The 41558-nt window shown below is 54.8% G+C and carries 32 protein-coding genes (1 of these 32 only partly in view); 20 read left to right on the forward strand and 12 right to left on the reverse strand.

Annotated elements, in window-relative coordinates:
• Positions 1–216, reverse strand: the 5' end (the start) of a protein-coding gene (locus ACSZPU_RS00280) for a DUF2756 family protein (RefSeq protein WP_498994389.1). It extends 237 nt beyond the left edge of the window; only the first 216 of its 453 coding nucleotides appear in the window; the start codon lies at positions 214–216; its stop codon lies off the left edge, out of view.
• Between the two features lie 121 nt (positions 217–337).
• Between ACSZPU_RS00280 and ggt the strand changes: the two genes are divergently transcribed.
• Positions 338–2092: a gamma-glutamyltransferase gene (gene ggt / locus ACSZPU_RS00285; protein WP_498994324.1), complete on the forward strand. Its 1755-nt coding sequence runs from the start codon at positions 338–340 to the stop codon at positions 2090–2092.
• Between the two features lie 375 nt (positions 2093–2467).
• Here ggt and yhhY read toward each other — a convergent pair whose 3' ends face one another.
• Positions 2468–2959 (reverse strand): N-acetyltransferase, encoded by a 492-nt coding sequence (yhhY, locus tag ACSZPU_RS00290; RefSeq protein WP_498994327.1) that lies wholly within the window; start codon positions 2957–2959, stop codon positions 2468–2470.
• Between the two features lie 186 nt (positions 2960–3145).
• Complete coding sequence (locus ACSZPU_RS00295; protein WP_498994329.1) at positions 3146–3742, reverse strand: bactofilin family protein; 597 nt, start codon at positions 3740–3742, stop codon at positions 3146–3148.
• Positions 3743–4121: 379 nt separating this feature from the next.
• Here ACSZPU_RS00295 and ACSZPU_RS00300 point away from each other — a divergent pair, with 379 nt between their 5' ends.
• From ACSZPU_RS00300 to gntU, 5 genes are all read left to right on the forward strand, one after another.
• Positions 4122–5159 carry an oxidoreductase gene (locus ACSZPU_RS00300; protein WP_498994331.1) on the forward strand — a complete coding sequence of 346 codons (1038 nt, stop codon included), beginning with the start codon at positions 4122–4124 and terminating at the stop codon, positions 5157–5159.
• Between the two features lie 123 nt (positions 5160–5282).
• The gene (locus ACSZPU_RS00305) at positions 5283–5978 is read left to right on the forward strand and encodes a pirin family protein (RefSeq protein ID WP_498994333.1); all 696 of its coding nucleotides are present in this window, start codon (positions 5283–5285) and stop codon (positions 5976–5978) included.
• A gap of 102 nt (positions 5979–6080) precedes the next feature.
• Positions 6081–7076 carry a gluconate operon transcriptional repressor GntR gene (gene gntR / locus ACSZPU_RS00310; protein WP_498994335.1) on the forward strand — a complete coding sequence of 332 codons (996 nt, stop codon included), beginning with the start codon at positions 6081–6083 and terminating at the stop codon, positions 7074–7076.
• Positions 7077–7213: 137 nt separating this feature from the next.
• Positions 7214–7735, forward strand: a complete 522-nt coding sequence (gntK, locus tag ACSZPU_RS00315) for a gluconokinase (protein WP_498994337.1) — start codon at positions 7214–7216, stop codon at positions 7733–7735.
• 16 nt (positions 7736–7751) lie between these two features.
• Complete coding sequence (gntU, locus tag ACSZPU_RS00320) at positions 7752–9092, forward strand: gluconate transporter (protein ID WP_498994339.1); 1341 nt, start codon at positions 7752–7754, stop codon at positions 9090–9092.
• A gap of 201 nt (positions 9093–9293) precedes the next feature.
• Here the strand turns inward: gntU and ACSZPU_RS00325 are convergent, their stop codons facing one another.
• Positions 9294–9887: a YhgN family NAAT transporter gene (locus ACSZPU_RS00325; protein WP_498994341.1), complete on the reverse strand. Its 594-nt coding sequence runs from the start codon at positions 9885–9887 to the stop codon at positions 9294–9296.
• Between the two features lie 161 nt (positions 9888–10048).
• Between ACSZPU_RS00325 and asd the strand changes: the two genes are divergently transcribed.
• The 7 genes from asd (at position 10049) to ACSZPU_RS00360 (ending at position 22533) form a co-directional block, all read left to right on the forward strand.
• Positions 10049–11155: an aspartate-semialdehyde dehydrogenase gene (gene asd / locus ACSZPU_RS00330; protein WP_498994343.1), complete on the forward strand. Its 1107-nt coding sequence runs from the start codon at positions 10049–10051 to the stop codon at positions 11153–11155.
• Positions 11156–11417: 262 nt separating this feature from the next.
• Entirely contained in the window at positions 11418–13601 is a 2184-nt protein-coding gene (gene glgB, locus ACSZPU_RS00335; RefSeq protein ID WP_498994345.1) for a 1,4-alpha-glucan branching enzyme, read from the forward strand.
• Positions 13601–15577 (forward strand): glycogen debranching protein GlgX, encoded by a 1977-nt coding sequence (gene glgX, locus ACSZPU_RS00340; protein WP_498994347.1) that lies wholly within the window; start codon positions 13601–13603, stop codon positions 15575–15577. Before glgB ends, glgX begins: the two co-directional genes overlap by 1 nt.
• A gap of 14 nt (positions 15578–15591) precedes the next feature.
• Positions 15592–16875 (forward strand): glucose-1-phosphate adenylyltransferase, encoded by a 1284-nt coding sequence (gene glgC, locus ACSZPU_RS00345; RefSeq protein ID WP_498994349.1) that lies wholly within the window; start codon positions 15592–15594, stop codon positions 16873–16875.
• A 92-nt stretch (positions 16876–16967) separates the two neighbouring features.
• Positions 16968–18401 (forward strand): glycogen synthase GlgA, encoded by a 1434-nt coding sequence (gene glgA / locus ACSZPU_RS00350; RefSeq protein WP_498994351.1) that lies wholly within the window; start codon positions 16968–16970, stop codon positions 18399–18401.
• A 19-nt stretch (positions 18402–18420) separates the two neighbouring features.
• Complete coding sequence (gene glgP / locus ACSZPU_RS00355) at positions 18421–20868, forward strand: glycogen phosphorylase (RefSeq protein WP_498994352.1); 2448 nt, start codon at positions 18421–18423, stop codon at positions 20866–20868.
• A 144-nt stretch (positions 20869–21012) separates the two neighbouring features.
• Positions 21013–22533: a PstS family phosphate ABC transporter substrate-binding protein gene (locus ACSZPU_RS00360; RefSeq protein ID WP_498994354.1), complete on the forward strand. Its 1521-nt coding sequence runs from the start codon at positions 21013–21015 to the stop codon at positions 22531–22533.
• Positions 22534–22585: 52 nt separating this feature from the next.
• Here the strand turns inward: ACSZPU_RS00360 and glpD are convergent, their stop codons facing one another.
• Positions 22586–24091: a glycerol-3-phosphate dehydrogenase gene (gene glpD, locus ACSZPU_RS00365; RefSeq protein ID WP_498994357.1), complete on the reverse strand. Its 1506-nt coding sequence runs from the start codon at positions 24089–24091 to the stop codon at positions 22586–22588.
• Between the two features lie 249 nt (positions 24092–24340).
• On the opposite strand from glpD, the gene glpE reads away from it, so the two are divergent.
• The 3 genes from glpE to ACSZPU_RS00380 are packed head-to-tail and all read left to right on the forward strand — an operon-like array spanning position 24341 to position 26336.
• On the forward strand, positions 24341–24670 hold the full coding sequence (glpE, locus tag ACSZPU_RS00370) for a thiosulfate sulfurtransferase GlpE (protein WP_498994359.1): 330 nt from the start codon (positions 24341–24343) through the stop codon (positions 24668–24670).
• A 59-nt stretch (positions 24671–24729) separates the two neighbouring features.
• Entirely contained in the window at positions 24730–25560 is an 831-nt protein-coding gene (gene glpG / locus ACSZPU_RS00375) for a rhomboid family intramembrane serine protease GlpG (RefSeq protein WP_498994361.1), read from the forward strand.
• Between the two features lie 17 nt (positions 25561–25577).
• The gene (locus ACSZPU_RS00380; RefSeq protein ID WP_498994363.1) at positions 25578–26336 is read left to right on the forward strand and encodes a DeoR/GlpR family transcriptional regulator; all 759 of its coding nucleotides are present in this window, start codon (positions 25578–25580) and stop codon (positions 26334–26336) included.
• Between the two features lie 41 nt (positions 26337–26377).
• Here the strand turns inward: ACSZPU_RS00380 and malT are convergent, their stop codons facing one another.
• Entirely contained in the window at positions 26378–29083 is a 2706-nt protein-coding gene (gene malT / locus ACSZPU_RS00385) for an HTH-type transcriptional regulator MalT (protein WP_498994365.1), read from the reverse strand.
• 641 nt (positions 29084–29724) lie between these two features.
• On the opposite strand from malT, the gene malP reads away from it, so the two are divergent.
• The gene (gene malP / locus ACSZPU_RS00390) at positions 29725–32118 is read left to right on the forward strand and encodes a maltodextrin phosphorylase (RefSeq protein ID WP_498994367.1); all 2394 of its coding nucleotides are present in this window, start codon (positions 29725–29727) and stop codon (positions 32116–32118) included.
• A gap of 9 nt (positions 32119–32127) precedes the next feature.
• Positions 32128–34215, forward strand: coding sequence for a 4-alpha-glucanotransferase (malQ, locus tag ACSZPU_RS00395; protein WP_498994370.1), 2088 nt, complete (start codon positions 32128–32130; stop codon positions 34213–34215).
• 66 nt (positions 34216–34281) lie between these two features.
• On the opposite strand, the gene gntT is transcribed toward malQ, so the two are convergent.
• From gntT to gntX, 3 genes are all read right to left on the reverse strand, one after another.
• A complete protein-coding gene (gntT, locus tag ACSZPU_RS00400) occupies positions 34282–35598 on the reverse strand; it encodes a gluconate transporter (RefSeq protein WP_498994372.1) in 1317 nt (438 codons plus the stop codon).
• A gap of 334 nt (positions 35599–35932) precedes the next feature.
• Positions 35933–36508: a Fe-S biogenesis protein NfuA gene (gene nfuA, locus ACSZPU_RS00405; protein ID WP_498994374.1), complete on the reverse strand. Its 576-nt coding sequence runs from the start codon at positions 36506–36508 to the stop codon at positions 35933–35935.
• Between the two features lie 58 nt (positions 36509–36566).
• Positions 36567–37250 carry a DNA utilization protein GntX gene (gene gntX, locus ACSZPU_RS00410; protein WP_498994376.1) on the reverse strand — a complete coding sequence of 228 codons (684 nt, stop codon included), beginning with the start codon at positions 37248–37250 and terminating at the stop codon, positions 36567–36569.
• A 38-nt stretch (positions 37251–37288) separates the two neighbouring features.
• Between gntX and bioH the strand changes: the two genes are divergently transcribed.
• Positions 37289–38062, forward strand: a complete 774-nt coding sequence (bioH, locus tag ACSZPU_RS00415) for a pimeloyl-ACP methyl ester esterase BioH (RefSeq protein WP_498994378.1) — start codon at positions 37289–37291, stop codon at positions 38060–38062.
• A 117-nt stretch (positions 38063–38179) separates the two neighbouring features.
• Entirely contained in the window at positions 38180–38449 is a 270-nt protein-coding gene (locus ACSZPU_RS00420; RefSeq protein WP_498994380.1) for a YdgH/BhsA/McbA-like domain containing protein, read from the forward strand.
• Between the two features lie 28 nt (positions 38450–38477).
• Here the strand turns inward: ACSZPU_RS00420 and feoC are convergent, their stop codons facing one another.
• From feoC to feoA, 3 genes are read right to left on the reverse strand one after another with little or no spacing between them, the layout of a single operon-like run.
• Positions 38478–38723 carry a [Fe-S]-dependent transcriptional repressor FeoC gene (feoC, locus tag ACSZPU_RS00425; protein ID WP_498994383.1) on the reverse strand — a complete coding sequence of 82 codons (246 nt, stop codon included), beginning with the start codon at positions 38721–38723 and terminating at the stop codon, positions 38478–38480.
• Between the two features lie 11 nt (positions 38724–38734).
• The gene (gene feoB / locus ACSZPU_RS00430) at positions 38735–41053 is read right to left on the reverse strand and encodes a Fe(2+) transporter permease subunit FeoB (RefSeq protein ID WP_498994385.1); all 2319 of its coding nucleotides are present in this window, start codon (positions 41051–41053) and stop codon (positions 38735–38737) included.
• A gap of 30 nt (positions 41054–41083) precedes the next feature.
• Positions 41084–41311: a ferrous iron transporter A gene (gene feoA / locus ACSZPU_RS00435; RefSeq protein WP_041851377.1), complete on the reverse strand. Its 228-nt coding sequence runs from the start codon at positions 41309–41311 to the stop codon at positions 41084–41086.
• Positions 41312–41558 lie beyond the last annotated feature (247 nt).

Consider the following 41558-nt stretch of genomic DNA (forward strand, 5'->3'; position numbering starts at 1 on the left):
CTGCGCTTCCAGATGCTGCTGTTGCAGGCGCGTTTGCGTCTGCAAATTCTGATTTAACATCCCTTTTTGCTGCTGTTGTTGGTTCAGCATCTGTGTCTGCATCCGCTGCTGACTCGGGATCTGATAACCCGGCAGGTTGGGGTTATTGGTAGTGTTGATCGGCTGTGCGAACGCGGCCAACGGCAAAAACGTGACCAGAATAAGTAATCGTTTCATCATCATTTCCTCCTTCTGAGGCTTCTCCTAAGTTTACTCCGTTTCACTCATTACAATGATCTTTTAGGAGTTCTGAACCAGGCTTAAGCGGGGACTATAGCCCCTTCTCTGGAGAACGACGATGATGAAACAGAAGTTTGCGCGTTGGGTGGCGATTGCCGCTTTGATGGCGGGAGGATGTTTTAGCGTTGCGGCGGCGCCTCCGCCCGTTACGGCACCCGCGCCGGTGTCCTATGGCGTTGAGGCGGATGTCTTCCATCCGGTTCGCGCGAAGCAGGGGATGGTGGCGTCCGTTGATGAAACCGCGACCCGCGTCGGCGTCGATATCCTCAAACAGGGTGGCAATGCGGTGGATGCGGCGGTGGCGGTTGGCTATGCGCTGGCGGTGACCCACCCGCAGGCCGGTAATCTCGGCGGTGGCGGGTTTATGATGATTCGTACCAAAGACGGCAAAACGACCACCATCGATTTTCGTGAAATGGCCCCGGCAGCGGCAACGCGCGATATGTTTCTTGACGACCAGGGCAACCCGGACAGCAAAAAATCCCTCATCTCACACTTAGCCTCCGGTACGCCGGGTACGGTGGCGGGTTTCTCACTGGCGCTGGAAAAATATGGCACGTTGCCACTGAACAAGGTGGTACAGCCCGCCATCAAGCTGGCTAAACAAGGCTTTGTGGTCAATGACGCACTGGCAGACGATCTCAAAACCTATGGCAGCGAAGTGCTGCCAAACCATGAAAACAGCAAAGCCATCTTCTGGAAGGATGGCGAACCGCTGAAAAAAGGCGACAAGCTGGTTCAGGCTAACCTGGCGAAGAGCCTGGAGATGATTGCCGAGAAAGGGCCGGACGTGTTCTACAAAGGATCGATTGCCGATCAGATTGCCCAGGAGATGAGCAAAAACGGCGGGCTGATGACCAAAGAAGATTTGGCCAATTACAAAGCGGTCGAACGCACGCCCATCAGCGGCGACTATCGCGGTTATCAGGTTTTCTCCATGCCACCGCCGTCCTCCGGGGGGATCCACATTGTGCAAATTCTCAATATTCTGGAGAACTTTGACCTTGCCAAATATGGCTTCGGCAGCGCGGATACGATGCAGGTGATGGCGGAGGCGGAAAAATACGCCTATGCCGACAGGTCGGAATACCTTGGCGACCCGGATTTTGTGAAGGTGCCCTGGCAGGCGCTGACCAACAAGGCGTATGCGAAATCACTGGCCCAGCAAATTGACGTCAACAAAGCGAAAACGTCGAGCCAGATTCGCCCCGGCAAGCTCGAGCCTTACGAAAGTAATCAAACCACCCACTTCTCGGTGGTGGATAAAGACGGCAATGCCGTTGCGGTGACCTACACCCTTAACACCACCTTCGGGACCGGGATTGTGGCGGGGAATACCGGCATCCTGATGAATAACGAAATGGATGACTTCTCGGCGAAACCCGGCGTGCCGAACGTTTACGGGCTGGTGGGCGGCGATGCGAATGCGGTCGGGCCAGGCAAGCGTCCGCTCTCTTCCATGTCGCCGACTATCGTGGTGAAAGACGGGAAAACCTGGCTGGTCACCGGCAGCCCGGGCGGTAGCCGTATCATCACGACTGTGCTGCAAATCGTACTGAACAGCATCGATTTTGGAATGAACGTCGCCGAAGCGACCAATGCCCCGCGTTTTCATCATCAGTGGTTGCCGGATGAGCTGCGCGTCGAAAAAGGCTTTAGCCCGGATACCCTCAAGCTGCTGGAGCAGAAAGGACATAAGGTGGCGGTGAAAGAGGCGATGGGCAGTACGCAGAGCATTATGGTTAGCCCGGACGGCACGCTGTACGGTGCGTCTGACCCCAGGACGGTGGACGATTTAACGGCGGGGTACTAATTTTTCTCCCCACTCAAATCCTCTCCCCGGTAGGGGAGGGATCCCCAGTGATATTACGTTTTACAGCGATAACACTGCGCCATGAGAATAAAACAGTCACCGCGATGCCAGGGTCCGGCTGAAAATCGATGAGGCGTTGACGGCTGGCCGGGAGCCCGGGTCGCCAGGGCGGTAGCGGTGAGCCACCCTGGCACGTTCACGGGTTCTGTCGCTATAGAAAAGCAAGGAACATAAGGTGAACGGAATGACCCTCAGAGCTGCATTTTCCCCCTCACCTTAACCCTCTCCCTCGAGGGAGAGGGGACCGTCCGTGCTCGCATTTTTGTGGGGATTCCTCAGCCACGGTTGGGAGAGGGACCAGAGGTGGAGCAGGGTTCAGCTCTTCACTCGTGCCATAAAATAGGCATCGACATACTTGCCGTTGCGCAGGGCGTAGTGCTTGCCGGTTCCTTCAATATCAAAACCGAATTTGCGGTACAGTGCCAGCGCCGGGGCATTATCGACAAAGACCGTCAGCTCAATGCGCTCGACGCGCAGCCAGTTGTCGCACAGATTAACCATTTCGCGCATTAACGCACTACCTACGCCGCGTCCATGGAAATCGCTGGAAACGCTGATCCCAAAGGTCGATACGTGGCTTCGACGCGTGTTTGGCTCGACGTCCACTACCAGATGACCAGCGACCACATCATCAACACAGGCAACCAGATGGCGGCGACCCGGCCGCGGTTTTAGCCGCTCCTCCCACATTTCCATAGAAGGGTGAGGAATTTGTAGCGTGTCATGATAGACCTCCGGGCGTGCGGTAATCTGGCGTAATGGTTCCGCGTCACGGGCTTCTGCATGGCGTATCACGATACTACTCATTCCTTCTCTCCTTGTTATATAGGTTCCTTTCCAACTTCCCCAACTTTCAAAAGTGAGTCAACTGCCATTTTTTGCAAAAAGGGGTAGACAAGTGCGAATGATAATGATTATTATTGCCGTGCGTTCAGGGAAACCTATGCGGTAATCCTGAAAGCACGACATTGCTCACATTGCTTCCAGTATTTCTTAGCCAGCCGGGTGCTGGCTTTTTTTTTGCCCGCGCGCTTCTTCAACACGTTTCTCTGTCGGCTCTTGTAGCGGCTCAATCACCAAACCTACGACGTTCGTTTTCTCCTTTACGGGTGCCAGCACTTCCGCCTGGCCGGAAAATTGTCCGCCTTTTTTTACCGCCAGGGTACGGTAGGCGAGGGTTCCGGTCATCATGCCATTTTCATAAATTTCCACGGTGTCACCCATACACTGGCCAATAACCGTGCCATCAATAATCAATTCGCGACAGAGGATGTTTCCTTCCACTCTTCCCTCACGCAATACTTTGATCATGCTATCTTTTGCATCGATATTGCCGTTGACGCTGCCGTGAATATAGACCGGAGAAGAGCAGACCATATTGCCTTCAAAATGGACATCGCTGGCAATCACGGTACTGACTTGTTTCTCTACGCTGACAGGTGTTTTTTCATTTGCTGTCGCCTGAGAAGTGGCTACGGTGTTTGGCACGTCGATGGTTTTATGTTTTTTGAACATACTGAGATTGCATCCTTTCAGAAGAAAAATAACGAAAGTTATAACGGCCAGGAGTCCTGCATATTGCGCCAGCATATGTGCCCCGGAACCCCAGGCCAGAATCGCGAAAAACCACATAACGAGAGTGATGTTTAGCAGAAGGTATTTTCTGTCCATGTCCGTTTCCCCAAGCGATCCTGCATATCAGCCAGCGCGATAAGCGACTGAGCTGCCTTTGCGATAAACGCTCTGTTTTTCGCGGCTCTCTTATCGGGAATTCAGACTCAACGGTCAAGGCGGAGGAAGGTGTTTTAGGATTTGTAACTGACTGTTTATTGTGAATTTATAAGCGGTAGATATCTGTTGTTGGGGAGATATAAATCAAGTGTATTGTCGGGCAGGTGATGACGGTGGTTTTTATCACGGAGCGTCTGCGCTAAGGTTTAAGGCTGCGACGCTAAACAAGGACAGCATCATGACTCTGCATTGCGCATTTATCGGCTTTGGTAAAAGCACCACCCGCTACCATCTCCCTTACGTTCTGAATCGCAAAGATACCTGGCATGTGGCGCATATTTACCGCCGTCATGCGAAACCGGAAGAGCAATATCCGCAGTACCAGCATATTAACTTCACCAGCGATCTTGATGAGGTCCTGGCTGACCCGCAGGTCAAGCTGGTCATCGTTTGCACCCACGCGGATAGCCATTTTGATTACGCGAAGAGGGCGCTGGAGGCAGGCAAAAACGTGCTGGTAGAGAAGCCGTTCACCCCGACGATCGCCGAGGCCGTCACCCTCTTTGAACTGGCAAAAAGCCAAGGCCTGACCGTCACGCCATATCAGAATCGCCGCTTTGACTCGTGCTTTCTGACGGCGAAAAAAGCCATTGAGAGCGGCAAACTGGGTGAGGTTGTTGAAATCGAAAGCCATTTTGACTATTACCGCCCGGTCGCGGAAACAAAACCTGGGCTACCGCAGGACGGCGCGTTCTATGGGCTTGGCGTGCACACGATGGATCAAATTATTTCACTGTTTGGTCGCCCGGACCATGTGGCCTACGACATTCGCAGCCTGCGTAACAAGGCCAACCCGGACGATACCTTTGAAGCGCAGCTCTTTTATGGCGATCTGAAAGCCATCGTGAAAACCAGTCACCTGGTCAAAATCGACTACCCGAAATTTATTGTCCACGGTAGCAAAGGGTCGTTTATCAAGTACGGTATTGACCAGCAGGAGACCAGCCTGAAAGCCAATATTATGCCCGGCGATGCCAGATTTGCAGCGGATGACAGCATTGGCGTGCTGGAGTACGTGAACGACGCGGGTGACACGGTGCGTGAGGAGCTGAAAGCGGAAACCGGGGACTATGGTCGGGTCTATGATGCGCTTTATGCCACATTGACTTCCGGTGCGGAAAATTACGTCAAGGAATCTGATGTTCTGACCAATCTGGAGATCCTGGAGCGGGCATTTGAACAAGCCTCTCCAGCCACGATAACTCTCGCAAAATAAGTGGTTTTGTGGCCCGAAAAATCGTTCACTTTTTTTGAACAGAGGAGTCAATTTTCACCCTCTATGATTGCCGGTCGATCGCGTCCACACTTACTCCATCGAAACGAACATGAGGGTGAAAACATGATTTACTTACGCAAAGCAAATGACCGTGGCCATGCAAATCATGGTTGGCTGGATTCCTGGCATACCTTTTCGTTTGCCAACTATTACGATGCGAACTTTATGGGTTTTTCTGCACTGCGCGTGATTAACGACGACGTGATCGACGCCGGGCAGGGGTTTGGTACCCATCCCCATAAAGACATGGAAATTCTGACGTATGTACTGCAAGGTGCGGTCGAACATCAGGACAGCCTGGGCAACAAAGAGCAGGTTCCGGCGGGTGAATTCCAGATTATGAGTGCAGGCACCGGTGTGCGTCACTCTGAGTACAACCCGAGCGCTACTGAACCGCTGCGTCTGTACCAGATCTGGATTATTCCAGAAGCGACGGGCATTACGCCGCGTTACGAGCAACGCCGCTTTGACGCAAAACAAGGCCGTCAGCTGGTGCTGTCGCCGGATGCACGTGATGGTTCGCTGAAAGTGCATCAGGACATGGAGCTTTATCGCTGGGCGCTGCTGAAAGATGAGCAGTCTGTGTATCAGGTATCTGCAGACCGCAAAATCTGGATCCAGGTGGTAAAAGGCGACGTATCCATTAACGGTACTAAAGCCACCACCAGCGATGGCCTGGCCATCTCTGACGAGCAGGCTCTGTCCATCCATGCGGACAGCGACAGCGAAATTTTACTCTTCGATCTGCCGCCAGTTTGATCCGGCTTAAATAAATGACGCAACCTTCTGGTTAACACCAGAAGGTTGCGTGCTGTCCGTGATAAACTGGCCTAATGTTTCTCAGCTTATCAATTCAGGACGATGAAAAAGAAAAGACCCGTACTTCAGGATGTGGCCGATCGCGTTGGCGTGACCAAAATGACGGTCAGCCGATTTTTACGCAACCCGGAGCAGGTCTCCGTGGCGCTTCGGGGAAAAATAGCGGCCGCGCTTGATGAGCTGGGTTATATTCCGAATCGGGCTCCGGATATTCTCTCCAATGCTACCAGCCGTGCGGTTGGTGTGCTGCTTCCCTCTTTAACCAACCAGGTGTTCGCAGAAGTTCTGCGCGGCATCGAAAGCGTGACGGATGCGTTTGGCTATCAAACCATGCTCGCGCACTTTGGCTATAAGCCAGAGCTGGAAGAAGAGCGGCTTGAATCTATGCTGTCGTGGAATATTGACGGCCTGATCCTCACCGAACGTACGCATACCCCGCGCACGCTGAAAATGATTGAAGTTGCTGGTATCCCGGTTGTTGAACTGATGGACAGCAAGTCGCCTTGTCTGGACATCGCCGTTGGTTTCGATAACTTTGAAGCGGCACGGCAGATGACGGCGGCGATCATTGAACGTGGGCATCGCCGGGTGGCTTACCTGGGTGCGCGTCTTGATGAACGTACTATCATCAAACAGAAGGGGTATGAGCAGGCGATGCTGGATGCCGGCCTGACGCCATACAGCGTGATGGTAGAACAGTCTTCGTCCTACACCGCAGGCATTGAGCTGATGCGCCAGGCGCGTCGCGAATACTCCCAACTGGATGGGATTTTCTGCACCAACGATGACCTTGCGGTCGGCGCGGCGTTTGAATGCCAGCGTCTGGGGCTCAAAATTCCGGATGATATGGCGATCGCCGGGTTCCACGGTCACGACATTGGCCAGGTAATGGAGCCGCGTCTGGCGAGCGTGCTGACGCCGCGTGAACGCATGGGGAGGATTGGCGCAGAACGCCTTTTGGCGCGCATTCGTGGTGAATCTGTTACGCCGAAATTGTTAGATTTAGGTTTCACATTGTCACCAGGTGGATCAATTTAGTCTGACAAATTTGAAGTAGCTCACACTTATTCACTTCTGGCACGAATGGATATTGCTTATCCATTACCCCGGCAGGACAATGTTACCGATAACTGTTACCCGTAACAATTCACTCTTATCCCTGTGGGAGCTACGCTTTGAGCACGACTAATCATGATCACCACGTCTATGTCCTGATGGGCGTATCTGGCAGTGGTAAATCCGCCGTCGCCAGTGAAGTGGCGCATCAAATCCATGCCGCGTTTCTTGACGGCGACTTCCTTCATCCTCGCGCCAACATTATGAAAATGGCCGCAGGCGAACCGTTGAATGACGACGACCGTAAACCCTGGTTGCAGGCGCTTAACGATGCGGCGTTTGCTATGCAGCGTACCAACAAAGTGTCGCTGATTGTCTGCTCGGCGCTGAAAAAGCGTTACCGCGACCAGCTGCGTGACGGCAACCCTAACCTTTCCTTTGTTTACCTGAAAGGGGACTTCGAGGTCATCGAAAGCCGCCTGAAAGCGCGTAAAGGACACTTCTTTAAAACGCAGATGCTGGTTACCCAGTTTGAAGCCCTGGAAGAGCCGGGTGCGGATGAGCGTGACGTCCTGATCGTTGACATTGACCAGACTCTGGAAGGTGTTGTCGCCAGCACAATTGACGTGATTAACAAATAAATAAAGGCAGTTCGTTGTGAGTACATTGACGCTTGTTTTAACAGCAGTTGGCTCTGTGTTGCTGCTGCTGTTTTTAGTAATGAAAGCGCGTATGCATGCTTTCGTTGCTTTGATGGTGGTTTCTATTGGTGCAGGACTCTTTTCCGGTATGCCGTTAATCAAGATTTCGGCGACCATGGAAAAAGGGATGGGCGGTACGCTGGGTTTCCTCGCGATTGTGGTGGCCCTGGGGGCAATGTTCGGCAAAATTCTTCATGAGACCGGTGCGGTCGATCAAATTGCCGTGAAGATGCTCAAATCGTTCGGTCACAACCGCGCGCATTTCGCGATTGGTCTGGCCGGGTTGATTTGTGCACTTCCGCTGTTCTTTGAAGTGGCGGTGGTGCTGCTGATTAGCGTGGCGTTCTCGATGGCGCGTCATACCGGTACCAACCTTGTGAAACTGGTGATTCCGCTGTTTGCGGGCGTGGCGGCGGCCGCAGCGTTTCTGCTGCCCGGGCCTGCGCCGATGCTGCTGGCTTCCCAGATGCACGCTGATTTTGGCTGGATGATTCTGATTGGGCTGTGTGCTGCCGTGCCGGGGATGCTGATCGCCGGGCCGTTGTGGGGCAACTTTATCAGCCGCTACGTTGAGCTGCATATCCCGGACGACATCACCGAGCCGCATCTGGGTGAGGGTAAAATGCCGTCATTCGGCTTTAGCCTGTCGCTGATTCTGCTGCCACTGGTGCTGGTCGGCCTGAAAACCATTGCCGCGCGTTTTGTCACCGAAGGTACCAGCCTGTACAACTGGCTGGAATTTATCGGTCACCCGTTCACGGCGATTCTGGTGGCGTGTCTGGTGGCGATTTATGGCCTGGCCATTCGTCAGGGCATGGCGAAAGACCGCGTGATGGAAATCTGCGGTCACGCGTTGCAGCCTGCGGGTATCATCCTGCTGGTTATCGGTGCGGGCGGGGTGTTCAAACAGGTACTGGTGGATTCTGGTGTTGGCCCGGCATTGGGTGAAGCGCTGACCGGTATGGGGTTGCCGATTGCGGTGACCTGCTTCGTACTGGCTGCGGCGGTGCGTATCATTCAGGGCTCAGCTACCGTTGCCTGCCTGACGGCAGTCGGCCTGGTGATGCCGGTGATTGAACAATTGCATTTTTCCGGCGCACAACTGGCGGCCCTGTCGATTTGTATCGCGGGCGGCTCCATTGTGGTGAGTCATGTGAATGATGCGGGCTTCTGGCTGTTCGGTAAATTTACCGGCGCTACCGAAGCGCAAACGCTGAAAACCTGGACGCTGATGGAAACCATCCTGGGCACTACCGGTGCGATTGTTGGGATGATTGCGTTTACGTTGCTAAGTTAAGTTGTTTTCATCGGTTATTCCCGGATGCGGGGTTGCCTTATCCGGGCTACGTAACTCACATTGCAGCACGACGTGTAGCCCGGATAAGCGCAGCGCATCCGGGATGAGTATGGTGCAGCCTGAAGCCCTCACCCCAACCCTCTCCGTGGGAGAGGGAGCGAACATTAAAAAAGGCAACTTGCGTTGCCTTTTTGCTTTTACCTACCCCTTCATCCACAGGCGGATGCCGTCCAGGAACATCTGGGTTGCCAGCATCACCAGCACCAGCCCCATTAAGCGCTCCAGCGCATTCACCCCTTTCTCGCCGAGCAGGCGCAGGAACAGCGACGATTGCAGCAAAATCGCCACGGTTCCGCCCCATGCAATCAGCAGCGCAATCACCAGGTGGCTCATCTGATTCGGATACTGGTGGGAAAGCAGCATCAGAGTGGCGAGCAGCGTCGGCCCGGCGACCAGCGGAACCGCCAGTGGCACAATAAAAGGTTCTTCACCCGCGGGCAGACCCATGCTGCTGCCGGACTCGCTGGGGAAAATCATCTTAATGGCAATCAGAAACAGAATAATGCCGCCGGAAATGGAGACGGTTTCCGCGCGCAGGTTAAGGAACGCCAGAATATTTTCGCCCGCAAACAGGAAAACCAGCATCAGCACCAGTGCGATCAGCAGCTCACGAATCATGATTTTCCGGCGGCGCTTCGGCTCAGTGTGCTTAAGCACAGACATAAAAATAGGCAGGTTCCCGAGAGGGTCCATAATCAGGATCAACAACACTGCCACCGAAATGATTTCGCTCATTACTCTTCCCGTTTTGCCGCAGATTAGCGGTATTTCTGATGGCTTGCCCATCATTGATTAATTTCACTTGCGACTTTGTGTGCATTTTGTAATGTGGGCTATTAGCGCCAGTCAGGATACTGGCTCGCACAAACAGCACACACCTTCGCAGGAAATACGTTATGAAAAATGTTGGTTTTATCGGTTGGCGCGGAATGGTCGGCTCCGTACTCATGCAACGCATGGTAGAAGAGCGCGACTTCGACGCCATTCGCCCGGTCTTCTTTTCCACTTCTCAGCTTGGACAGGCTGCCCCGACGTTCGGCGGTAAGTCTACCGGCACACTGCAGGATGCATTCGATCTGGAAGCGCTGAAGGCCCTCGACATTATTGTCACCTGCCAGGGCGGCGATTATACCAACGAAATTTATCCAAAGCTTCGTGAAAGCGGCTGGCAGGGTTACTGGATTGATGCTGCCTCATCTCTGCGTATGAAAGATGACGCCATCATCATTCTCGACCCGGTAAACCAGTCCGTTATTACCGACGGCCTGAACCACGGTATCAAAACCTTTGTTGGTGGTAACTGTACCGTCAGCCTGATGCTGATGTCTCTGGGTGGCCTGTTCGCCAATGACCTGGTGGACTGGGTGTCTGTGGCGACCTACCAGGCGGCTTCCGGTGGCGGCGCGCGTCATATGCGTGAACTGCTGGCGCAAATGGGCAAACTGCACAGCCACGTTGGCGAAGAGCTGGCGGACCCGGCCTCTGCCATCCTGGATATCGAACGTAAAGTCACGGCATTGACCCGCAGCGGCGAACTGCCGGTCGACAACTTCGGTGTGCCGCTGGCTGGTAGCCTGATTCCGTGGATTGACAAACAGCTGGATAACGGCCAGAGCCGCGAAGAGTGGAAAGGCCAGGCGGAAACCAACAAAATTCTGGGTACGACCACCACTATCCCGGTTGATGGTCTGTGCGTACGCGTTGGTGCGCTGCGCTGCCACAGCCAGGCCTTCACCATTAAATTGAAAAAAGATGTGTCCATTCCGACTATCGAAGAGCTGCTGGCAGCCCATAACCCGTGGGCGAAAGTGGTACCAAACGATCGCGACATTACCGTGCGTGAACTGACCCCGGCTGCCGTAACGGGCACGCTGACTACCCCGGTAGGGCGTCTGCGTAAGCTGAATATGGGGTCGGACTTCCTGTCGGCGTTCACCGTGGGCGACCAGCTCCTGTGGGGCGCTGCGGAGCCGCTGCGCCGCATACTACGTCAGCTAGCGTAATCTTAATTTTTTCAAAAAGGGGTGCTTGTCACCCCTTTTTTGTGCGTATTAAAGGAGTGTACGCAGAGGATGTTATTTTTCTCAGGAGTCAGATAAAGCGTTGGCTATGCTTTAAGTGGGGTGTTTACGCATTCTGCCTGAAGGTGGGACGGAGCAGAGAGGATGCACATTATGTGCTGCGCCGTTCAGGTCAAAAAAAGTGTCGCAACTGGGCGTATAACCTTGCCGGGAAAGGTGTGACATAGATAAAAAGGATGAAACCATGTCCGTTCTTGTAGATAGAGACGTGATTAACGCGCTAATTGCAGGCCACTTTGCGGACCCCTTTTCCGTACTCGGCATGCACCAGACCGACGCGGGGATTGAAGTTCGTGCGTTATTACCCGATGCAACCGAAGTCTGGGTGATTGAGCCTAAGACCGGGCGCAAAGTCGGCAATCTGGAATGCCTCGATTCACGTGGTTTTTTTTGTGGTGTGATGCCACGTCGTAAAAATGCTTTTCGTTATCAGCTTGCCGTTGTCTGGCACGGTCAGCAAAACCTCATCGACGATCCCTACCGTTTTGGCCCACTCCTGCAGGAAATGGACGCCTGGCTGTTGTCCGAAGGCACTCACCTGCGCCCCTATGAAACACTGGGCGCACATGCCGATACGATGGATGGCGTCACCGGGACACGCTTCTCCGTCTGGGCACCAAACGCCCGTCGCGTCTCCGTGGTTGGGCAATTTAACTACTGGGACGGTCGCCGTCATCCGATGCGCCAGCGCCGCGAAAGCGGTATCTGGGAGCTGTTTATCCCCGGTGCGCACAACGGCCAGCTCTACAAATTTGAGATGATTGATGCGCATGGAAAACTGCGCATTAAATCCGATCCGTACGCCTTTGAAGCGCAAATGCGCCCGGAAACCGCGTCACTGATTTGCGATCTGCCGGAAAAGGTGGCGCAAACCGACGCGCGGAAAAAGGCCAACGAGTTCGATGCGCCTATCTCCATTTATGAAGTGCATCTTGGTTCCTGGCGTCGCCATACGGACAACAATTTCTGGCTGAGCTACCGCGAGCTGGCAGATCAACTGGTGCCGTACGCAAAATGGATGGGCTTCACCCATCTGGAGCTGCTGCCGATTAACGAACACCCGTTCGACGGTAGCTGGGGTTATCAGCCGACCGGGCTTTACGCCCCGACCCGCCGCTTCGGCACCCGTGACGACTTTATCTACTTTATCAAAGCGGCCCACGCGGCCGGGCTCAACGTGATTCTGGACTGGGTGCCGGGCCATTTCCCGTCTGACGACTTTGGCCTGGCCGAATTTGACGGCACCGCGCTGTATGAGCACGGTGACCCGCGAGAAGGCTACCATCAGGACTGGAACACGCTGATTTATAACTACGGTCGCCGCGAAGTCCGTAACTATCTGGTGGGCAACGCGCTCTACTGGGTCGAGCGTTTCGGTATCGACGCCTTGCGCGTGGATGCGGTCGCCTCAATGATTTATCGCGACTACAGCCGAAAAGAAGGGGAGTGGATCCCCAACGAGTTCGGTGGTCGTGAAAACCTCGAAGCCATTGAGTTTTTGCGTAGCACCAACCGCATTCTCGGCGAGCAGGTTCCCGGCGCGGTCAGTATGGCGGAAGAGTCTACCGACTTTGCCGGCGTCTCGCGCCCACCGTCACTGGGCGGCCTGGGCTTCTGGTACAAGTGGAATCTGGGCTGGATGCACGACACCCTGGATTACATGAAGCTCGATCCGGTGTATCGCAAACACCACCACGACAAACTCACCTTCGGCATGCTCTACAACTACACGGAAAACTTCGTGTTGCCGCTGTCGCATGACGAAGTGGTCCACGGTAAGAAATCCATTCTCGACCGTATGCCCGGCGATGCGTGGCAGAAGTTCGCCAACCTGCGTGCCTATTACGCGTGGATGTGGGCCTTCCCCGGTAAAAAACTGCTGTTTATGGGCAACGAGTTTGCGCAGGGGCGCGAGTGGAACCACGACGGCAGCCTCGACTGGCATCTGCTGGAAGGGGGCGACAACTGGCACCACGGCGTGCAGCGTCTGGTGCGGGATATGAACCACACGTATCGCCATCACAAAGCCCTGCATGAGCTGGATTTCGACGATTACGGCTTTGAATGGCTGGTGGTGGATGACCACGAGAACTCGGTGTTTGTGTTTGTGCGCCGTGACAAAGCCGGCAATGAAATCATTGTTGCCAGCAACTTCACCCCGGTGCCGCGCCACAACTACCGCTTCGGCATCAATCAGCCGGGACGCTGGCGCGAAGAGTTAAACACCGACTCGATGCACTACCACGGCAGTAATACCGGGAATGGTGGCGGTGTGCACAGTGATGACATCCCGGTAAACGACAGGGCGCAGTCGCTTTCGGTGACGATCCCGCCACTGGCAACCGTCTGGTTTGTGCGGGAGGGTTGATGACCAAACTGACGGCAGGCAAAGCGACGCCACTTGGGGCGCATGTGGAAGAAAATGGCGTGAATTTCACGCTGTTTTCGGCGCATGCGGAGCGGGTGGAACTGTGCATTTTTGATGACGAAGGTAACGAGCAGCGTTTCGATTTGCCCGCCCGTAGTGGCGATGTCTGGCACGGTTTCCTGGCCAGTGCCCGGCCCGGCACGCGTTACGGTTATCGGGTACATGGCCCGTGGGAGCCGGGACTGGGGCACCGCTTCAACCCGGCGAAGCTGCTGCTTGACCCGTGCGCGCGTCGCGTTGACGGCGATGTCAAAGACAGCCCGCTGTTACACGGCGGGCATGACGCGCCCGATCCGCACGACAGCGCGACGGTCGCGCCGAGAAGCGTGGTGGTCGATGAAGCATTTGACTGGGGTAACGATGTCGCGCCACGTACGCCCTGGGGCAATACGGTCATCTATGAAGCCCACGTCAAAGGCCTGACGTATCTGCATCCGGACCTGCCAGAAGAGATTCGCGGAACCTACAAAGCACTGGGTCATCCGGTGATGATTCAGTACTTCAAAACGCTGGGTATCACCGCGCTGGAACTGATGCCGGTGGCGCACTTTATCAGCGAGCCGCGCCTGCAACGCCTGGGCTTAAGCAACTACTGGGGCTACAACCCGCTGGCGTTGTTTGCACTTGAACCGCGTTATGCCACCTCCCCCGAAACGGCCATCAATGAGTTTCGCGAGGCGGTTAAGTCGCTGCATCAAAACGGCATTGAGGTGATCCTTGATATCGTGCTTAACCACAGCGCCGAAATTGACCTTGATGGGCCGACCCTCTCCCTGCGCGGAATCGATAACCGTAGCTATTATTGGATCAGGGGCGACGGTGATTATGAAAACTGGACCGGCTGCGGCAACACGCTGAACTTGAGCCACCCAGGCGGCATGGCGTATGCGTACGCCTGCCTTAAATATTGGGTGGAGACGTTCCATATCGACGGCTTTCGTTTTGATTTGGCAACGATTATGGGGCGCACCCCAGAGTTCAGCCAGCAGGCACCGTTGTTCGAGGTAATCAAAAACTGTCCGCTGCTCTCGCAGGTGAAGCTTATCGCCGAGCCGTGGGACATTGGCTGGGGTGGGTATCAGGTGGGGAATTTCCCGCCGCTTTTTGCCGAATGGAACGATCATTTTCGTGATGCGTCCCGCCGCTTTTGGCTGGAGCAGTCACTCTCGCCAGGGGAATTTGCCGGGCGCTTTGCTGCATCCAGTGATGTGTTCCGTCGTGACGGGCGTCTGCCCCATGCGTCGGTCAATCTGGTGACGGCACATGATGGGTTTACGTTGCGTGATTGCGTGAGTTTCAGCCATAAGCATAACGAGGCAAACGGCGAGGAAAATCGCGACGGCACTAACAATAACCATAGCAATAATCATGGTATAGAAGGGTTAAGCGGCAGTTTTGATGTGACAGAAAGGAGGCGAGCAAGCGTCCATGCCCTGTTAACAACACTGCTGCTTTCCCAGGGAACACCAATGCTGTTGGCCGGTGACGAGCATGGTCATAGCCAGCACGGTAATAACAACGCTTACTGCCAGGACAACGCGTTGACCTGGCTTGACTGGCAACAGGCAAACAGTGGGCTTACGGCATTTACCGCCGCGTTGATTCACCTTCGCCAGCGCATTCCCGCATTAACCCGGGATGCGTGGTGGGAAGAGGGCGATGGCAACGTGCGTTGGCTGAATAGGGAGGCGCAACCCCTCAGCGTTGCGGAGTGGCAGAGTGGTGTACACCGCCTGCAAATCCTGCTGTCCGATCGCGTTCTTTTGGCGATCAACGGCACGCATGAAGTCGCAGAGATTGTGCTACCAGAAGGGGAATGGCGTGCTGTTCCTCCGTTTGCCGGTGAGGATAATCCGGTAGTGATGGTTGTCTGGCATGGGCCCGCGCACGGAGTGTGCGTATTTGAAAGGTCATAAAAAAGGAGTTAGTCATGGTTAGATTAGATAAGAACGATCCCTTAATGTTAGCGCGCCAGCTGCCATTGAAGTCTGTAGCCCTGATACTTGCGGGAGGGCGAGGGACCCGCCTGAAAGATTTGACGAAAAAACGCGCCAAACCCGCGGTTCACTTCGGCGGTAAGTTCCGTATTATCGATTTCGCATTATCCAACTGCATTAACTCCGGTATTCGTCGTATTGGTGTCATCACGCAGTATCAATCCCACACGTTGGTGCAGCATATTCAGCGTGGCTGGTCCTTCTTCAACGAAGAGATGAACGAGTTCGTCGATCTGCTGCCTGCGCAGCAGCGTGTGCATGGCGAGAGTTGGTATCGCGGTACCGCCGATGCCGTCACGCAGAACCTCGACATCATTCGTCGCTATGGGGCTGAATACATCGTCATCCTGGCCGGCGACCATATCTATAAGCAGGATTATTCCCGCATGCTTATCGATCATGTCGAAAAAGGTGCGCGTTGCACCGTGGCCTGCATGCCGGTGCCCATTGAGGAGGCAAGCGCATTTGGCGTGATGGCCGTGGACGAAAATGACAAGGTTATCGAGTTTGTTGAAAAGCCTTCCAACCCGCCAGCCATGCCGAATGACGACACCAAATCGCTCGCCAGCATGGGGATTTATGTCTTCGATGCCGAGTACCTTTACTCACTGCTGGAAGAAGACGACAAAAATGAAAACTCCAGCCACGATTTCGGCAAAGATATTATCCCGCTGATCACCAAGGCTGGCATGGCTTATGCACATCCCTTCCCATTATCCTGCGTGCAATCGGACCCTGACTCAGAACCGTACTGGCGCGACGTGGGAACGCTCGAAGCCTACTGGAAAGCGAACCTGGACCTCGCTTCCGTGGTGCCCGAGTTGGATATGTACGATCAAAACTGGCCTATCCGTACCTATAATCAATCCTTGCCACCCGCGAAATTTGTGCAGGATCGATCGGGCAGCCACGGTATGACGCTGAACTCGCTGGTTTCCGGCGGCTGCGTTATCTCCGGATCCGTTGTCGTACAGTCGGTATTGTTCTCGCGCGTGCGTGTAAACTCGTTTTGTAATATTGACTCTGCAGTCTTACTGCCAGAGGTCTGGGTAGGTCGCTCCTGTCGTTTGCGGCGTTGCGTTATTGACCGGGCTTGTGTTATCCCTGAGGGGACCATCATTGGTGAGAATGCGGAAGAAGATGCCCGTCGGTTCTATCGTTCCGAAGAAGGCATCGTGCTGGTGACGCGTGAAATGCTACGCAAACTGCAAGAGTGAAAGCATCGACCATAACCTTGCGCGGAAGGGGTCCGCGCGCTGTTTTTCCCGCTAACGCCCGCTAAGTGTTAGCGGTTTTGACAGGAGCGATAATGCAGGTTTTACATGTATGTTCTGAGATGTTTCCGCTGCTAAAGACCGGCGGTCTGGCTGACGTTATTGGCGCATTGCCTGCGGCACAAATTGCCGACGGCGTTGATGCCCGCGTCATGCTGCCAGGGTTTCCGGATATTCGTCGGGGAGTGACTGATGCCCAGGTCGTCACGCGTCGCGATACCTTTGCTGGTCGTATTACATTGCTGTTCGGACATTTCAACGGGGTGGGGATCTATATTATTGATGCGCCGCATCTTTACGATCGTCCGGGGAGCCCGTATCACGACACTAACCTTTTTGCTTACACCGATAACGTTTTGCGTTTTGCCCTGCTTGGCTGGGTAGGTGCGGAGATGGCCAGCGGGCTGGACCCGTTCTGGCGACCCGATGTTGTCCATGCTCACGACTGGCATGCCGGGCTTGCACCGGCCTATCTGGCGGCGAAAGGACGCCCGGCAAAATCGGTGTTCACGGTACATAATCTGGCCTATCAGGGGATGTATTACGCGCAACACATGAGTGAAATACAGTTGCCATCGTCTTTCTTTAACATGCACGGACTGGAGTTCAATGGGCAGATCTCTTTCCTGAAAGCCGGTCTTTATTATGCTGATCATATTACGGCCGTCAGCCCGACCTACGCCCGTGAAATTACCGAGCCACAGTTTGCCTACGGTATGGAAGGGCTGCTGCGTCAGCGGCAAATGGAGGGGCGGCTGTCCGGTATTTTGAACGGCGTGGATGAAAAAATTTGGGATCCGGCGACAGACCTCCTGCTCTCTTCGCGCTATACGCGGGATACGCTGGAGGAAAAAGCGGAGAACAAACGCCAGCTGCAGATTGCCATGGGGCTGAAAGTGAACGACAAGGTGCCGCTGTTTGCGGTTGTGAGCCGTTTAACCAGCCAGAAAGGGTTGGATCTGGTGCTGGAAGCATTACCCGGTTTGCTGGAGCAGGGCGGGCAATTGGCGCTACTTGGTGCGGGCGATCCGGTTCTGCAGGAAGGTTTCCTTGCGGCAGCGGCGGAGCATCCGGGGCAGGTGGGCGTGCAGATTGGGTATCACGAGGCGTTTTCACATCGCATCATGGGCGGAGCGGATGTCATCCTTGTTCCGAGTCGTTTTGAGCCCTGTGGATTAACGCAACTTTATGGATTGAAGTACGGCACGTTGCCGTTGGTTCGCCGTACCGGCGGCCTGGCAGATACGGTGTCCGACAGCTCACTGGAGAATTTGGCAGATGGAATCGCCAGCGGTTTTGTATTTGAAGACAGTAATGCCTGGTCGCTACTTCGTGCGATTCGGCGTGCTTTCGTGTTGTGGTCCCGTCCCTCTCTGTGGCGATTTGTTCAGCGTCAGGCGATGGGCATGGATTTTAGCTGGCAGGTCGCCGCGCAATCCTATCGCGATCTTTACTATCGGTTGAAATAGTTTTCCAGGAATCACTTGTATGAATGCACCTTTTACATATGCATCACCCACACTGAGCATTGAAGCGTTAAAACACTCGATCGCCTACAAGCTGATGTTTACCATTGGTAAAGATCCGGTCATCGCCAATAAACATGAGTGGCTGAATGCCACGTTGTTTGCCGTACGTGACCGCATGGTAGAACGCTGGTTACGCTCCAACCGTGCGCAGCTTTCTCAGGAAATGCGCCAGGTTTACTACCTGTCGATGGAGTTTTTGATTGGTCGCACCCTTTCCAACGCGCTGTTGTCATTAGGCATTTATGACGATGTCAAAAACGCACTGGAAGAGATGGGACTGGATCTGGAAGAGCTGATCGACGAAGAGAATGACCCGGGGCTGGGTAACGGGGGCTTAGGCCGTCTTGCTGCCTGCTTCCTGGATTCTCTGGCGACGCTGGCGCTGCCAGGACGTGGTTATGGTATTCGCTACGACTACGGCATGTTCAAGCAGAACATCGTCGACGGACGGCAAAAAGAGTCGCCGGATTACTGGCTGGAGTACGGTAACCCGTGGGAATTTAAACGCCATAACACCCGCTACAAGGTGCGCTTCGGCGGCCGCGTACAGTTGGAAGGCAAAAAATCTAACTGGCTGGAAACCGAAGAGATCCTGGCCGTTGCTTATGACCAGATCATCCCCGGCTACGATACCGACGCGACCAACACCCTGCGTTTGTGGAATGCGCAGGCGAGTAGCGAAATCAACCTGGGTAAATTTAACCAGGGCGACTATTTTGCGGCGGTGGAAGATAAGAACCACTCCGAAAACGTATCCCGCGTGCTCTATCCGGATGACTCGACCTATTCAGGCCGCGAGCTGCGCTTGCGTCAGGAGTACTTCCTGGTGTCGGCGACCGTTCAGGATATTTTGAGCCGCCATTATCAACTGCACAAAACCTACGCTAATCTGGCGGAGAAAACCGCGATTCACCTGAATGATACCCATCCGGTATTGTCGATTCCCGAATTGATGCGTCTGCTGATTGATGAGCATAAATTCTCATGGGATGAGGCGTTCGAGGTGACCTGCCAGGTATTCTCGTACACCAACCACACGCTGATGAGCGAAGCGCTGGAAACCTGGCCGATTGATATGCTTGGTAAGATCCTGCCGCGCCATCTGCAAATCATCTTTGAAATCAATGACTACTTCCTGAAAACGATTCAGGAGCAGTACCCTAACGACGTTGGCCTGTTGAGTCGTGCGTCGATCATTGACGAGTCAAACGGGCGCCGGGTGCGTATGGCCTGGCTGGCAGTGGTGGTGAGCCACAAGGTCAACGGCGTGTCCGAGCTGCATTCCAACCTGATGGTGCAGTCTCTGTTTGCCGATTTCGCCAAAATCTTCCCAATGCGCTTTACCAACGTGACCAACGGCGTAACGCCGCGTCGCTGGCTGGCGCTGGCGAACCCGTCGCTGTCTGAGGTGCTGGATGACAATATTGGTCGTACCTGGCGTACCGATCTGAGTCAGCTCAGCGAGCTGGAACAGCATATCGACTACCCGACGGTGAACCAGGCGATTCGCCATGCCAAGCTGGAAAACAAAAAACGCCTGGCGGCGGTGATCGGCCAGCAGCTTAACGTGGTGGTGAACCCGAAAGCGCTGTTTGATGTGCAAATCAAGCGTATCCACGAGTACAAACGTCAGCTGATGAATGTGCTGCATGTGATCACCCGCTACAACCGCATCAAAGCGGATCCGACGGCGGAATGGGTGCCACGCGTCAACATCTTCGCCGGGAAAGCGGCGTCGGCGTACTACATGGCGAAGCATATCATTCATCTCATCAATGATGTGGCGGCGGTGATCAACAACGATCCGCTGATTGGCGATAAGCTGAAAGTGGTCTTTATCCCCAACTACAGCGTGAGTCTCGCGCAGGTGATCATTCCGGCGGCGGATCTCTCTGAGCAGATCTCGCTGGCAGGGACGGAAGCCTCCGGCACCAGTAACATGAAGTTTGCCCTCAACGGCGCGTTGACCATCGGTACGCTGGATGGTGCGAACGTGGAAATGCTTGAGCATGTGGGGGCGGATAATATCTTCATTTTTGGTAATACCGCGGAAGAGGTGGAAGCGCTGCGCCGTAAAGGCTATTCACCACGTGAATACTACGAAAAAGATGAGGAGCTGCATCAGGTGCTGACGCAAATCGCGACCGGCTTGTTCAATCCGCAGGAGCCTGGCCGTTACCGTGACCTGGTGGACTCGCTGATTAACTTTGGCGATCACTATCAGGTACTGGCTGATTTCCGCAGCTACGTGGATTGCCAGGACAAGGTGGACGCGCTCTATCGCACCCAGGAAGAATGGACCACGACGGCGATGCATAACATTGCCAATATGGGCTACTTCTCTTCTGACCGTACGATTCAGGAATACGCCGAGAAGATCTGGCATATCGACCCGGTACGCCTGTAAGTCATCTGCATCATTGCAGACATCATTCTCACGGAGCCTTCGGGCTCCGTTTTTTTTACCCGGCTTTTTCGGAATATGAAAGGGATAGGGCGCAAGGCCAGGCCTTTATAATGGGCCGACACACAAGGAAGAGGTGACAGGAATATGGGATTTTGGTGGTGGGTGAGATCGCTTTTATTGATGTTTATCGGTATTCCGCTGATAGCCCATGGTGTGGCGGCGGCGTGTTTATTTCTGCAGGAGCTGTTGAGCGAAACGCTTACCGCGCTGGATATTCCACGCGTATTTGCTAAGGGCGATATCGCCACATGCGTATTTTACGCATTGGGTGGCGTCATGATGTTTTTTGTCGGCAGGCTGTGGGCGCGGTTTACCTCCCCGAAGGAGAACAATGCTTTACGCCAGAGCTTACTGCTGCTGCCTGCGCTGCTGGTTTTGATCATGTGGATAGTCGTCATGCAGCGGGCGGGATTAAGCTTTAGCAGCCAGTGGTTCGGGCTAATATGGGAAATCGGGTTGCCCTGGATGGGCATTAACCTTATTGCGCTGTTATCTGGCTGGTATTGGGCGATGGTGATCATCCCTGTGGGGACGCAGGTCTGCTTTACTCTCGGCTGTTACTGGTGTCATCGATATGCACCTGATTCTCGCGCTTGTATCGGCTTGCGAAATATACTGGTGTTAGCGCTTATCGCGTTGAGCCTGGTGGCCTGCTGGCAGGCAAAAGTACGGCAGGATAAATTCCCCCGCATAACACGCGAGAGCGCTGTCAGTGAATCGATTGATAGCTGGGAGTATTCTCCCGATGCGGCCAATAACAAACTTACGGCGCTGCGTGGGGCCGCTCCTTTTACCTTCACGGATAAACATCCACGTCTTGATGGCGCGACCGCGGCCTACCCGCTATACGCCTCGGCCTTCTTTGCAATGAATTCCTTCCCGGACGATATGCCATTCTATGAAATTCAGGCGTGCTGTCTGGCCGTTTCACGCACCCCGGATGCGTATAAAAATATTATTGCCGATAAAGCCGATATTATTTTTGTCGCTCAGCCCTCTGAGGGGCAGAAAAAGCGGGCGCAGGCGGAGAATGTTAATCTGACCTATACCCCGTTTGCTCGCGAAGCCTTTGTGTTTATTACGCATGCCGATAACCCCATTGATAGCCTGACACAGCAGCAGATACGTGACATTTTCAGCGGCAAAACGACGCGCTGGAACGAGGTGGGGGGCTACTCAAGTGACATCGAAGTCTGGCAGCGGCCGGAAGATTCCGGAAGCCAGTCCACGATGCTGGCAAAAGTGATGAAGGAGACCCCTATGTTGCCGCCAAAAGAGACCGAAGTGGCGAGGGGAATGGGCGGTGTGATCCGCAAAGTGGCGGAGTACCAAAACGGTAAAGGAGCAATAGGCTATACCTTCCGCTATTACGCCACGAAGATGAACGCCAGCGCAGGTATCAAGTTGCTCGCCATTGACGGTATCGCGCCGACAAAAGAGAGCATTCGTAACGGGAGCTACCCTTTCGCTGTGGATGTTTACATGGTCACGCGCGAGAACCCAACGGCTGAAACACAAAGGCTGGTGAAGTGGTTTTTAAGTCCGCAGGGGCAGGCGCTGGTAGAGGATGTGGGTTATGTGCCGCTGCACAGCCCGGCAAATTAGCGCTACAAAAAAGAATCCCCGCAGGCATGACACCAGCGGGGCGTATTCAGGATTACGAGGCCAGTGATAATTCCGCTTTGCTGTGGCGCGTCAGCCACTGTGCCACGCGGGACTGCTCGTCGGCATTGAGCCACATACCCAGTTTAGTACGACGCCAGATGGCATCGTCCAGACGGCGTACCCACTCGTGCTCAACCAGATAACGCAGTTCGGCTTCGTACAACTCGTGGCCGAAATGTTCGCCCAGCTCTTCAACGTTGCTCGTTCCGGCCAAAATCAGCTCGGTGTTGCTGCCGTAGGTTCGGGCGTAGTGACGGGCCAGCGATTCGGTAATAAACGGGTAGCGGCGGCGCAGTTTCGCGGCATAATCATCGCGATCGCCCGCGAGTTCACCGCCAGGCAACACGCAATTTTTAGTCCACGCCGGGCCAATACCTTCGTACCAGGGCGCCAGTTTTTCCATCGCATGTTCAGCCAGCTTACGGTAGGTCGTGAGCTTGCCGCCAAACACCGACAGCAACGGCGCTTTACCGTCCTGGTCGTGAATATCCAGCGTGTAATCGCGGGTGATCGCCTGCGGAGAATCAGACTCATCGTCACACAGCGGGCGCACGCCGGAGTAGGTCCAGACAATGTCATTGCGTGTCAGCTGTTTTTTGAAGTGCCCGTTGTACACTTTCAGCAGGTAATTCACTTCGCTTTCGTCGATCTCGACGTTTTTCGGATCGCCTTTATATTCCACATCGGTGGTGCCGATAATGGAGAACTCATCCATCCACGGAATGACGAAGACGATACGTTTATCTTCGTTTTGCAGAATGTAGGCCTGCTTTTGTGAATGAACGCGCGGAACCACGATATGGCTGCCTTTGATCAGGCGAATACCGTACGGCGACGGCAAGTGCATGCCATCATCAAAGAACTGTTTAACCCATGGGCCGGTGGCATTGACCAGACCGCGTGCCTGCCAGCTAAATTTTTCCCCGGTGTCGATATCTTCCGCTTCAACGATCCACAGACCGTTTTCACGTTTTGCGGAGACGGCGCGGGTGCGGGTACGCACTTCGCCACCTTTTTTCTCCACCATCTGCGCATTTGCCAGTACCAGACGCGCATCATCGACCCAGCAGTCAGAATATTCGAAACCGCGCACGATCTCCGGCTTGAGGACCGATTCTGAGCCAAAACGCAAACTTTGCGAACCCGGCAAACTGGTGCGTTTACCCAGATTATCGTACATAAACAGACCAATGCGGATCATCCACGCCGGACGCAGATGCGGGCGGTGCGGTAAACGGAAGCGCATCGGAAACGCGATGTGCGGTGCCATTTTCAACAGCACTTCACGCTCGGCCAGCGCTTCGCTAACCAGGCGGAATTCATAGTGTTCAAGGTAGCGCAGGCCACCGTGAATCAATTTTGAGCTGGCGCTGGAGGTCGCGCAAGCTAAGTCCTGGGCTTCCAGCATCAGCACGGATAAACCTCGCCCGGCGGCGTCTGCCGCGATACCGGCACCGTTGATGCCCCCGCCAATAACGATCAGATCTTTGGTTTCCATGCTGCCCTCACGCACTTTCGTTAAAGCTCATAAATGTTCGATATCGCTCATAATAGCAAAGAAACGCGCTTTTGGTAACATCAGAAAAACAATTTAGAGTGATATACATAACATAATGGTGTTTCTCCGCCGGGAGGACTTACACTAGTCGGTAAACTTGTGCTGCCTGTTTTTTCCACATCGATCGTGAGCTCGTGAATCAAAGGGAAGCTGGCGCATCACCTGCCATATAAAAGAAAAGAGAACCGCATGGATCATTTTGTCTGTATTAATGTTGAAGAAGCCCACCAGAAGCTGCAGCTCAAGCAGGCGGTTCTGGTTGATATTCGTGACCCGCAAAGCTATGCGATTGGCCACACGCCGGGTGCGTTTCATTTAACTAACGACACGCTTGGCGCGTTTATGCGCGATAACGACTTTGAAACCCCGGTGATGGTCATGTGCTACCACGGCAACAGCAGTAAAGGTGCGGCGCAGTACCTGCTGCAACAGGGTTATGATGCGGTATTCAGCGTGGATGGTGGCTTTGATGCCTGGCATCGTCATTTTCCGGCGGAAGTCGCGCAGGGATCCCTTTAGAGAGTGATGAATCTGCCGCTATACTGTGCTCTTTTCCAGGGACAAAGCGACCGCCTGCCATGTTGATGATTACATCATTTACCAACCCGCGCGTCGCCCAGGCGTTTGTCGATTACATGCAAACTCAGGGCGTCATTCTTACTATCCAACACCACTCGCAAAGCGATATCTGGCTGGCGGATGAAAGCCAGGCCGAACGCGTGAAAGCCGAGCTGGCGCGTTTTCTGGAAAACCCTGCCGATCCGCGTTATCTGGCCGCAAGCTGGCAATCCGGGCAGACGGGCAGTGGGCTGCAATACCGTCGTTTTCCGCTGCGCGCGGCGCTGACAGAACGCGGTGGCCCGATTACCATCTCTATCTTCGCGGCCTGTGTTCTGGTCTTTATCCTGATGAACGTGATAGGCAATCAGGCCGTTATGCTCTGGCTGGCCTGGCCCTACGATCCCTCGGTCCAATTTGAAGCCTGGCGCTACTTTACCCATGCGATAATGCACTTTTCGCTGGTTCACATCATCTTTAACCTCTTCTGGTGGTGGTATCTTGGCGGAGCGGTGGAAAAACGGCTGGGCAGCGGCAAGCTGGTGGTGATTACGCTTATCAGCGCGTTACTGAGCGGTTTTTTACAGTACAAACTGGCAGGCCCGTGGTTTGGTGGGCTGTCGGGTGTGGTCTATGCATTGATTGGTTATGTGTGGCTGCGCGGCGAGCGGGATCCGGAACGTCCGGTCTGGCTGCCTCGTGGACTGGCTATTTTTACGGTCGTGTTACTGGTTGCTGACTGGTTTGGCATCTCAGCGATGAATACGGCTACCGGCGCACACACCGGCGGGCTGGTGATTGGCCTTGCGATGGCGCTGGTGGACACATTGAATGCGCGAAAACGAACATAATTATCCAGAGACATTTCATGAAACAAACACAACGTCATGACGCGATCATTGAACTGGTTAAACAGCAGGGATATGTCAGCACGGAAGAACTGGTAGAGCAATTCTCAGTCAGTCCGCAGACCATTCGCCGCGATCTGAACGATCTGGCCGATCAAAACAAGATTCTGCGCCACCACGGCGGTGCGGCGCTGCCTTCCAGCTCCGTCAACACCTCCTGGCACGACCGTAAGGCGACGCAGACGGCGGAAAAAGAGCGGATTGCCCGTAAAGTAGCCAGCCAGATCCCGAACGGCGCGACGTTGTTTATTGATATTGGTACCACCCCGGAAGCCGTGGCGCACGCTCTGCTCGATCACAGCGATTTACGCGTGGTGACCAACAATTTGAACGTAGCGAACACGCTGCTGAAAAAAGAAGACTTCCGCGTGATCCTGGCCGGAGGCGAACTGCGTAGCCGCGACGGTGGCATTGTCGGTGAAGCCACGCTGGACTTTATCTCCCAGTTCCGTCTGGACTTTGGCATTCTCGGCATCAGCGGCATTGATGCCGATGGTTCGCTGCTGGAGTTTGATTATCACGAAGTACGCACTAAACGGGCGATCATTGAAAACTCCCGCCATGCGATGCTGGTGGTGGATCATTCGAAGTTTGGTCGTAACGCGATGGTCAACATGGGCAGCATCAGCATGGTGAATGCGGTTTACACTGATATCCTGCCGCCGGCGGGGGTCATGCAGGTGATCACCAGTAATAACATTCAGTTAGAGCTGTGCTAATGGGTTGCGTCGGGCGGCATTTCGCCAGCCCGACCTGATACTCAGACGCCATACCCCATCATTTTCAGCAGCCGCTGGGCATGCAGAACGGCATCCTGGCGGTGGGCAACGCCCAACTTCTGATACAAATTACGGATGTGCGTTTTAATGGTGGTCGCCGCCACGGCGAGCTCACCGGCAATCTGCTCATTACTGTAGCCCGAGTAGATCAGCCCCAGTACCTGCCACTCACGCTGCGTTAACGGGCTGGTGCGAATCAATTCCGGCACTTCCGGGTGATTCAACAAACGTTCGACGAAGTTCTCGTCGAAATGGGCGAATTTATGCCGATGATGCTGGTTGATGTCGCGCAAAATACGCTGCGCGCGGTGCTGATCCAGCTCCGGCAGGGTATTGAGCTGAATGAGCTGGCGTAGCTGCTGCGCCATGCCCTCGCCTTCAATCACAAAGTGGCTGATAAACCCGGTTCGGTTGGCCAGTTGCAGCGCCTCGAGCAGGACGCGCTGGGCGTCGTTTTTGCGCCCGGACTGCCAGTACAGTTGGTTGAGTAACAGCAGGTTACGATTCAAATCGCTCATCAGACGCAGGCTGCGGGCGTTTTCGTTGAGCTCTTCGAGCACCATCTCCGCCGGGTCGAAATCCCCGAGCAGGATTTGCGCCCTGGCGATATTGCGCCACTGCCCTTGCAGGAAGTGGTTATTGGCGAACTCCGGTTTCGGCGTCTGGCGAAGCCACTGCGCTGCGGATTTACGGTCGCCCGTCATGTTCCAGTAAATCACCCGGACCTTATCGGCGTTCGACACCCAGTCGCTGTGATACTGGCCGTTGCCCAGCAAGTTTTCCAGACGATGCAAATGCGCGCGGGCGTTATCCAGGTCGCCCCGGGCCAGCGAGTTTTGAATCACCAGCGCCAGGCACTGCAACTGCTGCTGCGGCTGGAAGGAGGCGAGAACCTCCATCCCCTGGCGAGCGGCGGCTTCGGATTCGTCAAGACGCGCCCAGGCCCACAGTAGCTGTGCACGAATACGCAGTAAAAATTCGTGCATTGGCAGTTGTTCAAGGTGCTGCTCGCGCACCAGCACAAACCCTTTTTCCTGAGTCTCCCAGGCGGCCTGCAGGAACCCCTGGGCAAAGAGAATTTCGCTCTGCTGAATCAGGCTCCACAAGGCGTAGTGCCAGACATCGTGGCGGCGCGCCATTTGCTCGGTTTGCTGCATCAGCGCCAGCGAGTTGGTCAGTTGCCCTTTGCAATGCAGCACTTCGCCGTGTACCGAGGTGGCGACAATTCGGCTGTAGTAATTGGCAAGCGGCAGTTCATCGAGCGCCACCATAGCCAGACGCTCCGCTTCGACGGCATCGCCATCGTTAATCGCAACCTGCGCACGTAATGCGTTGAAATCACCGTGCAGGGAAGCATCCATCCGGGTGGTCATCTCCTGCTCGGCGCGGGCCAGCAGGGTATTCACCTCGCTGTAGCGATGCTGGCTTTGCATCAGCCAGGCCTGTAGCAGAACCAGACGCGGGTTCTCCAGTAAGCTCTCCCACGGCAGCGCTTTCAGAGATGCCTCCAGCAGGCCGAGTTCGCTGTGGTTGAATAAACCCCAGGCGTGATGCAGCAGGATGTCGCGCAACATTTTCCCGTCGCCCGCCGCCAGCGCGTGGTGGATAGCTTCGCTGGGGAAGCCCTGCGCCATCCAGCTTTCCGCCGCCGCGCGGTGAATTTCCGGCAGTTCGGTTGCCAGTTCCCACTGGCAGCGCTGACGCAGGAAGTTGCCGAACAGCGGGTGGTAGCTGAACCATTCACCGGAGTCATCCATGCGTTGCAGGAATAACCCCTGGCGCTCAATCTCTTCCAGCCGCATCTGGCCATTCTCTTCGCCCGTGACACGGACAATCAGCGCATCGTTCATGGAACGTAACAGCGAGCTTTTCAGCAGGAACAGGCGCGTGCCGGCGTCAACATTGTCCAGCACCTCATCCACCAGATAATCCGACAGGTGGCTGGCGTTGATCCCCGCCAGACGACGAGCGGACTGGTGCGCGGCACCGTGATTCTGGCGGACGGAAAGGGCAATCAGCTGCAGCGCGGTAGCCCAGCCGGCCACGTCATCGCACAGACGGCCGCTCTCTGCCGCTTCAATCGGTGAGGTCAGGCGGCAGTCGAAAAATTGTTTCGCTTCCTGGTGGTTAAAGGCCAACTGGTGGCTGCCAATCTCCAGCAGTTGTTCGCGTACGCGCAGGTTGGCAATGCCGAGCTGCGGTAAATTGCGCGACAGCACAATCAGGGTCAGATTTTCCGGCTGATGGCGTAAGAAGAAGCGCATGGCTTCATGAATCACCGGGTTGGTGATGAGGTGGTAGTCATCAATCACCAGATAGAACGCGCGCTGCCACTCTGCCAGCTCGATAAACAGCTGGGCAAACAGGGAGGAGAGGCTGGCGTACTGACGTTTTTGCGCCATTGCTTCACTGCTGACGCAGTGCCCGCCGGTGGCTTGTTGAATGGCGGCGATGAAATAGCTGGCAAAACGTTCCTGCTGATTATCGCCTTCATCCAGCGAGAACCAGCCAACGTCATTTTTTCCGGAAGCCCATTGGGAAATGAGCGTTGTTTTTCCGTACCCAGCAGGGCTAGTGATCAGCGCAAGCCGAAAATTGTTCGCGCCGGAAAGTTTAGCCAACAGACGCTCACGAACGACAGTATGGTCGAGGCGTACCGGGCGACTTAATTTAGACGGGATCAACATAGTTATCACTTCACTGTGAGGACAAAGGGGAAAAACGATTTTTTTTGCGCTTCGTAATTAATATAAATAAGGTCGGATAATTTCCGAATTATTGCAAGTTATGTCCGGATCTGACGATTGTGAATTTGCACTATGTCACATTTCTATTTGAGTTGTGAATAAATAGCTTGCACCAGTGGTGAGAAGGCATGCAGCCCAATTTGCAGTAAAGAGAGCGAAAATAAGGCGAAATAGTTTTGCCTCTTGCAGAGGCATTAGCGGAATATTTCCCAAAATGGGGATGTAATCGCACAAATAGCAAAAGGTGAAACTATCATTTAAGAAAATATTATTTACTCAAATTATGTTGATGCCTGGAGTGATAATTTCCCTGAAACAACATTTCATCCCTTTGACATTCTTCCTCGATATCCTCACTGTGAGTGAACGACATTTCAGCGTGTTTTTTCCTCTCCCTGTGGGGCAGCAATTGCTTGAAAAATGCTTAAAAAAACAGCTAAGTTTAAGCGGCAGAGATCACACTTTTCGCTCATCCCTGCTGCTCCTCCCCGTTGAATCCCTGGCAGGATGAGGAAGTCGTTTAACGAGCCTGGCACACTAGCGCTAACGTTGTTTTTTCAATTACAGGATCCGAATTCTCTATGTCAAAGCCCACGTTTAACAAAGCGCAATTCGAGGCGGCCCTGACGCGTCAGTGGCAGCATTTTGGCTTGCATACCGCTCAGGAGATGACATCTAGCCAGTGGTGGCAGGCCGTTAGCGGTGCGCTGGCAGAACTGCTGGTGGCTCAGCCGCAGGCGAAGCCGGCGAAAAAGCAGCGCCATGTAAACTACATCTCCATGGAATTCCTGATTGGCCGTCTGACGGGTAACAACCTGCTCAACCTGGGCTGGTATCAGGAGGTAAGCGACGTTTTACAGGCCAGCGGGATCAACCTGAGCGATCTGCTGGAGGAAGAGACCGACCCGGCGCTGGGTAACGGTGGGTTAGGGCGTCTGGCGGCGTGTTTCCTCGATTCTATGGCAACGGTCGGCCAGTCCGCCACCGGCTATGGTCTGAACTATCAGTATGGCCTGTTCCGCCAGTCCTTCGATGATGGCCACCAGAAAGAGGCGCCGGATGACTGGCACCGTCGCGGCTACCCATGGTTCAACCACAATGAGCAACTGAACGTGCAGGTGGGCATTGGCGGCAAGGTGAGTAAAGACGGGCACTGGACGCCGGAGTTCACGATTGTCGGGGAAGCCTGGGATTTACCTGTACTGGGTTACCGTAATGGTGTGGCGCAGCCGCTGCGACTGTGGCAGGCGACCCATGCACACCCGTTCGACCTGACCAAATTCAACGACGGCGATTTCCTGCGTGCCGAACAGAAGGGTATCGACGCGGAAAAACTGACCAAGGTGCTCTACCCGAACGACAACCATCAGGCGGGCAAAAAGCTGCGTCTGATGCAGCAGTATTTCCAGTGCGCCTGTTCCGTGGCGGATATCCTGCGTCGCCACCACCTGGCCGGGCGCAAAATCGCCCAGTTGCCGGACTTTGAAGTCATTCAGCTTAACGACACGCACCCGACTATCGCGATCCCGGAAATGTTGCGTGTGCTGATTGATGAACACCAGCTGAGCTGGGATGACGCCTGGGCGATCACCAGCAGAACCTTCGCTTACACCAACCACACGCTGATGCCGGAAGCACTGGAGTGCTGGGATGAGAAACTGGTGAAAGCGCTGTTGCCTCGCCATATGCAGCTTATTAAACAAATTAATGATCGCTTTAAGATGCTGGTGGAACAAACCTGGCCGGGCGATGACGACGTGTGGGCGAAACTGGCGGTGGTACATAACAAACAGGTTCGTATGGCCAATATGTGTGTGGTGGGGGGCTTTGCGGTAAACGGCGTTGCGGCATTGCACTCGGATTTAGTGGTCAAAGACTTGTTCCCGGAATATCACCAGCTGTGGCCGACCAAATTCCACAACGTGACCAATGGCATTACGCCGCGCCGCTGGATTAAGCAGTGCAACCCGGCGCTGGCAGCATTGCTGGATAAGTCGCTGAAAAAAGAGTGGGCGAACGATCTTGATCAGTTGATTAATCTGGAGACATTCGCCGACGACGCGAAATTCCGCGCGCAATATCGCGCCATCAAACAGGAAAATAAAGTTCAGCTCGCGGAGTTTGTTAAACATCGCACCGGCATTGAGATTAATCCACAGGCAATCTTTGATATTCAAATCAAACGCCTGCATGAATATAAACGCCAGCATCTGAACCTGCTGCATATTGTGGCCCTGTATAAAGAGATTCGCGAAAACCCGCAGGCAGACCGCGTACCGCGCGTATTCCTCTTTGGCGCGAAAGCGGCACCGGGCTATTACCTTGCGAAAAATATCATTTACGCCATCAATAAAGTGGCGGCAGTGATCAATAACGACAAGAAGGTCGGCGATAAGCTGAAAGTGGTTTTCCTGCCGGATTATTGCGTTTCGGCGGCGGAACGCCTGATCCCGGCGGCGGATGTGTCTGAACAGATTTCGACCGCAGGCAAAGAGGCATCCGGTACCGGCAACATGAAGCTGGCGCTGAACGGTGCGCTCACCGTCGGTACGCTGGACGGCGCGAACGTGGAGATCGCCGAGCAGGTTGGCGATGAAAACATCTTTATCTTCGGCCATACCGTGGAAGAGGTGAAGGCGTTGAAAGCCAAAGGCTACGACCCGGTGAAATGGCGTAAGAAAGACAAGCTGCTGGACGCGGTACTGAAAGAGCTGGAAGGCGGTAAGTACAGCGATGGCGACAAGCATGCGTTCGACCAGATGCTGCACAGCATTGGCAAACAGGGCGGTGACCCGTATCTGGTGCTGGCGGATTTCGCCGCCTACGTTGAAGCGCAAAAACGGGTGGATGAACTGTATCGTGATGAAGAAGCGTGGACGCGTGCTACCATTCTGAATACCGCGCGCTGCGGTATGTTCAGTTCGGATCGTTCGATCCGCGATTACCAAACCCATATCTGGCAGGCGAAACGCTAAGGAAACGCCATGGTGAGCAAACGTCTTGATAATGCCGCGCTGGCGGCGGGAATTAGTCCGGATTACATCAATGCGCATGGTAAACCCCAGTCTATTGGCGCGGAAACCAAGCGACGTTTGCTGGATGCGATGCACCGTGCTGCCGCGACGCCTGTCGCGGTAACGCCGATCCCGAATGTGCTGGTTCATACCCAGGGAAAGAAGAAGTCGTTGCCGATAGAGGGCAACGGCACCTTCAACTGGCTCATCACCACCGAAGAGGGCCTGCGGCATAAAGGCCAGGTCGAGGCGGGAAAAAATCTCACGCTGCCGACGAAACTGCCGCAGGGTTATCACACGCTAACGCTGCGCCAAAGCGAGCAGAGCTGGCATTGCCGCTTAATTGTCGCGCCGAAACGCTGCTATGAACCGCAGGCATTGCTGGAAGGGAAAAAGCTGTGGGGCGCGTGCGTGCAGCTGTATACCCTGCGCTCTGAGCGTAACTGGGGGATTGGCGATTTCGGCGATCTGAAAGTGATGCTGGGTGAGGTAGGGCAGCGCGGCGGCGCGTTTATTGGCCTCAACCCCATTCACGCGCTCTATCCGGCCAACCCGGAAAGCGCGAGCCCGTACAGCCCGTCCTCCCGCCGCTGGCTCAATGTCATTTATATCGACGTGAACGCGGTGGACGATTTCCAGTTGAGTAAAGAGGCGCAGGCGTGGTGGAAACTCCCCACCACTCGCCAGGCGCTGGAGGGCGCGCGCGACGCGGAGTTTGTCGATTATGCCACCGTCACCGCGCTCAAGCTGGAAGCGCTGCGCCTTGCCTGGCAGCAGTTTTCCCGGCGTAAGCACGATGACGCGCTACGCACCGCATTTCACGACTTTGTGACGCAGGAGGGTGAAAGCCTGTACTGGCAGTCGGCGTTTGATGCGCTGCACGCCAACCAGGTGAAGGTCGATCCGCTGCGCTGGGGCTGGCCGGCCTGGCCTGCGGGCTTGCAGTCAACCAACAGCCCGGATGTGAAAGCGTTTTGCGACAGCCACGCCGATGAGGTGAATTTCTATCTGTGGCTTCAGTGGCTGGCGTATACGCAATTTGCTGAATGCTGGCAGGAAAGCCAGGGTTACAGCATGCCGATTGGCCTGTACCGGGATCTTGCCGTCGGTGTGGCCGAAGGTGGTTCGGAGACCTGGTGCGATCGCGAGTTGTACTGCCTGAAAGCGTCCGTGGGAGCGCCGCCGGATATCCTCGGTCCGCTGGGGCAAAACTGGGGGCTGCCGCCGATGGACCCGCATATTATTGCCGCACGGGCCTACGAACCGTTTATCGAACTGCTGCGGGCCAATATGAAAAGCTGCGGTGCGCTACGTATCGATCATGTGATGTCGATGCTGCGCCTGTGGTGGATCCCGTATGGCGAAACGGCGGATCACGGCGCGTATGTGCAGTACCCGGTGGACGATCTGTTGTCGATCCTCGCGCTGGAAAGTCAGCGTCATCAGTGCATGGTGATTGGCGAAGATCTGGGGACGGTGCCGGTAGAGATCGTGGGCAAGCTGCGTGACAGCGGAGTTTACTCCTACAAAGTGCTCTACTTTGAAAATGACCATGAGAAGCGCTATCGCGCGCCTAAAGCCTATCCGGCGCAGTCAATGGCGGTGGCGACCACCCATGATTTGCCGACGCTGCGGGGATACTGGGAAAGCGGCGACCTGACGCTGGGTAAAACCCTGGGTCTGTATCCGGATGAGGTGCTGCTGCGCGGGCTGTATCTGGATCGCGAACTGGCGAAGCAAGGCCTGCTGGATGCGCTTCACGCCCACGGTTGTTTGCCAAAACGGGTGGGGCATAAGGCCTCGCGGATGCCGATGAGTGCGGCGCTTAAGCGCGGTATGCAGCGCTATATCGCTGACAGCAACAGCGCATTGCTTGGGTTGCAGCCGGAAGACTGGCTGGATATGGCCGGACCGGTGAATATTCCGGGCACCAGTTATCAGTACAAAAACTGGCGTCGCAAGCTCGCCATATCGCTTGAGACCATGTTCGCCGATGAGAACGTCAACAAGCTGATTAAAGACCTGGATAAACGCCGAAGGGCGGCCGGGAAGAACTAAAAACAAAGAACCCGCCATATGTATGGCGGGTTCTTTTTTCGCGCGAGAAAGTGCGAGTCGTGAACCTTACACCACCGTCCCCAGCAACAGACAGCCTACCAGACCACAGACGGAGATAATGGTCTCCAGTGCGGACCAGGATTTCATGGTTTCACCGATGGTCAGGTTGAAGTACTCCTTGAACAGCCAGAAGCCTGGATCGTTCACGTGGGAGAAAATCACGCTGCCGGAACCGACCGCGATAACCATCAGCTCAGGGCTGACGCCGGTGGTGGCAATCAGCGGTGCCACAATCCCACCTGCGGTAATCGCCGCAACGGTAGCAGAGCCCAGGGCAATACGCAGTACGGCGGCAATTGACCACGCCATCAGGATTGGCGAGACGTTGGTGGCATGCATCAGCGCTGCGATGTATTTATCAACGCCGCTATCAACCAGAACCTGTTTAAATGCGCCGCCACCGCCGATGATCAGCAGCATCATCGCGATGATTTTGATCGAGCTGGTCAGCGTTTCGTTGATGTCGTCCATAGAACGACCACGGTTCAGACCGAAAGTGAAGACGGCAATCAGCACTGCAATCATGGTCGCCATCACCGGGTCGCCGAAGAACTCAGCGTACGGCAGAATCGCGTGACCTTTCGGCAGCAGCATCTCCGCAACTGCACGCAGCGCCATCAGGATTACCGGTACCAGAGAGGTCCAGACGCTGACGCCAAAGCCCGGCATTTCTGCTTCGGTGAAGGTTTTTTTGTTGTACAGACCTTCCGGAATCGGTTTGTCGATGCCTTTCAGGAAACGGGCATAGACCGGACCGGCCAGGATGACTGTCGGGATACCCAGCAGCGTACCGTACAGCAGGGTTTTACCCATATCCGCGTGGAAAATGGTGGCGATAGCGGTCGGGCCAGGGTGCGGAGGCAGGAAGCCGTGGGTCACGGAAAGTGCGGCCGCCATCGGTACACCAACGTACAGCAGCGGGATGCGAGCTGATGCGGCGATAGTGAAGACCAGCGGCAGCAACAGAACGAAGCCCACTTCATAGAACAGCGCAAAACCGACGGTGAAGCCAGTCAGCACGACCGCCCACTGAATGTGTTTTTCGCCAAACTTTGCAATCAGCGTTGTGGCAATGCGCTGTGCGCCGCCGCAGTCCGCCAGCAGTTTACCCAGCATGGCACCGAAACCCATGATCAGCGCAAGGCTGCCCAGCGTTCCGCCCACACCGGCTTTGATGGATTTGATCACTGCATCCAGAGGCATACCCTGCATCATACCGACGGCGAGTGCCACCAGGATCAGAGCAATAAATCCGTTCAATTTGAAGCGGATCATTAATAACAACAACAAGACTACACCGATAGCAACGATGACTAATGGCATGATTTACCTGGCCTTAATTTGTTATGGGTAACGTCAGTTTTTCAGCGGTTATTACAGGTTTTAGTCCTGTAAAAAATGAAGCGCTGGAGTACCGATATGCCTTACATCCACTTTTTAAAAGGATAGCTGGATGTTTTTATATTTTGGGTACTGGTGCGGATGATACGGGTAACATCCATGAAAAGAGAATCACCCGGCGGGTCAAAATTTGCGAAGTGAGAACCTGGTCATACTCCAGGACAGAAATGCGTGCAAAAAAGAGGGGCGATTGTGCGTGGAAAGATACAGGTAACATGCTCTCCCGGTCTGGGAGAGCATCAGAGAACGGGGGCGCTTAGTAGTAGGAGTGTTCGCCGCGCTGGTGTTCGGTCAGATCGCGTACGCCCTTCAGTTCCGGGAATTCAGCCAGCAGCTGCTTCTCGATACCGTCTTTCAGGGTAACGTCGATCATTGAACAGCCGTTACAGCCGCCGCCAAACTGCAGAATGGCATAACCATCGTCAGTGATTTCCATCAGCGTAACGCGGCCACCGTGGCCAGCCAGCTGCGGGTTCACCTGCGCTTGCAGCATGTACTCAACACGTTCCATCAGCGGTGCGTCATCGGTGACTTTACGCATTTTGGCGTTAGGTGCTTTCAACGTCAGCTGAGAACCGAGTTGGTCGGTAACAAAATCAATTTCCGCATCTTCCAGATACGGTGCGCTCAACTCATCGACATAGGCGGTCAGTTGTTCAAATTTCAGGGCGGTGTCAGTTGCTTCCACTGCATCTGGCGGGCAATAAGAGACGCCGCATTCAGCGTTTGGCGTGCCTGGGTTAATCACAAACACGCGAATTTGCGTCCCTTCTTCCTGATTTGCCAGCAATTTAGCAAAATGCGCCTGCGCGGCATCGGAGATATGGATCATAGCAATGGCCTAATAGTTGACTATTTTACTTGGTTATAATACGCCCATCATCGAGGCTCTACAAGGTTCGACACAGGCACCATACCTGCACAGACGCCGCGCCGTTGCGTAAGAGCAAGCGGCTTATTTCTGCGACAGTACTGCCGGTAGTGACGACATCATCCACGATAACCATATGGAGCCCCTGCACGGGCAATTCAAGGCGAAAGGCATTTTTCAGGTTGCGTTTGCGCAACCGGGCGCTGAGATGATGCTGAATGGACGTTGCCCGAATGCGGACAATGGCGTGTCGTTCATAGCGGCAGCCGAGCCAGCGGGTCAGCGCCTGGCAGAGCAGGTCACTCTGGTTATACCCTCTTCGCCACTGGCGATGGCGGTAGAGCGGTACGCTGATTAGCATATCGGGTTTCTGCCACATCGGCGCTCTGCGAGCGTTGACGACCGCCAGCACCAGCAGACGCGCCAGCGCTTTTGCCATTTCGGGCCGTCGCACGAATTTGAACTGATGCACCAGCATACTTAACGGCAACGCGTAATCACTGACAGCCACCAGACGCTGCCACGGCGGCGGTTTTTGCAGGCATCGGCCGCAGAGAAACGTCTGGCTGGCGGCGGGCAAACCACAGCAGGGGCAGACGGCCACGGGGGCAACCACCGCCCGGGTGCAGCAGGAGCACAGCCCCCAGTGCGTGACCGCCAGCGGCATTCGACATAGCCAGCACAAGCCCGGCGCTGTTAGCATGTTCACTCTCCCTGTTTAAAGAAAGAGAACGATAACTGATGAACAACATCTGGTGGGAAACCAAAGGCGAAGGAAATTGCCATCTTGTGCTGCTGCACGGATGGGGGCTGAACGCGCAGGTTTGGGATTGCATTGTGCCGCAGCTAAGCTCGCAATTTACTCTGCATCTGGTAGACCTGCCGGGTTATGGGCGCAGCAGCGGTTTTTCGGCAATGACATTGCAGGAGATGGCCGAGTGTGTTCTGGCGCAGGCGCCGCGGCACGCTATCTGGTTGGGCTGGAGCCTTGGCGGGCTGGTGGCGAGCAAGATTGCGCTGATTGCCCCTGAGCGTGTCAGCGGGCTGGTGACGGTGGCGTCATCTCCCTGTTTTGGCGCACAGGATGAATGGCCTGGCATCAAACCGGAGGTGCTGGCGGGTTTCCAACAGCAGCTCAGCGAAGATTTTCAACGTACGGTCGAGCGCTTTTTAGCCCTGCAAACGATGGGTACGGAGACGGCCCGTCAGGATGCGCGCCAGCTTAAGCAGGCGGTATTGTCGCTGCCGATGCCCTCAGCAGAGGTGCTGAATGGCGGGCTGGAGATCCTGAAAACCGAAGACTTGCGTGACGCGCTATCGGCACTCGAGATGCCATTCCTGCGTCTTTATGGTCGATTAGATGGGCTGGTGCCGCGCAAAATTGCCGCCCCACTCGATGCGCGCTGGCCGCAAAGTCAGTCGCTGATCTTCCCGAAAGCCGCCCATGCTCCGTTTATTTCTCACCCGGATGACTTTTGTATTGTATTGACGGAATTTAATAATTCCAACGTGTAATTATTTCGCCGCCTGGAAAAAATACCGTTTCACGACAATACTCAGAGGGCTGTGGCGGTTCGCTTATCTTTCTTCGCTGCAGCATAACAATCTAAAAAACCGAGGAGAATCAAGTCTATGAAACTTGTTACAGGTATTGTGGCATCTCTGGTGATTGGCTCCCTGTCGTTTGGCGTAATGGCGGCGGAGGAACTGGAAAAAGATAAGGTAGCGAGCATGAATCTGACGAAGGTGGGGACGATTACCACGTCAGATACCACGGCACCAATGGATGCGAAAAAAGAGCTGTCGAAAAAAGCGGATGAGCTGGGCGGCAAATATTTCGTCGTAACCAGCGGTGAGAAGAATGAAAAAGACATCCACGCGACGGCGGATGTCTATAAGTAATCTTATGAGCGGGTCGTCTGACCCGCTTTCAGCAACCTGTCAGTGACCACCATTCATGCTGACAGGCCGATTTCCCTTCCGGACACGCTCTACACTCACCGCTGAGACAACCATCAGTCTCTTCCCGAATGCGCACCGCTTTGCCCATGGCTTCCATGCGCGCCAGCATGGCATCGACCATCGGGCGTGAGAGATGCAGCGCGTGACTGAGTTGGCTGGCTTCCATCCGGCCCTGTAGCGCAAGCATATCGCGAACCTCAATTAACGATGCCATGTCTGTGGTCCTTAGTGACAGTCACCCGCCGGGCTTTCGCAACAGCTGGCCACGGTTTTACGACTGGCCAACAGGTTCACATCCACGCGGCTTCTGGCACGACGCAGACCGCCAATCACCACCACGTTGAACAGAATCACCGCGAGGATACAGGTGAGGCTGTAAACCGGATGCTCATTAAAGCTCACCGTCTGGTAGAACAAGGTGGAGAGCGAGTAGGCGATATTCAGCCCCCACATCACCGAAAAGCCCATCCAGCCACGACTCGACTCACGAGCAACCGCCCCCATGACCGAAATGCACGGGATATAGAGCAGAACAAAAATCAGGTAGCTGTAGGCCGCGGCGGCGCTACCGAATTTCTCGCTCATCACGCCCATGGTGCCTTCTGCCATCTCACCGTCGCCTTTACTGGCTTCGATGGGGTTGGCCAGTACGCTCAGGCTGAAGGTGTTTTTCAGGCTGGTCCAGGTCTCGTCCAGCGCGGCAACCAGTTCATCCGGAAGATTGTATTCCGCCGGGTTGAATTCCACTTTCTGAATGTGTTCGGCGGTATAGAGTGAGTTCAGCGTCCCGACTACCACTTCTTTCGCCATCGCACCGGTTACCAGGCCAACGGTCGCCTGCCAGTGATCGCCATGCACGCCAATCGGTTCCAGTAACGGGGTAAAGACGCGGCTTACCGACGCCAGCGCAGAATCGTTAATGTTATCGACCGTTTTTCCGCTCAACGAGAAGCTGTTCAGCGCGCTCAGGAAAATGCTCACGATCACGATGACTTTACCAGCACGCAGCACGAACCCTTTCAGGCGCTGCCAGGTCTGCAGCACCAGGCTTTTCAGATGCGGCACGTGGTAGACCGGTAGTTCCATAATGAACGGTGACGCTTCGCCGCGCATGATGGTGTGTTTTAGCATCAGGCGGGTAAGGATCGCCATCACAATGCCCAGCACATACAACGAGAAGACCAGTAACGCGCCTTGCTGGCCGAAGAAGGCCGCCGCGAAGACCGCAAAAATAGCCAGACGTGCGCCGCAGGACATAAACGGAGCCATCATGATGGTCATCAGGCGCTCACGTGGCGCATCCAGGGTACGCGCCCCCATCACCGACGGGACGTTGCAGCCAAAACCGACAATCAGCGGTACGAAGGATTTACCCGGCAGAACCAGCGCCTGCATCAGACGGTCCATCACGAATGCCGCGCGTGCCATATAGCCGGAGTCTTCTTGGAAGGAGAGGAACAGGTACATCATGCCGATTTGCGGTACCAGCGGCAGCACCGTGTTGATACCTCCGCCGAGCCCCTGGGCCAGGAAAACGGTCAGCCACTCCGGGAAGTGCAGCGTGTAGCCCAGCCACTGGATACCGTGGACGAAAATCGCCACCGAACCGGCGTCAAAAATGGGCTGTAACGCCCCGCCGATGTTAATGGCGAGCAGGAACATCAGGTACATCACAAACAGGAAGATCGGTAAACCGAGGAAGCGGTTCAGAACGAGACGGTCCACGGCTGCCGTAAACTGGCTGGATTCCGCCGTCAGGGTGTTGCTGACCGACTCGCAAATTGCGGCGATGGTTTGATAACGGGCATCGGCGATATGCAGCGCGGGATCATCGATTTCATCCTGCAGGCGCGCCAGTGAAATATCCAGCTTGAGGGCGGCGTCACCGGCATACGCACGGCTGTAGATATCGCCTTCCAGCATTTGCAGGCCAAGCCAGCGACGCTGCTGTACAGGCATATCTGCCGCCATGCTTTGCGCCAGCGCATCGGCTTCGCGTGATAGCGGCTGTGCGTAGTGCACAAGCTCGGTATGGGTGTTTTTCTGATGACGATCGAGCGCCATTTTCAGCGCGTCGATACCGCGCCCACGGGTGGAAACCAGTGGAATCACCGGGCAGCCGAGGCGAGCGGAGAGAGCGTCGATATCGATGCGGACTTTTTGCTTCTCGGCAATATCCAGCATATTGAGCGCCACTACGCAGGGGATGCCCAGCTCCAGCAGTTGCAGCGTGAGATAAAGATTGCGCTCGAGGTTGGAAGCATCCACGACGTTGATCAGGATGTCCGCATCGCCGCTCAGAATGTAGTGACAGGCAATTTGCTCATCCAGCGAAGTCTGTGACGAGATGGTGGTCAGGGAGTAGGTGCCGGGCAGGTCAACCAGCGTGACCTGATGGTCGGTGGTCGAGAATTGCCCTTCTTTGCGCTCAACCGTCACACCCGCCCAGTTTCCCACGCGCTGACGTGCGCCGGTCAACTGGTTGAATAATGTGGTCTTGCCCGAATTAGGATTACCAATTAATCCCACGGTTAATTTTTTCATTGGCTTTTTCTCTCTTTCATGGCCGGGCCATTAGCGGGAAACGGCTTCCAGTTCCAGAAACGCGAGATCTTTTTTACGCAGCACCAGATTAACGCGTCGGGTTTCAATATGAATGGGGTCACCAAGAGGTGCTACGCGCACCACATTAAACGATGAACCGGGCAACATGCCTAATGAGAGGAGTTTCTGGCGCCACGCCGGGCTGATTTCGCGAGAGAACCCCGTTATTTTCCACGCACTGTCAGGAGAGAATTGCATAGGACCTACTTATATATATATATCGCAAACCACATTCCCACCATGCGCCAGTAAAGCGCATGAAACCAGATAGTTAGTTAGCAGGGTAATGAGTGTTGATTCACTCATACAATGATAATGAGAATAGTTTTTATCATCACTATTAAACCGCGATATTGTATAAAGCGAAAGGCGGATTCAACTCCGAAGTGCAACGCTAAGCCGCCAATCTTAGCTCTGCAAACACCACAGACGGTTGCCTGAATCC

Origin of the sequence: Phytobacter sp. V69 (assembly GCF_965644215.1) — a bacterium.
Lineage (GTDB): Bacteria > Pseudomonadota > Gammaproteobacteria > Enterobacterales > Enterobacteriaceae > Phytobacter.

What these genes read in the sequence shown, in the direction of transcription:
- ACSZPU_RS00295 (WP_498994329.1), bottom strand. Translation starts at nt 3,742, where the DNA reads ATGCTGGCGCAATATGCAGGACTCCTGGCCGTTATAACTTTCGTTATT.
- glgB (WP_498994345.1), top strand. Translation starts at nt 11,418, where the DNA reads ATGTCCGTTCTTGTAGATAGAGACGTGATTAACGCGCTAATTGCAGGC.
- malP (WP_498994367.1), top strand. Translation starts at nt 29,725, where the DNA reads ATGTCAAAGCCCACGTTTAACAAAGCGCAATTCGAGGCGGCCCTGACG.
- feoA (WP_041851377.1), bottom strand. Translation starts at nt 41,311, where the DNA reads ATGCAATTCTCTCCTGACAGTGCGTGGAAAATAACGGGGTTCTCTCGC.
- ACSZPU_RS00360 (WP_498994354.1), top strand. Translation starts at nt 21,013, where the DNA reads ATGGGATTTTGGTGGTGGGTGAGATCGCTTTTATTGATGTTTATCGGT.
- ACSZPU_RS00300 (WP_498994331.1), top strand. Translation starts at nt 4,122, where the DNA reads ATGACTCTGCATTGCGCATTTATCGGCTTTGGTAAAAGCACCACCCGC.
- ACSZPU_RS00380 (WP_498994363.1), top strand. Translation starts at nt 25,578, where the DNA reads ATGAAACAAACACAACGTCATGACGCGATCATTGAACTGGTTAAACAG.
- glpD (WP_498994357.1), bottom strand. Translation starts at nt 24,091, where the DNA reads ATGGAAACCAAAGATCTGATCGTTATTGGCGGGGGCATCAACGGTGCC.
- ggt (WP_498994324.1), top strand. Translation starts at nt 338, where the DNA reads ATGATGAAACAGAAGTTTGCGCGTTGGGTGGCGATTGCCGCTTTGATG.
- asd (WP_498994343.1), top strand. Translation starts at nt 10,049, where the DNA reads ATGAAAAATGTTGGTTTTATCGGTTGGCGCGGAATGGTCGGCTCCGTA.
- gntR (WP_498994335.1), top strand. Translation starts at nt 6,081, where the DNA reads ATGAAAAAGAAAAGACCCGTACTTCAGGATGTGGCCGATCGCGTTGGC.
- malT (WP_498994365.1), bottom strand. Translation starts at nt 29,083, where the DNA reads ATGTTGATCCCGTCTAAATTAAGTCGCCCGGTACGCCTCGACCATACT.
- ACSZPU_RS00420 (WP_498994380.1), top strand. Translation starts at nt 38,180, where the DNA reads ATGAAACTTGTTACAGGTATTGTGGCATCTCTGGTGATTGGCTCCCTG.
- gntT (WP_498994372.1), bottom strand. Translation starts at nt 35,598, where the DNA reads ATGCCATTAGTCATCGTTGCTATCGGTGTAGTCTTGTTGTTGTTATTA.
- ACSZPU_RS00305 (WP_498994333.1), top strand. Translation starts at nt 5,283, where the DNA reads ATGATTTACTTACGCAAAGCAAATGACCGTGGCCATGCAAATCATGGT.
- gntX (WP_498994376.1), bottom strand. Translation starts at nt 37,250, where the DNA reads ATGCTAACAGCGCCGGGCTTGTGCTGGCTATGTCGAATGCCGCTGGCG.
- bioH (WP_498994378.1), top strand. Translation starts at nt 37,289, where the DNA reads ATGAACAACATCTGGTGGGAAACCAAAGGCGAAGGAAATTGCCATCTT.
- yhhY (WP_498994327.1), bottom strand. Translation starts at nt 2,959, where the DNA reads ATGAGTAGTATCGTGATACGCCATGCAGAAGCCCGTGACGCGGAACCA.
- glpE (WP_498994359.1), top strand. Translation starts at nt 24,341, where the DNA reads ATGGATCATTTTGTCTGTATTAATGTTGAAGAAGCCCACCAGAAGCTG.
- glgX (WP_498994347.1), top strand. Translation starts at nt 13,601, where the DNA reads ATGACCAAACTGACGGCAGGCAAAGCGACGCCACTTGGGGCGCATGTG.
- glgC (WP_498994349.1), top strand. Translation starts at nt 15,592, where the DNA reads ATGGTTAGATTAGATAAGAACGATCCCTTAATGTTAGCGCGCCAGCTG.
- ACSZPU_RS00325 (WP_498994341.1), bottom strand. Translation starts at nt 9,887, where the DNA reads ATGAGCGAAATCATTTCGGTGGCAGTGTTGTTGATCCTGATTATGGAC.
- glpG (WP_498994361.1), top strand. Translation starts at nt 24,730, where the DNA reads ATGTTGATGATTACATCATTTACCAACCCGCGCGTCGCCCAGGCGTTT.
- nfuA (WP_498994374.1), bottom strand. Translation starts at nt 36,508, where the DNA reads ATGATCCATATCTCCGATGCCGCGCAGGCGCATTTTGCTAAATTGCTG.
- glgA (WP_498994351.1), top strand. Translation starts at nt 16,968, where the DNA reads ATGCAGGTTTTACATGTATGTTCTGAGATGTTTCCGCTGCTAAAGACC.
- feoB (WP_498994385.1), bottom strand. Translation starts at nt 41,053, where the DNA reads ATGAAAAAATTAACCGTGGGATTAATTGGTAATCCTAATTCGGGCAAG.
- glgP (WP_498994352.1), top strand. Translation starts at nt 18,421, where the DNA reads ATGAATGCACCTTTTACATATGCATCACCCACACTGAGCATTGAAGCG.
- feoC (WP_498994383.1), bottom strand. Translation starts at nt 38,723, where the DNA reads ATGGCATCGTTAATTGAGGTTCGCGATATGCTTGCGCTACAGGGCCGG.
- malQ (WP_498994370.1), top strand. Translation starts at nt 32,128, where the DNA reads ATGGTGAGCAAACGTCTTGATAATGCCGCGCTGGCGGCGGGAATTAGT.